Consider the following 57,671-nt stretch of genomic DNA (forward strand, 5'->3'; position numbering starts at 1 on the left):
GCATATCGAACTGCGGTGCCTGCACGGTCACCGCTCCGGCAAAGTCCATCACACTTTGTTGGGGCTGCGCCTGCTCAATCACAGCGAGTAAATAAACCCGCTGTGCATCCGGTCCACTGATTAAAACGGTATCCCCAAGTGCAGGCTGCAGCAAGCAACTGGCCGCCCGCGTGCAGATCCACGCTTTGCCATCACAGACAACGGTATACAGTGCTTTTTCTTTGCTTTCAATCACTTGAACCACACCGATCAAATGCACTGGATCATATAACGGGTAAAGCTGTGGTTGTGGCCTTAACATGTTTTTTCCTTTTTATTTAGAAAATGCGGACTCGTGATGCACCAAATCGAATTCAGGTAGGCGGTCCATTTCCTCAACCCGGATCTGGCTGGTTTCTAAATCGATTTCTGTCCGAATTAAAAGCTCTCGTGGATACGGGTTTGCCCACAGTTGTCCTTTAATAAACAGCGCAATCACATTATGGTGCGCTAAATCGGTTGCAGCACTTAAACAACGCACTATCAAGCCCTGAGGAAGTATACGTGGCTCAAACTGTAATATTGCGGTACGTACTGCCTGTTCTATCTCATCCCACTCCACATCTGAAACCCGTTTGCCTGCCAATGCCGCCACCCCGTAATTCAAAGTGCTGCTTTGAACATGCGGGTAGGATTGCAAAGATTGCTGTGCCTCTAAACTAATGGTGTTCAATAGCCAACCTAAATCACGTAATACCGCTTGTTTTAACTGAGTTACATTTAATGCTACCGGCTGACCTTCCTGTTTTTCCGGTGCATTGTCTTCCAATCGATCCAATAATGCCGGCTGTAAACGCACGTTAGTCTGTCGGAACATCACTCACATCTCAATAACGTTAAAGGGCCGCTTTAAGCGGCCCCTCACTATGTCTAGGCTAAGCGCTTAACTTATTCTGTTTAATGTCGTAACCGACCACAGACTCTGCACCTTTGCCACCCTTATCGGTCTGCTCCCAGTACTGCTGCTTCACTTTAGCTGCTTGGAAAGCATAACTTACCTCTACCGCATCACCGTCCTGTACACCACGGTATTGCACAGAGGTCACTAATACATCCTCTAAAGTAATGCGGGTGTACTCCACCTGCTCTCCACCTGCTTTACAAACAGAGACTTCGATTTTGCCCAAGTGCTTGCCAGTCGCACAGTGCTTTAACACAGCAGGCGTCGCGCGATCAATCAACGCCACCACATGCAAGTCATTAAAACTGGCTTTACCGGTACCACCACCACCGCCCGCTGACATCGAGCCCGGCTGCGTCGCACCCCACGCAAACGACTGAATATCAACCCAATCTTTGTGGTTGGCATCTTTAGATTCGCCATTGGCTCCTTCAATTTTCATGAACATATCAACTGCCACAGTACTTCTCCCTATAAACGTATAAGTACAATTAAAATGAATAGAGGTAGGACTACCTCGCTGCATACGGGCTTGAGATCATTACACCAATTTAGCTTTAACCTATGTCTCGTTCTGCTTTAACGAAGGCAGCTTTGAGACCAAACGCAATGACACCGTTAAGCCTTCTAACTGATAATGTGGTCGTAAAAAGAAGCGTGCGGCATAATAGCCTGGGTTATCTTCGATTTCTTGGACCTGAACTTCGGCAGCGGCCAGTGGCTTACGCGCTTTAGTTTCTTGGGATGAGTTCACCGGATCCCCGTCCACATAATTCATAATCCAATCATTAAGCCAACGCTCCATGTCATCACGCTCTTGAAAAGAGCCAACCTTGTCGCGCACAATGCATTTCAAATAATGCGCAAAGCGGCAGCAAGCAAAAAGATAAGGTAGGCGTGCTGCTAAACGTGCATTGGCAGTTGCATCGGCATCGTGGTACTCGGCCGGTTTTTGTAAAGACTGTGCTCCAATAAAAGCAGCAAAGTCTGAATTCTTTCTATGCACCAAGGGCATAAAACCATTTTTAGCTAATTCCGCCTCGCGCCGGTCACTGATGGCAATTTCCGTCGGACATTTCATATCTACCCCACCATCATCCGTGGGAAAAGTATGAGTAGGAAGATTCACGACCGCGCCACCGGACTCCACCCCACGTATAGATGTACACCAGCCATATTCTTTGAACGAGCGATTAATATTAGCGGCCATGGCATAGGCTGAATTCGCCCAGGTATATTTGCTGTGATCTTCCCCATCGGTGCTTTCTTCAAAGTCAAACGCATCCACGGGATTAGTACGCGCTCCGTAAGGCAGACGCGCTAAAAACCGTGGCATGGTCAGCCCAATGTAACGCGCGTCTTCAGATTCGCGTAAGCTACGCCAAGCGGCATACTCTGTATTCGTAAAAATCTTACTTAAATCACGAGGGTTCGCTAGCTCCTGCCAACTTTCCATCTGCATTACGGCTGGGTCTGCCCCGGTAATAAAAGGACAATGGGCTGCAGCACTAATCCGTGCCATTTCACCTAAAAGCTCTACATCGGGCGCACTATGATCAAAATGATAGTCACCGACAATGCAGCCAATTGGCTCGCCACCAAACTGACCATACTCAGACTCATATACCTGCTTAAAAATAGGACTTTGATCCCACGCTACCCCTTTGTAACGCTTTAAGGTCCGGCCTAATTCACGCTTACTAATACACATAAAACGAATTTTGAGTTGTTCATCCGTTTCCGTGTTATTAATCAGATAATGCAAACCGCGCCAAGCCCCTTCTAGCTGCTGAAACTGCTCGTGATGCAAAATGGTATTTATTTGCTCGGTGAGTTTTTGGTCAATTTCAGTAATAATGGCCTGAATCGTGGCATAAGCATCACTAGCATGGTGCACTGTCTGGCTTAATGCTTGTTGGGCTAACGTTTGAACAGCCGCTTCTACGGCACTGCGCGCCTGATCCGTTTTGGGCTTGAATTCTTTTTGTAATAACTGACTGAGCTCATCAGTTGCTACTGTAGTAGCGGCGGGGGTTTGACTAAGCTGTTGTTCCAACATAACTGCCTCTCCTAGGGTTGCACGCTTGACGCGTTATGCCCATCATCATCCTCGGTAGAATTCGCATCGCCAGTCGTCGGCAATGCTTGAGCAGCTAAACTATTTAATAAAGCTGGATTAGCTAAGACTTGCTCAATAAGCGCTTCCGCACCTGTTTTACCGTCCATATAGGTCAATAGGTTCGCTAACTGCGTTCGAGCCTCCAGCAGCGCACGCAATGGTTCGATTTTCTTTGCTAGCTGAGCTGGCTCAAAGTCCTCCATGCTCTCAAAAGTCAAATCCACTTGAAGCTGTCCCTCTCCTTGCAGCGTATTCGGTACCTGAAAAGCCACCCGGGGGGAGACAGCCTTGACGCGCTCATCAAAGTTATCAATATCGATATCCATGAATTTTCTTTCCGCCACGGCTGGCTGCTCAACATGCGACTTACCTGCTAAATCGGCCATCACAGCCATCACAAAAGGCAATTGAATGGTACGCTCTGCACCATAAACCTCAACGTCATATTCAATTTGCACGCGAGGAGCGCGATTACGCGCAATAAATTTCTGGCCGCTACTCATTGGTTGACTCCTTGTTAATCCTAAAGCTGGCTTAGTTCGACTTATTCAGACTCTTTAGGCATCCACGCCTCAAACTGCTCTGCACTGGCCGGCATCAGGTTTTGTAAAATTTCAGGAAAGCGCATAGGAATAGTTTGCTGCACTCGCCGTAACAAAAAGGGGGCGGGGTGACTAGGCTCATGCATTTCAAAATAACTACAGATTTTTTCAATAGCTTCTAGAGCTTGCTCACGGCTTTGTATAACTACGTCTTGCCAGGCTTGTACTTTTTCTTCTGGCGGAGTTGTCACCGTCGGCGCAGAAAAAATCACCTGCTCTTGCACATCGGATACGTCCTCGTTTGGTGATTCCTGCTTCACCAAAGCAAACTGAGTTAACGTTTTAAAACTGCTTTGTACCGCACTAAAATCGGGCACCCACTCTTGACCTAAATGCTGCTGCACACAATCTTGTATCGCTATCAGCTGCTGCTCTATGTGCAAAAGCTGACTCATACCCGAGTGCGGGTCACTCTGCATCTGACGCAGCAACTCTTGAAGTCGTAATTTGCCACCAGCGAACAACTCGGCTTTTGTACCTTCTAGTACATGTTCAGCATCGCGCAGGCTCAACTCACCATGGGGCGTACTTAATAAAACACTCGCTCGAACGGCTTTGAGTATTCCTTCTGCGTCCACAAAAGCCCCCAACGCGTTCATCCGAAGAAAAGGATCAAACTCCCCTTCTTCCTCTAGACGTGGATGCACAGTGTGCCAATGTTGCTGCAAAAGCTCATGCAAAAGCGTTAACCCCTGGGCATAAGCCACCAAACCATAACGCTCCACATGGGCCCAGACATACAGCAACAACACCCGTAAATCCGCCGTTTGCGCCAATAGGATTTCAGCTTGTTTTAAGACATGCCCCCATTCAGGCGCTTGAGCCTCGATGATGGTGTCACCAAACTGCTGCTCCGGCTTTTCAATAGCGCTCTGTTGCAAAGCCAAAAACTGTGGATCATACTCAAGGTTCTCTCCCCCTTGATTCTGCTGCCACATTTGCAGGAGCGCCTCTTTGTCATAAATAGTCATTTCAGTATTGTAAAAGCCCAATATTAAATTTATATTTCATTGATTTATATAAATAAAATAAAAATCAAACGCTAAAATTTATGTCTTATTGTTACAGATTGACCCGCTTCGATTTCTATGGTCGCTTGATAAGGTGTTAAATCCCCGTTGCGTATTTGCAAACGATGCTTACCCGCTTTCAGTTTGAGTTCTTTTAATGGCGGGCTTGCTCCTTGCCGGCGACCGTTCACATACACATCCCCCCATGGCAGTACTGCGATACGTAAGGTTCCCGTGGCTCCCGTGGCGGCAGGCTTAGGCGATGATGTCGGTGCCGGCGCAGCCAGTTTTGGCTCAGCAGGCGGGCTTGCCACCAGCTCCAGCGCTAATGCTTTAGATACCGGATCCAGAGTCGGACCTAAGACTTCCAGCTCTTCAATTAACACCTTCTGTTCAGGCCATATCTCTGCGTTCTCAATTGAATCCACATCTTCAGAAATAAGCGTCTTTGAAGAAGGCTCCTGCCATTCCTTTTCCGCTGCGACCTGTTGATGAAATGGCTCGTCCATTGATGCTAGCGGCGTCTCTATAACTGGAGCAGGTTTCTGCCATAGCCCATAAGCCCACGCCCCCACCCCTACCGCCCCAAGAAAAAATAAGGCATACAGCGTCCGCCTCTGCCAAGTTGTAGAAACAGCACCTACAATCGGTGCAGGTGGCGTCGGTGCTGATGACGTCGGTGCCGGCTGCGTGACAGGCAAAGCAGCCACTGCCGCCGACTCTTCTAGGAGCACAGTAGACGCTGCCACTGACTGTGATAAAGTCTGACCTAAGTAAAGTAAAAACTCTTCAATAGACGCTAAGCGCAATGCAGGATCCTGCTCGGTTGCCAAGTCAATCGCACGCAATAACCGCGGCTCAATCCCTTCTACCTCCATGTCATACAGTGCGGGTAAGGGCTCCAACCAACGTGTGCTCGCAATGGGTGGCAAACGTTTTAACAGCAAACTGCGCAATAACATACCAAGCCCGTATACGTCGACAGCGGGGCCTATGGGCCATGACGGCTCTTGTGCCATCAATTCAAACGCCAACCAAGGCGAATCAATGGCGGGGGTTTGCTCTAACAAATACCAGTTACCTTGCTCATCGATATAACAATGCTCAGGATCCCATTGCGCATAAAGCTGCCCCTGTTGGTGGCGTTGGTGCAAAGCTGTGCCAAGACAAAGCGCCCATTGTGTTAAATGCGACGCGGCTACCGGCTGCTGCCAAATCGTACTTTGTACAAGAGGCACAGCATCCGATGGCGCCTGATGAAAAAAATACACTTGTGCTGTCACGAGCGCACCCCAAATAAACGTTGAAATAATAATGGGGTTAAGCGCCCCCCATGAACCACAGCTCGATGTGCAGCTCCAGTAGCCTGATTCGTCCACCAATAGCTATGCATCGTCTGCGGATGAAAACAATCCACTAGCTCTGGCCAAGCCAAAGGATCTTCTTCCAGCTGCATTAAAGGTGGACGCTCATGACCGGCATTTAATATCGATAAAATCGCCCCATCGCTCTCTCCATTGACTAAAGGCTGGTGCAGCATCGCTGTCATACAGGGTGCGAGCTCTACCAAAAACGCATCAAATTGCGGTACTGAATAACGCTGCTGAATGGCTTGATAAGCCAAACGTCCCATCTGCTGAAAGTAGCGTGCTGCGCCCTGTAAGAGTGTTTTTTGATAGCACTGAGTAGGAATCTGTAAAGTAATCACTAAGGGATAAATACGACCTACCCGATCCAGACTAGGAGCCAAGCACCCCATCTGCATAAAAGCTCCCCCCTCGAGCAATGAGGCGGGTAAAACAAAATTCCACACAGGCGCCGTTGGGTAACAATGCGCCTCATTCACCGCTTGTTTATAAGGCAATAAACTTTGTTCTATCCATTGATGCCAAAACTGAATACGCCCACTATCTATGCGTCGATGCACAAAATCCCCGGCTGCGGGCAGCTTGCCATACCAGCCTAGCTGCTGATACAGCCCATCAAGGTCTAATGACTCCATAGATCATCCTTTTTCTGGACAACGAAATGCCTTAAGCTCAGGCAAAGCAAATGGGCTACGCGCAGAATAAGCACGCCATTCGAGACTCACTGTTCTTCCCCCTAAATCAAAAGTAGCAATCATGGTTTCTGGCGAGCGCCCTTGGCGTACCGATTGCGCTTGGTCCAGTAGGCGGTGCAACGCCCACGGCCCCTGAGCACTAATACCTGAGCGCCCTTTCTGAGGCATCACACTTAACATCACCTGATGGCTACCTCGCTCACCGGGCCATTGCACAGTAGTGGCTACCTGTGGCCCATGCGCGTAATGGATACTTTGTCCATCCACATCTAAATTGAGCTGACGAATACGAGCGTCCATGTCTACCACTCGCACTGCCACTTGAAATGATGGTTGTGCTTGCCCTGCTGCAAAAAACACATCTCGAATCACAGCTGCCTGCTCAAAAGCACGTAAATAGCGCGTGGCATTACCTTGACGACCATCCATGCCCGGCTTAAAGCGTAATCGTTGTCCAGACCGGTCCACCAAAGCCGCTAATTCATTATTAAAAAACTGCTCCATCATTTGCCCTGGACCAAAAAAACGGGCGAAATCATTCGGTGCAGCATCTAATTGACTCTTCGTAAATGGATAACGTCCTGCTAAAGTGCGTCGACAATAGTTCCCCAATACGGCATTCACATCCTCACCTACTTGCTGCTGTCGCACTTGTTTAACCGCTCCTGCCGCATCCTGTGCCATATGCTTTAGCATCTGCCCTACCGTATCCGGCATGCGTCCCGCTTCTGCTTGCAACTTGCTTAGCACCTCACTGGGCGGCAATGGGCTTTGGCTGCGCAAGGCGGAATCCGCTGCCGTTAAGTAGGTATATAACTCGTTAAGTAATGCTAAAGTACCTTGAATGGGCGCGGGTGCTCCGGCATTTACAGGCTGAGCTAACTCGTGATAGCGCACAAAATGCCGATCAACCATTTGCTCTAAGCGCTCTGGTGTCGCATCAATACGCACCGCCCCTTCTAAACCTATGGGCCCAAACATTTGCTCTAAGTTTTGAGTGGAACTGGTTACACGCTCTTTAGCTCGGTCTAATATTGAACGCTGGTATTGCTGATCCTCTCGCAACAAAGTAGTTTCATAGGCCACGTTTTGCACAAAACGCTGTAGCGGTGAATTAGAAGCAGAAACACTGCGTACCAGCTCAATTGCATCGATTAAATGCTTAGGGGTACGGATGCGTACGTCCTCTAAAAATGTATCCCACCGCTGCACATAATCCGCAAAATATAAGCGTTTAACTTCGGTTATCACGGTAGCGCGCGGTTGCTGCTGCCGCTGGTTGACGGCTAACACCCAAGCATCATCAGCATGAAGCTGATTAGCAACGCCCTCCACGCGTTTAGCAAATACATTCCAATAGCCGTTATAAGAAAAAAGCCCAGGGATTCCTTCGTTGAGTGCAGCATCACTTTGGCGTTCAAACACCGTGGTCGCTTCTGCCCCCGCCAAAGACACCAAGCTGCTCTCTTTTAATTCTGAAGACGCATATAAACGTAATAAGCGACTATAAATGCGCTCGGCCAAGCCAAACTGATCAAGCTGCGCACGACGCTCCGCGACCAAGGCTTCATTTTGTGCAAATGGCGAATGCAACACCTGTGGCGCTAACAAATGCTCTAAATGCATCCCCAAACGCTCATATTGCGCGCGGGTATAATCCGCGGGCAATTGCGGTTGCAACAAACGCAACACCCATTGCTTGAGGAACACCGCATCATAGCGCTGCGCATCATAGATCATTAAATAGGCTCGTAATGCCTCATACGTTTGCTCTATGTCCTGCACAGAGGCTTCCTGCAATCCAGACTCAATCAAACGCGCTACTTGTGGCCAGAGTTGCTGGCTTAACACACGCTCATACACCGCCTGATTAGCACTTTGAATTTTGTTACCTTGATATAAGCCAGCCGCGTATGCCAAAGGGCGTTGTGGTGGATAAAAATCATCACCCGCCGCTATCTCCCAATTTGCATTCAAATATGGCATTAAGCCCAACACATCGGTGCCTTTTTCAATCCGTGTTTGTTGAGCAAGCTCTTCTACTTGAGGAATACGCTGTGCTACTTGGACCAAGTAGTGCTGATTATTCTGATAACTTACCCACCACCACCCAAATAACCCAAACAATACCGCCGCGCTTAAGCCATAAGCCACCCACTGTAATCGTCGGTATTGCTGCTCCCATTTCATATTTAAGCCTGCTAGCGCCGACTCTTTAAAAACCACCTCTTTCAAAAAACGATGTAAGAAATAGCTTTTTCCTTCTGCTGCTACGTCGGCAGAAGCTGTGGAGGAGCGCAAGCTCAACGCCGAAGACAAGGCTTGACCGACAGGATCAAATGGCTCACCGCCTTGCGTACCGCTTGTAAAATACACACCTCGTGGTTGCAAACCTGGCGCCAAACGTGAGCTAATAAATACCTCACTTAAAAAATAGCCTAAAGTATCTTTAATGGCGGCAAACTGCTGTGGGAGCAAAAAAGCCTCTGCCCGTTGCGCTGGATCCTGCGGTACAGCTAATACATCTGGCAAAGCTTGCTCTAAGCGTTGCTGTAATAAATCGAACTCTTGCTGATAATGGGGCAACAAGTCAAAATCAGGCCGTTGGCTTTGCTCATAAGCAAAACTAAACCCCCAAACTTGCTCTAAGCTAGCACGATCGGCTTGGGCAAAATAAGCCTCAAAACCACTAAGTAAATCCATTTTGGTAATCAGCACGTATACCGGAAAATGGATGCCTAGCTGCTGCTGTAATTCGTGTAAGCGCTGCCGTAAAACCGCTGCATGCTGTAAACGGTCGGTATCATTCGCTCCAAGTAAGTCCGCTAAACTAATGGTTAAAATAATGCCATTTAATGGCTGCCGCTTACGATACCGCAGCAACAAATGTAAAAAACCCTGCCACTCTTTTTCATCCCCAGTAGGATCGCTTTCATGTGTGGTATAACGCCCAGCAGTATCCAGTAACACCGCTTCATCCGTAAACCACCAATCACAATTACGTGTCCCACCCACCCCTTTTAACGCGGTTTTACCAAAGGTATCTGCTAGCGGAAAAGTGAGCCCTGCATTGACTAAAGCCGTGGTTTTACCAGAGCCCGGCGCCCCGATAAACATATACCAAGGCAACTGATATAAATAATGCGGTAAAAACCGCTCTAACCACTTGATTTTGCCCTGTCCAGTAAAACGTACTTTACGTAGACGCTCCAGGGCTTCATCAAAACGCTGCTGCAAAACCAACACCTCTGCCTGTTCGGTTGGCGACGCTACAGCTTCTTTACGACTCGGTTTACGCAGTTGCTTTAATAACTGCGCATTTAAACGTCCCTCACGCCATTTACGCCATACCCAACGTAATAAGTAACCTCCTAAAATTAAGGAAATTAATGACAACCGCGCGACTGAACTTTCTAAGGGATACCATTGGTTAATAGCCAACGCAGGGCCCGCCACCCATATCACATAACATAACGCCAGCAGCCCTAACAGCACCCAAAGCGTGCGACTCCTTATCAAACCAAATAGCCGCATCATCATGGCGCTTCTCCTACAGACTGATTAGTGCTGGGGATCAGCAGCATAATTTCGACACGACGATTTCTAGCCCGATTTTCTGCTGTGGTATTCGGAACCAAAGGGTTCGCCTCACCCTTGCCTTCGGCTCGTACACGCGCAGAATCTATAAGCCGCTGGTTCAATAAATTTTTTACGGCATCCGCTCGTGCTTGCGATAGCTCCCAATTAGAAGGAAAACGCAGTGTTCTAATGGGGACATTGTCACTGTACCCCGTCACCAAAATGACCCCTTGTGTACTATTTAAAGCATCGGCAACTCGGCTTAACACTGGCACATAAGCATTACGCACACGGTCCGAACCAGATTCAAATAAGCCATCCCCACGCAACACCACTACGCTCCGGTCTGCCTCATCTCGAACCGTTAACAAGTCCTCTCTGATCTCCGCCTCTAAATAATGCGCCAAGCGTGCTGGCGCAGCAGGCAAAGAAGCAGGAGCTTGTTGCTCACTTATGGCCATGGTGGGCGTAGCCAATGCCACAATTTTTTGAAATAGAGGATTAGAGCGATCACTTAATGACCAGCTAAACCCAATATAAATAGCCAGTGCTACCGCGCCAGCCAATGCCGCCGCAGCCCAAAGTGGAACAGGAAGACGCTGTATTTTTTTCAGTACCGGTTTATCTTGCCAATGAGGAGAGAGTGGCTCTAAATACGCAGGCGTTACACTTTTTAGACTCAACAGTAATCGCTGCTTAATGGTTTGTAACTGCGCTCTACCGTTATCAACCACACGATAACGTCCCTCAAACCCTAAGGCCAAACAGTAATACAACAAAAGCAATAGCTCTTTATACGCAGCGGGGTTCTGACTCAATTTAGCTAACAGATGAAAAAACTTCTCCCCACCCCAGGTTTCATTATGAAAAGTCACAAGCAAACTATTTGTGGACCACGCGCCCCCACTGCCCCACGGACTAAGCGCCGCCGCTTCATCCAACACAGTACACAAACAATAACGTGCGCCTAAAATCACCTCGTTGCTCATCCCAGCCTGTTGCGCTCGCAGCTCAAACTGGCGGATTTCATCAATAAGGCGCAAGCGCAACTGCATAGGATTCGGGTGACTTTCACTTTGCTGTATTTGAGTTAATAGCAATAACAAAGGGTTCGCCGCTTGCAGCAATGGGCTTGCTGTAATATCTTGCATCACATCACCTACACGGTTGGGACTCGAATGGCCCAGCAAGTTAAATCCAGACCTGGAAACTCACCTGCCAAATGCAACGCCAATGCCCCTTTATGTTGAAGCTGCTGCCACATTTCCCCTTGTTGCTCTAGCGCAAAATATACATAACCAGCATGGACGGGAAGCTCTCTCGGCACATGGCTTAAACTTCGTAATATCACCCCTGGTAATTGCAAATGCACCAAATCCCGAATCCTATCCACAGGACCCAGCTTAGCCTGAGCGGGAAAATGCTGTCGCACTTGCTCTTCGGGCAAATCAGCCCGTACAGCAATCACAAATCGTGCACTTTGCCATAGATGAGTATCAGTGACCTGCCCCACTCGCACTCCATGCCCTTTATCAACCAGCTCAATACGAATCGCCATTTGATCCAACATTTGGTTCAACACAACCCGCAGAGACTGCATGAGCGGTTCAAAACTTTGACGCAAATCCTGATGCACATAGGTGGGACATGCAAGCGGCTGTTTACTGGGTTGGTGAAACGTGCTTAATCCGCCCAACAACTCCAACAATAATAAATACAGTGCCTCAGGGTGATGATGAGGCAGCTGTAACACCCCCCATAAACGATTTTTATACGTATTTAAGCTATGCAACGCTAACAGCTCTGACATATCGCCCGCATGCAGTTGGCTTAGGTGTTGAAGACGTTGAGCTAACAGCTCGCTACGCGCACTGACTAGGCTATATACCTCTTTAATGTAGGCGTTCAAGCGTGTTGACACTGTATGATGGAGACAAGGCACAATAAATGACTCATCCAGATGCACCGCCGTCTGTGTGTTTTTTTCTTTAATCACAGCTATCGGCAGCACCACCCAATCGCCATCCACTTGATCTTCTAACAATAGTTGCCAGCGCAGTCTACCTTGCTGCACTAAGGCCGGCTCATTATGAGGATCGCAGCGATCCAATACTTCCGTTTCTACCACTTGATAACGTGCCGCGCTATGGGCTTGCTCCTCAAAGCAGACCTCCACATCTTGGGCGCGCAACTTAGGCAAAGCAAGAAACACCTGTTGCGCATAAGTGTTATCCGGCACCACAAGGGCTTTAGGAGCTTGTTGTGCATCCATGCTAAATACCGTGCCATCTGGCAAAACGCCCGCTGCCTGTTGGATTTGGATATGACCAAAAGCCAAGGCGTCCTCATCCAGACGTAACTGCGTAAACCCCCAATAATGGTGAGCTAAGCTACACTGCTGGCGCATTGCTTGCGTGGTGAAATACTGATCTAAATATTGAAAATGCTGAGGGCGTAAAAACATGCCCTCGGTCCAGATAATCTTTGCCATGGGTACCACTTCAAAATGCGCTAAAAAGAAGAATCTAATTGCAAGCCCTGTCGAGTTAACACCACACGTACTTCTGCTTGCTTAGGAGAGAACTGCCAAAATTTATAAATATTGGTTTTTTTTGCTTCAGGCAAAGGCATAACTAAACGCCATTGACTCTGGTTTAAATCTCTATAACCCGCAACAACGCCTACATAACGGGCATTTACATCGCCACTAGAAGAAACCCATTGTTTTTGCTCTGGCTCCACCACAACCGCCTCATGCCCCAAAAGCTGATCGCCTAACACCTGTTGTGGCTGCCGCACCAAACCAAAATAATCGGCCGCCTCAAATCGATCAGCAGCTCGCAATTGAAAGACGGTAATCTGCAGCGGAGCTGCCTGATTTTGCTGTGTTAAGTTTTGATCGGCAGTGCCTACCAGCTGAATAGCATAAGGAATCGCTAGCTGGTTTTCGGTCGCCGCACATCCACTTAAGCAATACGCGCCAGCACTTAAAAAAAGCGCCAAAACATAACGCCGGCTTTTTGCAGTATTTTTCACTTCAAAGACCACCCTACATTTATCGCAATTTTTATTTAAACCAATAAAATAATTTTAATTGCGCTACAAATTGTGGTCATTATCAATTGGGTTTGTTACGCCAATATGACGGACACATAAAATTAAAACCCGTCACATTAGTTACATCTTGTTTCCAAAACCCATGAGAAAAACAAAAAAAATCAATGACTTAATTAATATATGTAATGAAATAATTTTGTCATAAATAATAGATAAGGTAAGGCATTCTTTCAATACATCTATTTTTATTATTCATGAAAATGACTTTTATTAAAAACTTGTTTTTATTCACATCTTGGCGCCGTATATTTATCGTTTTTACAGCAAGCGTATTAGCTGCCTGCGCACAAACGCCTTCATCCAACACGCCATACCCCGATCCCAAAGAGCAAGAAACCTTAACGCATATTGAACAGCTTTACCTAGAGGGTGAATACCAAAACTTATTAACCCAGCTACAAGAAGAGCCTCTGATGCAATCCGGCTCTTTGCACTTCAAAACGGAAGCAAGAAAATACCAAGCTTTTAGCTACTGCACACTAGGCGACAAACCCGCCTGCCGCCAGCAATTTCAAGACTTACTCGAAGAAAACCCCGGTTATTTATTAAGTAAAGCAGAAAACACTCACCCTGTATGGGGGCCAATTTTTGCCACAGAAAGCAAAAAAATACGCTCCTCTCGGGTGTGGATCAAGCAGGAGTAAAACATGAAATTTCAGCTCAAGAATCCAGCAACTCAAACAGAAAAAACTTTTACATCACAAGGAGTTCTGATCGGCAGTCATGCCTTAAATGACTGGGTGTTAATCGACGACCCTACTCTTGCGCCTTTTTGTGTAGCCATCCGTCCTCAGGCTCAACAGGGCCATGAGGTTATCTGTCTCAGCACACAAACACCGGTGCAAGTGAATCAGCAAAATTTAGCTTTTAAGCAACGTGCTCACTGGACACCAGTGTGTACTTTACAAATTGGCGACTGGCATATCAGGCAGCTGCCTGAAGAAACACCACAACAAACGGCGATACCAAACGTACCATCCCCTGTCATATCAGATACACCAGAACAGGCGGCACCCACTGGTTCCACTCTTACGCCCCCTGTTCTTGATGACCCGTTTGCAGACCTTTTAAATAGTCCTGGGGTGGTACCAGTTGGTGCAATGGATTTGGATAGCACACATCCATTTGATGCGGAGCGGGCTACCCAGCGTAATAGCGCAAACCCATTGGAGCAACTTCAACCAAACCAACTTAACGCCCCTCATGACCCACTAAGTGGGCTATTAAAATAAAAAACGAACTCGTCTTGAGCCGCACAGACCTTGATCTCTGCGGCCACGGCCTGATCCAAGGTGGCCTGCAATAGATACTGGCTCAATTTGGGCATAATATATTGGTTCAACGCGGCCTCGATCATTCTGCCGCCTGACTCACCATGACGACAACGCGCCAATAATAGCTGTAACGCCGCCTCAGATAGGTGCAATTGTGCTTGATAGTGTGTGTATACACGTTGTGCTAAGCGCTGCCACTGCAAGCGGGCAATACGAGCCAAGCGCTCTACGTCTAACGGCAAATAAGGAATTACCGTCATGCGCCCTAATAAAGCTGGCGGAAACACATCAAGTAAAGCTGGGCGTAAAACAGACTCCAATTGTTCAAGATCCGCTGACGCTTGCTGTTCACACCAGTCCGCAATCTCATCGGTGCCAACATTCGAAGTAAGCAAAATTAAGGTGTTTCTAAAATCCACACGCCGCCCTTCCCCATCCTCCATCCAGCCCTTATCAAAAACCTGAAAAAACAATTCATGCACATCGGGATGCGCTTTTTCAATTTCATCGAGTAAAACCACACTATAAGGCTTACGCCGTACAGCCTCAGTTAAGCGCCCGCCCTCACCATAGCCCACATAGCCGGGTGGTGCACCTTTTAAAGCGGATACAGTATGCGCTTCTTGGAACTCACTCATGTTGATGGTGATGACATTATGCTCGCCCCCATACAATGCATCCGCTAACGCTAACGCGGTTTCTGTTTTGCCTACACCGCTAGGGCCACAAAGCAAAAACACCCCCGCTGGTTTGTGTGGATCTAAAATACGGGCGCGTGCGCTTTGAATACGCTGTGCGATTTGTGTTAAAGCATGATCTTGACCCAACACCCGCTGCGCCAAACGAGGCGCTAATTGCAAGACATCATCCAACTCATTTTTAACCATACGGCCAACAGGAATACCGGTCCAGTCAGCCACCACAGCAGCTACTATCGCTGTATCCACCATCGCATACACCAAAGGCTGCTCCCCCTGCAGAGCAAAAAGCTGATCCCGCAGCACAAAAAGCCGTTCTTGTAGATCAAAACCCGCCTCTGCTTCGAGATCATCACATAACTGCCGTTGTGTCAGCACAATCTCTTGAGTTAGTGCGCGCTCCTGTTGCCAACGCTTTTCCCAGATTGCTAATTGTTCTGCTGCCTGCTCTAGCTCCTCTTCTAACTGCGTGCCCATCTGAGCATCGCTTAACCCAAGTCGTTTTTCTTTTTGATAAAGCGCATACTCTAAATGTAAGCGATCCAGTTCCCGTTGTGCCCGCTCCACTGGAGCGGGAAGAGTATGCTGACTAATTACCACCCGAGCTGCCGCCGTGTCCAATAAAGCTACGGCTTTATCCGGCAGCTGACGTGCTGGGATATAGCGTTGCGACAGTTGTACTGCACTACGTATGGCCTCATCTAAAATTAATACCTGATGATGTTCACTTAAATGATTTGCTATGCCTTGCAACATTTCTCGTGCTTGCTCTGCCGTCGGCTCCTCAACGGTGACTACCTGAAAGCGACGCGTTAAAGCAGGGTCTTTTTCAATGTATTTTTTATATTCACTCCAAGTTGTCGCCCCAATCGTACGCAGTTGGCCACGCGCTAAAGCAGGTTTTAATAAGTTTGCGGCATCACCCGTACCTTCTGTGCCCCCCGCTCCAATCAAAGTATGAATTTCATCAATAAATAAAATAATAGGTACCGGGCTTTGTTCTACACTTTCTAAAAGCTGAACCAAACGCTTTTCAAACTCTCCTTTAACACCAGCCCCTGCTTGCAACAGCCCCATATCTAACAAGTACAGCTCTACTCCTTGCAACGCCGGCGGTACTTCTTTATGAACCAATCGCTGTGCTAAGCCTTCTACAATCGCCGTTTTCCCCACCCCTGCCTCGCCAGCTAATAAGGGATTATTCTGCCGGCGACGCAATAAAATATCGATCATCTGTCGAATTTCATCGTCACGCCCTAAAACCGGATCCAGTGCTCCTTCACGCGCTTTTTGTGTTAAATTCTGCGCATATTGCTCTAACACCGAACTCATAGCGGTCGCTTCCGCGCTGTGCTCCCGATTTGATTCCTGCTCAGCGGATAGCGCCTGCCACTGATTTGCTGTTTGTAATACCGTCTCTAGCGAAACCCGAGCAAACTGGGAGGACATCTGCCTTAGCACTTGTTTCAGACTCGCGTGTTGCAATGTTGCGATCAACAAATCCCCACTACGAATCTGCGCTCGCTGGCATTGCAATGAGGCATATAACCAGGCGCTCTGTACCACCTCATCAATATGATGTGACAAATCTGAAATCGCCCCCGCCCCTTTAGGTAGTCGATCTAAGGCGCGCAAAATATCTTGCTCCAATGCTACCTCATCGACTTCGGCCTGCTGCAAAAGCACTTGCCAATCAGACTGCGTCGTGTTGATAAGCTGATAAACCCAATGCACTAATTCCACATAAGGGTGCCCACGCAGCTTACAAAATGCCGTCGCCCCCTCTAATGCCTGATAACTTAAGGGATTAAGCCGAGCAAACAGTTCGGCACGATTAAATTCCGACATAAAACATCTCGTCTTTACATTAAGGGGCTAATACCAGCACTTTAGGTTGACTTGGCACCACACGCATGCCCACGGTATTGATTGAATTCTGGGTATTGATCGAGGTTAAGCGCGTTGTTGGTGCAAAACGATTCAAAAAGGTAAAAGCGCCTGTTCTAGGCATAGATGGCCCCATTACCGTATGCGAAATCACCCCTGTCGCGATCCCCAAATTATCACCATTTGTGATCGGAGTGATGGTCATCAAATTATGAACTGGAGCAAAGCAGTGCAAAATATTAAAACAAACAGGTATTGCTGTTGGCCCTAAGGCTAAATCAGGATAAGGAACCGGTGTCAGGGCCGGTGGGGTTAAACACACATCAGGAAAACCAATGTCCAACCCCATCATTTGCGTATTACTAAACATGAATACTCCTAACGATACGCTTGCGTCCACAGCTCGGCTTCATACAAAGCCGAGTCACAGGCCAACACACGAGGGTGCTTTTTTAACCCTACATCCTCTGTGATCGCAGCATGAAAACGCGTGCGCGCAAACTGCGCAGCAGAAAAATCCGCCCCCAGCACACTCGCGTAAGAAAAATCCGCGGCATCTAAGTCGGCACGCACAAAGCGACTCTTTGCCACATCCGCATGGTGAAAAACCGCTTGTGTTAAACACGCCTCTTGCCAGCAAACCCGTTGCGCCTGACTATGCACCCATAATGAGTGAGCCAAATCAGCCTGAGTAAACTGGGCTTGTTCCAATTGTGCATAAGGAAATAATGCGTATTTAGCTTGTGCCTGTACAAAAGAGCTGCAGCGCAAATCACAGCCCTTAAAACTACACTGTGTCACATCCGCCTCATCAAGCTGTATGTTCTGCATTGCGCAATCAATAAATTGACAGCAAGGCAACTGCATATGGCGCCAATCCATACCCGATAAATCCGATTCCATAAAAACGGTTTTATCAAAGGAGCAACCTTGGAACTGCAGTGTTTTTATTTCCACCTGATAAAAAGTAAATTGATGAAAATGCGTCTCAATCCACTCTGTGGCTTCACTTCTGATCGCCATATAAGTAGCGAACTCAACGATCACCTGCTCTTTTTGTACCTGAGAAAAATGATCCTCTTTAAAGCAGGCATAGCTCAAATCACAGTTTTGCCATCTCACCTGTGTAAATATATTTTTTTGCGACGTCAGCGTCTGCAATGTGCAGTCAAGAAAACGACAAGCAGTAAAATGCGTTTCATTCCATATCGCCCCTTGCCAATCACAACGCTCAAAAATCACGTGTTCAAAAGAACAAGTCTGAACATCACACTCGGAAAAATCCACTTCTACAAAGTGGCAATTGCTAAAGCGCACCTCATCAAAGCTCATTGCAGCAAGATCCGCTTGGGTTAAATGCAACCCTTCTAATACCACTTGCGTCGCACTATCCCCTATCTGCCCCAAACGAATCAAGGTCTCTTTATTCATGTTGGTATTCCTGACGTTGGGGGTAAATGTTGATCTCTTTACTATAAGCCCCATGTAATACCGTACTATCATCCAAATGCGCCAGGCTTGCATCTACTCTGAACAAGTTCGCTTCTTTGAAATTCGCAAAACGCATATCAGCGGCTTTAAAACACGCTTCGATTAAACTGGCTTGGTGGAAGTTCGCTTGGTGTAAATGGGCGTGGGTAAAATTTGCCTTGTGTGCATCACAACGATAAAAAACCGCTTCACTTAAATCGCAATGCGTAAAATCACACATTTCTAACCGACTCAAAGAAAAGTCCGCCTGCGCGAAGTTCATTTCCCTAAAAAAACATTGGTAAGCGTCGCACGCCAACATGGCAAATTGCTGTACCTGATTTTGATAGTGCAGTGCCGAATTATTCATCGCGCACGCGCTAAAAATTAGCGCTTCTATACGATTCATAAAAAAGCCACAGCTATCAAACTCACACCCTTCAAACATAAAATCCAAAAATTCACACTGCTGCCAAGTGACTTTTTTAAACTGCACATTCAGCCATTTGCTGTGCTGAAACTGACTCCGATCACACATCACACTTTGCATGGTGCCGCCTTGGATTACACAAGAGCTAAAATCCAGCTCCTCGATAAACAGCTGTTGGAAATCGCAATCCATAAAATAACTCTGAGCAAGTTGTATGCCCTCTAGTTCTACATTTTCAAAGGTACACTCGACAAAATAGGCTTGCTCACATTGCCCTTGCGCTAAATTGGTCTTAATAAAGCGACAATGCTCAAAACGCGCATGACTCAAATTCGCCCGCGTTAATACCGCCTCATCAAATACACAATGAGAAAAATGAGCATGCGATAAATCCGTGCCCTCAAGCCAAGCTTGAGAACAATCCGCCTCTGTTAAGCTCAAGCCGCTTAACCTCATCCCAGAAAAATCCACATGCGCGATGCCCTCCTGCTGCGCTATTTTCTGTAAAAACCGCTTTTTTGCCTGTTCATTTTCTGTGTCACTTAACGGATACACGGGAGACTGATTTTGTGCACTCACTAAGTACATCTGTTGACGTAACGCCTCTAGGCGCTCCATCTGCCCTAAGAAATCAGCATCAACAGGCTCGGCCCCACGCTCTGACTCTAACCACTTTATCAAACTAGACGACTCCGGTACCGCCACCTTTTTGGGTATATCAAGCCGAGAAAAACTAGAAGCTAAATCAGGAGCAAGCTCAGTCAGCGCCTCACCGTTTACCTGCCCATCTTTGCCAAGCACTTGTTGTAATAATTGCAACTCTCTTAGCTCCTCTTTAAGAGGGGCAGGCGGTCCTCGATGAGGGGAGGCCGTATCCTCGCCATCAGGGGCTTCACTCAATACAGAAGTCGGTTTTTTTTGTAAGAAATACGCTTGCTGTTCGGCAGACAAACCCGACGCTCGAAGGATTTTTTCATGGTTTTTATCAACTTCAGCTTTTTCTTGCTCAAAATGCTCTGCTACAGATGTAGAAAAAAAATCCTCATCTGACTGATAAATCGGATCATCCGGTGGGGGTGGCCCCATTTGCTCAATCCGATACCACTCAGGATCCTCGCCGATTTCTTCAAAAAACGCCTTGTGATCCATCAGCCGTTGATTTTGAAGATTCTGACTTTTGATCCATGTCGCACTTTGTTGCACGGCTTCTATTCCCAAATCCAAGGGGGCCATAAGCGCAGGAGGAATCAGCTGTTCATCCGCCTCCACATATAAGCCCCCAAGCTTTGGGTCTAATCGCTTATGCATAATGGCAAAGTAATGCTCGGCTGAATGCACAAACGTCTCCGACTCCTCCAGCCCTACCATCAATGTTTTTACATCACTGGCATCATGTTCAGCGACCGGCACACTGCCATGAAAAAGCAGCACGGCACGCTCTTGATGTGGAATAAACCACACGGTTGTCGCTCGTAAGGGCATTTCCTTATCCTGCCACACCCCGGCTACTTTTTGTTGCATAAAGCACCGGATCCGCCACTCAGGTAAACGCCCTTGCCAACAGGCTTTAGTGGGGTGCATATGCCAAAAAGCAAAATCCGCACCTAAAGGCACCTCGTCGCGCTGTGACCACCGCTGATCCTCTGCTGCCGCATTAAAAAATAATGGACTCATATCTGCAAAAAAACCGGGGGACTCGTACTGCCGCCAATGATCTGTATAGCTTCCTATATATTGATAACGCTGTGGCCACAACATAGGGATTGGCCCAAAGGATGCCGGTTTACCTTGATCTCGCCGCTGCTGCACTCGATCTGTTAACCCTTCCACATTAGGCAAAAGCACCTGCCCTATGTACGGGTCGGTATCTATCCCTTTACCCTGAGGGTTGTTGGCGAAGTTTACTCCCCCATACGTATGCGCCCAATGCAATGGCATGCATTCAAACGCTTGGGGCACGGAAAAAGTTCTCTCATCAACCCAATGCCTTTGCCCAAATACCACCAAGGATTTTTCTAGCTCGCCTACCTTTGCTTTCACCATCACTTGGTTTTTTTGATCTTGGTGTGTCGTATACGCTTGGGCGGCCACTAAGTATTCCGGTACCTGTTTGGGTAACACTAAATCCAATAAACCCTCACAATCCATTTCTGGAATACACTGGCGCCATAACTCCATATCGGATACTAACAAAGGCCGAGGCCCCGAGAAATCCACCAATGCCACCGCCGTAACCGCTAAATGATTAGCACCATGCCACTGATAGGGGCGATACAATAAAGAGAGCCGTAATGGCTTAATCGCTTTAATAGACATGACTCAACGGCGGCTCATTTTTTGGTTTTTAGTTATGATTTAGGGTTATGTTTAGCGCAAGATCACACGCCGCGGATTGTCAGGGTCGACTAATAACGCGAAACACCGCCCGACTCGCACCTCTGATAAGACAGAATAGGGAATCGCTTGCTCGACCACGGTTTCATAAGCCTTGTCACCAAAATCATATCGCATCAACATCTTTAATACAGGCATCCCATTCCTATACACCGCGGTGTCTTCTAAAGAACTAATACACCCCTTAGTGGTCACGCCATGCTCTGCCAGATAAAGCTGGTCATTACGTGGATCAATCAAAAAGGGTTTAAACACCAAGAAATGCACGGCCAAAAAAAACAATATCATGCCAAGAAAGACGATATTATCCAGCAATGTGGTGCTCTTCTTGTAATACCGCACTATCCCGGCAATGATCATTGCGATCGCCCCGATAAGAAATGCGTACAGCCCGATCCAATTAAATACTGCTCCTACATACCCCAACATCACCACTGCCCCCTTAGTTCACACTCGTTAAGCCGTTAGTACGACTGTCCAAGGCGCTCATACTGTTTTTTAAGCCGCTCATCTCACGCTGCATCCCAGCCTGCTTTTTTTTCACACCAATCATTGATCTCACCAGGACCTCGCTGCGAATCTCTGACAGCCTGATTGAACGTTCTTTAGCTGCAATATCTTCTTTGGTCCTCTTCGTCTTGATTTCATGGCCTTTATAAGAAGCACTCACACCTGTAGCACTAGCACTTGCAAGCGTCGCACTCGCGCTAACCAGCGTGCCGCTTACGCTCATCCCCGTTACCCCCATGCTATAAGGCTTCACAGTAAATTTCTTGCTTTCTGTAATTTCCACTAACTCTTTTGCTCGATGCCAAAAAGTGCCCTGCACAGTGGTGTCTTTATTGCCCTGTACGGTTTCTTTACTATCTTGGCTCACCAGACACGTCAGCGATTGCTGCTGATTAGAGGCTGCTCCATCCACCTCTAAATGATGATTCGATTTAACGCGCTTTGTCTCATTGCCTACAATTTCACTATCTAGGTTACCCTGATACTGATGAATTGCATGACTATTTACACGGATGCGTTGCTCCGCTTCCGTCACACGCTCTTCCATCCCACTGATACGCTGCTCAAAATTACTGTCATATTGATGAAGCGCATTGCTATTGACTTGAATACGTTGCTCGGCCTGCACTAAGCGTTGCTCCATGGCCTTAATTACCGTCATTAAATTATTACCAATCTCAATTTGGTGATTATTCCCAACTTGCAAATGGTGATCCACTCCCACCTGCTGGTCATAATTCATTTCCGTGGTGTTTTTTGCGTTACGCTCTGCATGCAAATGCACCAGCTCGGCCCCCGCGGCATCATCAAAAATCAAATGATTCGCATTGGCTGCGCCTCCTCCACCAAAAGACCGACTCACAAAACCAGATTGGGTGGGCGAAGGCGTAAACGCAGGCATTTGCTGGTCGTTGTATACGCGCCCAATAATTACCGGTCGATCAGGATTGCCACCAATAAAGTCCACCACCACTTCCTGACCAACACGAGGCGGCACCACCGAACCAAAGCCAGCTCCTGCAGAATCGTTGGAAACGCGAATCCAACATGAGGATTGCTCATTCGCTAAACCATAACGGTCCCAACGAAATAGCACCTTGACACGCTGAAACTTATCCGTATAGATTTCTGCTCCAGCAGGCCCAGTGACAATTGCCGTTTGGGGCCCATTGGTCTTTGGTTTAGGGGTGACAAACGGAGCTCGATAAGGGATATCGGCTGGCTGCGCACTAAAAGTCAACAGATAACGGCCTTCACCGGTCGCGTCCCCACTGTAATACCCCGCCTCGCTCAACTCATAGCGTACGGCTACCAATAAGTAATCTTGACAATCTTGCTGACGCGGACTTTGCTTTAAATGAAAAAAATAGCCTGGAGCTAAAGCTCTAACATTCGATTCGCCTTCAATTAGGCTAGCGGCAGACTGCGCCTGCTCCACCCGCACTCGTACATAGTGCTCGCCCTGATCGGGATCGGCATAACCCGCTTGCCAATCATAAATCTCTCGATTCGCTTGGGTGATCGAATAAGGGACACGGCGCTGCTGCCGCAAACTGGCTGCTGACTTCGTAAAGTCATAGTCATCTACCACATACTCTACCCCCTGTAGCTGTTGATGTGAACGCCACGCATAGATCGCTTGCTCCGTGGCGAGCACATTACTGTCTTCAGGGTAATAGGCAATATTCGACTGATGCGGTAGCATCTCATGCGCGCTTACATCATCACATAACACCACCACATGATGATCTGCCTGATGCTCAATGTAATAATAAATACCCTCTTGCTCCATCAAGCGTTGGATGAAATCCAAATCGCTCTCTTCATATTGCACACAAAACTCATAGTTAGCGTAGCTACCACTGAGCTGTTTGCGATATTGGTAACCGGGGTAGGAACCAAGCACTTCGTCCAGAATTTCCACCACGGATTGATTCTGGTAAATCTTACAATCGCGGTTACGACCTAAATACCAAAGCCAGGGGCGCAACTGGAGTCGATAACGCGCCAAACGCGGACCACCTAACTCTTGACCAATATAACTAAAGCGTACGACCTCACCATGCAAATATCGCGTTTGCCCTGAGTCGACCTCGATAGCTAATCCTAAGCCCTTACCAAGAATTTGACGTGCATCTAAAGACGCATCCTCACTAACCAGTTCGACATCAAAGTCAAAAACCGTTGATAGTGCTTCCGTACCTTCCAAACGTTTAAATAATAAAGATGAGCCAAATGGACTATGGGCCACAACTATTCTTTGCATGGGTATCTCCTCAACCAACCCACGCATTGTAAGAATCGAATATGACAACCAAGTGAAGCGTTATTTACCAAAGGTAACAAGGCTTATCCAAGCCGTAACATCTCACGCCACCTTCGTCAAATAACTGTCACAATGCCTCATTACAATAGCCCGCATGTCAAACGCGTCTTTTTTGTCTTCGTATTATGAACAGCTGACACAACGCCCCTACGCCTATGATTGGTATGCGGTATTACGCCAGCTAGAAAATCACTACCCTTTAAAAAAACCTTTAGGGCGTAACCTGCTCCCAGCGCACGAGCCGATTCGGTTAGGACAGCACCCGTCCTTGGCTTTTGCGCCAGCTACATTACAACGTGCAACCTACAAAAACCAACAGCTGCATGTACATATAGCTAGTTTTGGCTTGTTTGGACCAAACGGGGCGTTACCTTTGCATTTAACCGAATACGCCTATCAACGTTTGCACCATCATCATGATGCCACGTTTACGCAGTTCGCCAACCTCTTTCACCATCGTTTAATTAGCTTGTTTTATCGAGCTTGGGCAGATAACCAGTGTGCGCTCAGCTTAGACCACCCTACTGAGACTTTTAGCCACTATGTGGCACAACTCGCCCGCATTCCCTATCCTCCTCAGGGAAGTCCAGAGCTGATCGCTCCCCACGCTCGACTTTATTTTTCGGGCTTATTGGCTCAGTCTCGACGCAACGCGGCTGGTCTTGTACAGTTATTACGTGATTTTTTTACGGTGCCTGTTCAGCTACAAAACCATATTCCACAATGGATTTCTTTACCCAAAACTCAGCAATGGCGCTTAGGCACTGGTGTATTGGGTGAACACCCTTTAGGCAAAAAATACTATGATGCGCAATATAAATTCCGCCTACAACTGGGACCCTTATCCTATGGGCAATTTCATTATTTTTTGCCCACACAGCGTGGCTATCTACAATTGCGACAATGGGTACAAGACTATATTGGGTTGGAGCTTGCTTGGGAACTGCAATTAATTTTGCAACAGCATGAAGTCCAAGGAGTGCGTCTAGGCAAACCGCAGCCTTTGGGGCTGGCCACTTGGCTAGGGCAGCGCCCCAAAGCGCTAGGTCATGCTAAAGATGTGATTATTTAGCCGGCAAATGGCGTGTTGCGTCCACGGCCTTACCGTTATAACGCAACTCAAAATACAACTGAGTGGTATTCGTGTCCGTACGCCCCATTTGCGCGATGGTTTGCCCTTGTTTTACTGACTGTCCTTCTTTTACAGCAAGCGATTTGTTATGGGCATAGACGCTAATAAAGTTTGCATCATGGCTAATAATCACCATATTGCCATAACCTCTTAAGCCATTACCTGCATACATGACCTTGCCAGCGGCCGCTGCCTTAATGGGCGTGCCCTCTGCTCCCGTAATAAACACCCCTTGAGACTGAGGACCTGTTCCACGACGATGCGAGCCTGGAGCTGGCCAAATCAACTTAATAGACCGTGGAGCCGCCACTGACTGTGCTGTCGTTGCTTTGGGTGCTTGTACAGTAGATGTACCAGACGCTGCTGGGGGACTCGCACTCCCACCCTGCACTCGCAATAACTGCCCTACTTGAATATGATTCGGGTTCCGGATGTTATTGTTCCGCATCAACGCATTTACGCTTTGCCCATGCTGTCGCGCAATCTTGGAAAGCGTATCCCCTTTTTGCACTCGATAATAGCCTTGAGGGGCCTGTTGCTTTTTAGGGCTAGAGCCACATGCCGCTAACACCAACGCCATCATCATTACTGCCAAAAAACGCATGCTTTACCTTATTTATTAAACCAACAATCGTCTTAACTAAACCATAAAGCGCCCCATTTGCCAAGCGCTCATCGCACAACCTTAACTTGTTTTACCTACAGAAGAAGCATCAGCGGCTGAAGGTGGCACGGCCGCCACCGCTTCCACCCCTGAAGAGGCTGGGCCAATGACCTCCATTCGCTGGGTATGATGTAAAGCCAAACGAGCTTGAGCAAATAACTCCAACACAGCGAAAAAGACCTCACTACGTTGCGCACTCACTAAACGGGGTGAGGGCAAATAAAAAAACAAACTAAATGCAATCCCACCATTTTGCTCAAAACCATCCACAGTCACAAAAGGCGCGGGGTCCTCTAATACTTGTTCATTGCTTTGTGCCGCACGCAATAAACACGCTCGCACCTGCTGTGCATCCACATTTACTGGCATGACCACGGTGATTTGCCCCCGCCCCAATGGCTCACTCAAGGTCACATTACGCACCACTTTGGTGATGAACTCTGAGTTTGGCACAATTACAGTAGAACGATCAAAGCGCTCAATCTCTGTGGCACGCGCATTGATCCGGCGCACATTTCCCTCCACATCCGTGCCTAAGCTTACCCAATCGCCCACTTTAATTGGCCGCTCTGCTAAAAGCAACAACCCAGAAACAAAGTTTTGCACTACTGCCTGCAACCCAAAACCGATCCCTACTGACAAGGCACTAACAATCCAAGCCATTCGGTCAAAACCAATCCCGGCTGCAGATAAAGCGACTACTACTGCGGCTACGTAGCCTACATAACTCACCAAACGCGCCGCCGATGAACGCATACTAGGATCCAAGCGCGTATAAGGCAAATACTGATTCGCTAACCAAGCCTGTAAGCTGTGTACGGCCAACCCACCAACCACGAGCACAACCATGCCATACAAAAAGGCGGCTGGTTTTAAGGTGACCTCACCAAAAGTAAAGCCTTGCGACAAAAACGCCAAACGTCGTTGCAACCAAATCACGGGGTCTTCACCAAATGGCAAAGAAAATAACGTCGCTGCTACAAGCAATAACCCAAGCTTAGCGCCCCCACTAAGTAATAAGACCGCTTGACTACGCCATCGCCATTGCGCTTGATTCAATTGGCTTTGCGCTGCATCTTGACGGACATTATTTAATACCGCTTGCGCCACATCACTCAGCAAGCAATACAACAAATAGGTCGTTAATACCACCACGCCCAGCCAAATCACCTCTTGGATGATCAAATTACTTAATGCGGTATAACCAACCAATAAAGCTATTACACTACATAACACCGCTAAGCTTACTAAACGCAAAGCAACACGGTGCAAGCCCGTTAACCAAACTGAACCTAAATCCAGCCCACCCTCTTTACGATAATAACGTTGCGCGCGCCATACGGCTATGCCAACCACAGCATTTAACCCTAAAGCTAACAAACCATTGGTTAACATCACTGTGCTTAAGCTTGAACTAATCACATGCGTTAACTGCTGTAAAGTCCATAGCACAATGATTAATCCCCCTAAAGTCAGTGGTAACCATTGCAACGCCTGCGCCACTTCATTGGGTAGACTCGGTAAGCGCCATGTGGGCTTATGGGGCGATAATAATGCTCGACCTAATCCTGCAATAAAAGCGGCCAAAGCCACCACCGCAATAAACTGTCGGACAAATACCAGTAGTTCGGGCGTTAAGCCCTCGGCATACATCAGCACCGATAACAAAATCAATAACACACCCGTAGGAATCGCCACATACAAACCAATTAAACCGATGGCAAGCAGACTTCTACGTAAACGCGTAGGCTGGCTTTTATTGACTAAAAAACGGATGAACCGAAACCAAATGGCGATCCCACCTAAGGCCCACACCAGTGCCCCCACACCAAGCCAGAGCTTATGCTGCCACGCTACCGGCGCAAATGCCTCTTTAATTTTTTGCCAACTTTTCTGTACTGCCAAGCGATCATCTGGCAATTTCTCCTGTAACTGCCGCCATAAAGATGGGGCAAAAGGTGACAGGCCTCGCTGTGACACCACATCTTGGAACTGTTGCCTACGTTGCGCCGCTACTTCTGAAATGGCTTGTTCAGCCTCTACTGCAATCAAGCGCGCAATCTTAAGCTGTCCACTTAATGTGCTGATCTCTTCATTCAAAGCAGAGCGCTGTTTTTTAACGTCTTGTGTCTCTGTTGCCTCATCCTCTGGCAGGCCCAACTCCGCTAGACGTGCTTGTGCGGCTTGATGTAAAGGAGTAATGGTCGTATCAATCCCTGCTGCTTTGGTTTGCACTTGATTCAAACGATTACGAAAATCCACCAACTGCTGGTCCGTAAATGGTATTTTGCTATCGGCAAGTGCCGCCTGAATTTGTTTTAGCTCCGTGCGTGCTTGGTCTAACTCTTGAGCTATATCTCGCACCCCCTCAGATTCCACAGCTTGTGCCGTAGCATAAAAACCGCCCAGTAGCAGCGACAACGCCAAAAACACACGCAGTAATACCGCCGGAAAAAAGACAAAAGTAGGCATAGGATCCCCTATAAAAAAACCGCTAGCATCTATAGTAGCGGCTTTTTATCTTATCTAAACAAACAAGGCGGTTTATTTGACCTGAACACCCGAGCCTGCTGTAACGTGACCAATCTGACAGGCATAATCAAAGCCCTGCTCATGCAAAAGCGCTAAAACAGATGGCGCCACATCAGGACGACAAGAAATCAACAAGCCTCCCGAGGTCTGTGGATCTGTCAGCATACCACGCTGTGTAGCCGTCACTGTCTCGGCTAACTGAATATGCTCGCCATAAGCTTGCCAATTACGCCCAGATGCCCCTGTAATAAAGCCTTGCGAAGCAAGCTCTGGCACATTCGGTAACCACGGCAATGCCGCAAAATCCAGCTCGATTTTTACTTTTGAACCGCGAGCAATTTCCCACGCATGCCCCAACAACCCAAACCCAGTGACATCCGTGAGCGCATGAACCCCATCCATTTTAGCTAATAAACTCCCTGGCCGATTCAACTGCGTTGTGCTTTGGATCATCACAGCATAATCGGCTTGAGATAGCTGCTGCTTTTTAAATGCCGCCGACATCACCCCAATGCCTAAGCCTTTAGTAAGAATTAACACATCTCCTACTTGAGCCGCTGCATTTTTACGGACATGTGCCGGATGCACCAACCCCATAGCTGCTAGGCCATAAATTGGCTCCACCGAATCAATGGAATGCCCGCCAGCCACAGGAATCCCCGCAGCCTGACAAACATCTGCCCCACCTTTAAGAATTAAACCAATGTCGGTATGACTCATGGTGTTAATGGGCATGCCCACAATGGCAAGTGCCATAATCGGTGTCCCCCCCATGGCGTATACATCAGAAAGCGCATTAGTAGCCGCAATCCGCCCAAAATCATAGGGATCATCGACAATAGGCATAAAAAAATCAGTGGTCGCAATCAGTGCCTGCTCATCATTGAGCTGATACACGGCGGCATCGTCCGAGGTATCTGTACCCACCAACAGTTGAGGATAGTTCGACATCGCCGGCATAGCCGCTAATAGCTCAGACAACACACCTGGTGCGATTTTACAACCACAGCCTCCACCATGTGCTAAAGAGGTAAGACGCACAGCATCAGAAGTTTTTATATCAGACATGAGAATTGGCTCCGAAACTCGAAATAAAGGCAAAACACGTTGCACATGTGGCCAATAGAAGATGGCGGAAAGCAGCAGGAGTCGAACCTACCTAGGAGTGTCTAACACCCCCAACTGGGTTTGAAGCCCAGCCGCATCACCGGATACGAATGCTTTCCGTAAAAGAGAGCCCCATTAAAGATGGGGAAAGACGGTATTATCGGGACGAATCAAATGGCGATCCCGCAAACGACGAGTATAGCCAATTCGCTCAAAAAACTCGAGGATTTGAATCGTTCTTTTGCGCCCGAGACCTAAATGATCACGAAACTCTGCCGCTTTAATACCCTTGTCGGCAGCTAAGCGCGCAAAGCGCTGCGCTAAATCCAAAACATGATCTCGATGATAGTATAAATCACGCACCACCTGAAACAAAACCCCTTGGCGTACCAGCTTACGCCCTAGCGCACGTAAACGCTCCTCGGGAACCTCAAGCGTTGCTGCCATATCTCTAACCCAAGGGGGATCAAACTGCCCCGCATACGACAACCCAACCAACTGATGCGCAATTGGTTCTTCTTCTGGGGTAAAGCTCACTGTATGGGCGCTTAAATGATACCAAGGTCCATTTAAAGCCAGACGTTGGCGCTGCACCAGCTCATGTAACGCCGCCAACCATAAGGTATCCGACGACTTAGGTGCCACCATACGACGCAATCGTGCGGCTTCGACCCCAGGCTCATCAGGATAACGCTCATGGGCCTCCGCCAATACGGTTTCAATGCGTGTCAGCAGGTATTCCCAAGCATTATGATGGATCAGCACACGGGCACGTTGACGAGGCGCTTGTGCCCACAAAGCGGCTTCGGGAGCGCGTAAATCCTTGGTGTCACCACCAATGAGTCGCTCTAAAAAGGCTTGCTCCAAACCATACGGCGCTTGACGTAATAGCGGTGCAAGCCCGTCGCCGGCTAAATAAGCCTCGACACCATCTAGCCATGCTAAACGCGCTAAGGCACGACGTTTACGATCAGGGGCATTTGGATCTAATACTACACCCCCACCAATCGTTTGTTTGGCTTGGGCATTACGCACAATAAAGCGGTCACTGGGCATAGCACAAATAGGCGTATCAAACACCAACTGCACCAGAGCCGACTGCCCAGCCTGCACCCGATCTTGGCTTAAAGGCACCACATGAGCCACATAATGCGCCGCTCCAAGGTGCACATGGACAGGCGTCCATGTTTTTAAAAGCCCCTCTGCGCTCTTTAATAAATGCAAGCGCACATCGATATGCGTCGATGGACTAAAACAGCGCCCATCCGCAATCCAATCACCACGTTGAATTTGCTCTGTAGACAAATTCGCTATATTTAAGGCACAACGCTGCCCTGCCACAGCCGTGGAGCTAGGCGTGTTTTGGGCATGAATGCCACGTACTCGTACCGGTATATCGGCCGGCATCAATCGTAAATCCGCCGCGGTGCTATTTGCATGAATCAACCCACTATACGCAGTCCCCGTTACTACTGTTCCTTGTCCCTCTAGACTAAACACTCGGTCTACGGCCAAACGAAAAAAGCCTTCTGCAGCCTGACGCTGGAACCACTGAGCCTGTTCATATAAATACTGACGTAAAGGCTCAATACCCTCTTGCGATAGACTATCAACCACAAATACGGGCGCCTGTGCTAAAAACGTCGGTTGTAATAGTACGCACAGCTGCTGTTTTAAGGCATCTATCTGCTCAGGTTGCGCACGATCTTTTTTGGTAATTACCACACAGCCGTGCTGGATACCTAACAAAGATAGAATCGCCACATGCTCTTGTGTCTGCGGCATAATGCCATCGTCTGCTGCTACGATGAGCATAGCAAAATCAATACCCGTCGCCCCAGACACCATGGTATGCACTAGGTTTTCATGACCGGGCACGTCAACAAAACCTAAAATATCACCATTGGGCAATGGGGTATACGCATAACCCAAAGCAATCGTAATGCCGCGCTTTTTTTCGTCTTGCAATCGGTCGGTCTGCACCCCCGTTAATGCGTGAACTAAAGCGGTTTTACCGTGGTCAATATGTCCTGCTGTACCAACAATCATGCTAAAGCGGTGCTCCATTGCGCTTGCAGAATAGCTTGTTCTGCCGCGCTTAAACAGCGTAAATCTAAAAACAAGGTATCGTGCTGAATACGTCCAATAACGGGGCGCTGCTGCCCACGTAACCATTTTTCCACACGCATAATCGGCCCACCAGCTCGCCCCGCCCCCACATAGCGCACCACTAAGCCATAACTGGGCAACACATCAATGGGCATGGCACCACTGCCGATTTGACTCAGCATAGGCTCTGCTGCCACCGTATAGTCCGAGCCTAGTGCTTGCTGCAACAGGGGTTGTAATGCTTTTGCCTGTTCCTGCATCTGTACAGCAGGGCGCGTTAACAGACGTAATGTGGTTAGACGCTGGGCTAAGTGCTCGGGGCTACGATACAAGGCTAAAACCGGCTCTAAGGCGGCAAGCGTTAATTTACCCACACGCAGCGCTCTTTTCAAGGGGTTTTTCTTGATGCTTTGAATCAGGTCTTTACGCCCTACAATGAGACCAGCCTGCGGTCCCCCTAATAACTTATCCCCGCTAAAAGTCACCACATCAGCCCCTGCCGCAATGGTTTCTTTTACTGTGGGCTCTTTAGGGAGCCCCCATTGTGATAAATCCACTAAAGTACCACTACCTAAGTCCACCGTAGTAGGAACCCCATGACGCCGACCGATTTGTACCAGCTCGGCCAAGTTCACCTCTTTAGTAAAACCAACCACAGCATAGTTACTGCAATGCACTTTCATAAGCATCGCCGTTTGCTCACAAATAGCCTGCTCATAATCATGGGCATGGGTGCGGTTAGTGGTGCCGACCTCGATTAACCGAGCGCCAGCACGCTGCATAATATCAGGGATACGGAACGCTCCCCCGATTTCTACTAATTCTCCACGCGATACCACCACCTCGCGTTCCGCCGCCATTGTGCTTAGCATCAGCAAGACAGCAGCGGCATTATTATTCACCACAGTAGCGGCCTCAGCGCCAGTTAACTCACAAATCAAAGCTTCTACCAGATCATCTCGATCCCCACGCTTGCCCGTGCGCACATCAAACTCTAAATTGGCAGGGGTAGTCAACGCCGTCAGTACCGCTTGCACCGCCTCATCGGGCAATAAGGCTCGGCCCAAATTTGTATGTAAAACGGTACCGGTCAAATTGATCATCGGACGCAACTGAGGTTGCAGGTATTGTTGTAGTTGTTTTTCAAATCGCGCTGCCAATTGCACTACATTGAGCTCACTACGTGCGAGTTTTCCTGCTAAAGCCTGTGCGCGTAGCTGCTGTAAAAGCTTGCGCAGCTGTTGGGTGATAAGCTGACGACCATGTTGCTGCACCCACAATGCAAATGCGGGCTCACTTAAAAGCCGATCCACAGCCGGCAAATCTGCCGGCTGTGCTAACGCCGTCGGATCCAAAGAAGTGGAATCAATCATGAGTCCTTTGCGCTCTGCCATAACAACGGATTATCATTGACGCGGAAAAAACCCTCATCGCCCATGAGTACGTCTAGCTCCAAGCTCGCTAAGTCATCTGCCACAGCTTCAACCATTTGATCTTTTTCCTGATAGAAGATTTTACGGTAGGTATGACATTTTCCGCATGACTCGGCTTTGATCGCCTCCGACGCATCGGCAATAGAATGATACGCAATTTTCTCCGTGTCCTCACAATGCGTACAAGTCACCCGTACGATATGCCATTCAGTAGAACACAGGGAACAAGTCGCATAGCGCATGCCCTCTCGCGAGCCTCCAATGCGAACAATGGTAGATACCGGCAAGCTCCCACAACATGGACAGACACCAAAAGGGGTAATCACTGGTAATTGTGCGGTATCAAAATCCACCGCTAAGCGCGTCCAATACACCTGCAAGGCCGCCATCACAAAAGGAGCGCGAGCCGCATCAATGCCCTCCTCAAAGCGAGCAAGCATGGCATCTGCCAAGGCTTCCAGCTGCTCTGGCTCCTGCTCTATCGCTTGCAACAAGTCTTTTAAAACGGTTTGGGCTGCCGCTAATACATCTGGCTGCTGAAGCACCTCTTGCACAATATCTGCCAGGATCTGGCGCCACTGCGGATCGCGCTGCCAACCCGTGGCTTGTAATGGGGGCATGCCGTGTGTTTGAGCTCGATCTACTTGTTCAGCACTTGCCCCAGGTAAGGCGGTGTACTTGGCCAAAGCATTATGCTGGGCATCAGCCACATGCGCCATCAGCAACAAATAGGCTTGAATTGGACTATCTGTTGCCAATTGACGTAAACGGCTCGCACGCTCCTGAAAAACAAAACGAGATTCAGCTTGAAAAATACGAGGAATATGGGTGTGATCCAAACTTTCGATCTCACCACGGGGTAGGATGCGTTGCATCGAAACTCCTAAGAAAAAGACGGCTGCTATCGCTCTGAGAACGACAGCAGCCAACGTGGTGTAAAACTAAGAGAAACGCTTATTTTGCGTTAGAACCACGTACGATTTTACGGTACCAATCGCGGTGATTTTTCCACGCCCATCCGGGGCTAACAGTACCACGCGTCATTGCACGCATAGAACCTTTGACCCAGATACCTGCATAGACGTGCACAATAATGGCACAAATTAGCAAGAAGGCAAAGAAAGCATGTAGCAAAGAAGCTAAACGCACCATATCAATACTGAATAAGTGCGAGAAGTATTCACGCCACATCACGATACCTGAAGCCATCAGGCCAAGCATTAAAATAATCAAAGCGTAAAACAGTACCTTTTGACCGCCATTATAGCGATCCGTATCCGGTACACCTTCCGATTGATTTTTTAATACTTTAGGCATGGCTGCCAGCCATTCTCTGTCTTTTTTCGTTATTTTGTTAAAACGCCATAAACGAATAGCAAAAGCAAAGAAACTGACAAACATCACCACCCCAATAAAGGGATGCAAAATGCGTGTCCACGGGCCACCACCTAACAGATTCGTCATCCAGAAAAAAGCGGGATGAAACAGCGCCAAACCGGAAACCGCTAACAGCACAAAGCTAATAGCAATGATCCAATGATTGATGCGCTGGCTCGGAGTGTAGCGAACAATCGTGTATTTTTTAGGATCAGACATGGGTTTCCTCCTTGGCTGCGCGCTCATCGTCCTCGGTGGTTTCAACTGGACCAGTACGCATGTAATGGATAAATCCAACCAATGCGGTTAATGCCATCGTTGCCACGCCAAAAGGCTTAGCTAGGCCTTTCCAGAAAGACACCATCGGACTGATTTGCGGGTCCTTAGGTAAGTTGCTGTAAAGCTCGGGTTGATCCGCGTGATGCAATACATACATCACGTGCGTTCCACCCACACCTTGCGGATCGTACAAGCCCGCATTTTGGTAACCACGCGATTGCAAATCCACGACACGCTCTGCAGCATGTTGTTTCATTTCCTCTTTGGTACCAAACATAATTGCACCGGTAGGGCAGGTTTTTACGCAAGCGGGCTCTTGTCCTACAGCAACACGATCAGAACACAGCGTACATTTGTAGGCTTTATTGTCCTCTTTAGATATCCGAGGAATATTAAAAGGACAGCCTGTGACACAATAACCACAACCAATACAGTTGGCTTGGTTAAAGTCCACAATACCATTGGTATGCTGAACAATAGCGCCCGGTGAAGGACAGGCTTTTAAACAGCCTGGGTCTTCACAGTGCATACAGCCATCCTTACGGATGAGCCACTCTAGATCGCCATCGTCTTTTTCGTGCTCTGCAAAACGCATCAACGTCCACGTGTTTTCGGTCAAGTCTGCTGGGTTGTCATACACCCCAACGTTATGACCGATTTCGTCACGTAGGTCGTTCCACTCCATACAGGCCACCTGACATGCTTTACAGCCGATACATTTGGATGTATCGATCAATTTAGCAACGCCCTCGGTGGCAGCGATAGGTTTACGAACGCTAGGCGAAGGAGTAGTAGTCGCCGAGCGACGTTTAATGTCCATTGCTTCTAATGCCATGATGACTCCTTACACCTTTTCCACGTTGACTAAGAAGGATTTGAACTCGGGGGTTTGCGAGTTACCGTCTCCAACAAAAGGAGTCAGTGTATTCGCCAAGAACCCGGGTTTAGTAATCCCAGCAAAGCCCCAGTGAATGGGGATACCAATCTGATGTACCCGTTTGCCATCAATATCTAGACCACGAATACGCTTAGTGACCACCGCCTTGGCTTTGATATAGCCACGATTGGAGGAAACTTTTACCGTATCGCCTTCTTTGATGCCCAGTTCTCCCGCTAGCTCTGCTCCAATCTCCACAAACTGCTGCGGCTGAATGATCGCGTTGAGCTGCACGTGCTTAGTCCAGTAATGGAAATGCTCGGTTAGACGGTATGTGGTGCCCACATAAGGGAACTGATCGGATTTTCCGAACTGTGCCCAGTCGTCTTTAAACACGCGTGCGGCAGGATTGCTTGTAGCTTTATCATTGTCTTTAAACAATGGGTTATAGCCAAGCGGGGTCTCAAAGGGTTCGTAGTGAACGGGGAATGGACCTTCGGCCATGCCTTTGCGTGCAAAGAAACGGGCCACGCCTTCGGGGTTCATAATAAATGGCCCCATTCCATCACGTGGGGTTTCATCGGCCTTAAAGTCAGGCACATCCGCCCCTGTCCATTTTTTACCATCCCAATGGATCAATGAACGCGTTGGATCAAACGGCTTACCGTCCAGGTCACACGAAGCACGGTTATAAAGCACACGACGGTTAGCTGGCCATGCCCAAGCCCAGTTTAGGGTTTGACCCACGCCAGTCGGATCGCTATTGTCGCGACGTGCCATCATGTTGCCGGCTTCAGTCCAGGAACCTGCATAAATCCAGCAACCACCTAAGGTAGAGCCATCATCACGCATCTCACCAAAGCCAGAAAGCTGCTCACCCGCTTTGCGGATAATATCACCATTGGCATTACGTAAATCCACCAAAGCACGACCGTTTAGCTCTTTGGCTAGCTCTTCGGCGGTTGGGTGATTTGGGTTAGAGTAAGGCCAGTACAGATTCAGAATTGGATCTGGGTATGCCCCGCCCTCTTTTTCGTAAAGCGCACGGATGTTTTGATAAAGCAGCGCCATGATTTCAATGTCGGTTTTGGCTTCCCCTGGGGGTTCTGCCGCTTTCCAGTGCCATTGCAACCATCGACCTGAGTTCACCAATGCACCTTCCTCCTCTGCAAAACAAGAGGTAGGCAAGCGGAAGACTTCTGTTTGAATGTCTTCAGTTTTTACATCGTTGTACTCACCAACATTTCGCCAGAATTCAGAGGTCTCTGTCACTAATGGATCCATGATCACCATGTATTTTAGTTTAGAGAAGCCTTTGAGTAGCTTAGCTTTGTTCGGTGCTGCGGCTAATGGGTTAAAGCCCTGACAAATGTAGCCATTGACCTTGCCTTGGTTCATGAGCTCATAGGTCTGTAGCATATCGTACAGCTTATCGAGCTTTGGCAAATAATCAAAAGCAAAGTTATTGTCAGCATGTGCATGATCACCCCACCAGGCTTTCATCAAGCTGACGTGGAATTTTTTGTAGTTACTCCAGTAACTAAGCTGGTTAGGACGTAACTGTTTAGGCGCACGCGCCGCAATATAGGCATCAAAGTCTTGCTCGGCCTCGTTTGGCAACGTCATGTAGCCAGGCAGCAAGTTTGACATTAAACCCAAGTCGGTTAGGCCTTGGATGTTGGAGTGACCACGCAACGCGTTCATACCACCACCCGCGATACCGATGTTACCTAGTAACAACTGCATCATGGCGCCTGTACGAATGATTTGGGAGCCAATCGAGTGCTGTGTCCAACCAAGCGCATACAAAATCGTCCCCGCACGATCAGGGGTTGACGTAGACGCGAGCAGCTCACAGACCTGATTAAATTTATCAATCGGCGTACCACAGACGCGATTCACCATTTCTGGCGTATAGCGCTCGTAGTGTTTTTTCAATAGCTGATAAACGCAACGAGGGTGTTGTAGAGTGCGGTCCACCACAACCATACCGTCTTCGTCACGCTCATAATCCCACGAGTCTTTGTTATACGTACGATTTTCCTCGTCATAGCCGGAGAAAATCCCGTCCTCGAAGTCAAAATCTTCGCGCACCACAAAGCTAAAGTCCGTGTAATTACGCACGTACTCGTGTTGGATTTTGTCGTTATCTAATAAGTATTTGATCACACCGCCCAAGAACACAATATCGGTTCCGGTACGAATGGGCGCGTACAAGTCCGCCACAGAAGCAGAGCGTGTAAAGCGCGGATCAACCACAATCAGTTTTGCATTGTTATGAGCTTTGGCTTCAGTAACCCATTTAAACCCGCAAGGGTGAGCTTCTGCTGCGTTACCGCCCATAATTAAGACCACATCGGCGTTTTTGATGTCGACCCAATGGTTCGTCATCGCACCTCGGCCAAACGTCGGGGCAAGACCTGCCACCGTCGGACCGTGTCAAACGCGTGCTTGGTTATCGAATGCCAACATCCCCAGCGTACGAACTACTTTGTGGGTGATGTAACCCACCTCGTTACTACTGGCAGAGGCAGCAAGCATACCTGTGGTTGTCCAACGGTTTACGGTTTTGCCGTCATCCGTCTTTTCCACAAAGTTGGCATCGCGGTCCTCTTTCATGAGTTTAGCGATACGGGTTAGGGCCTCATCCCAAGAGATACGCTGCCACGTATCGGAACCGGGCGCGCGGTACTCGGGATATTTAAGACGGTTCGGACTGTGGATAAAATCAACCAAACCTGCACCTTTAGGACAGAGTGTCCCGCGGTTAACAGGGTGATCATGGTCCCCTTCGATGTGCACAACACTTGGTTTGGCGTTCATCGCGCCATCACCTAGGCTATACAGTAAAATTCCACAGGCTACCGAACAATAAGGACAGGTGCTGCGGGTTTCGACCATGCGTGTCAATTTGTATTGACGCGCCGCTGCTACGGCAGGCGTTGGTGCTACCCCTAGCATGGCCAAGCTTGACCCGGCTAGTGTTCCCCCTGTTACCTTAAAAAACTGGCGCCGACTCATGTTATTCATGGACGCTCTCCAACAAAGGTAATCAATAATACATTCCGAGACAGACAGGTTTTGTTCGCTGTAACGAAGTCTGTCACATTATGTTTATTGTACCCTTAATGTCTACAACACCATATAAAGCAAGGTATATAACGATGATTTGTCTAGTGCAACGCGTAAAAAAAGCAAAAGTGATGATAAATGAAAGACTTACTGGGGAAATCGGTGCAGGGCTTTTGGTTTTTGCTTGTGCTGAGCCCACAGACACCCCCGCAACAATTGACAAAATGTTGCAAAAAATTATCTCTTTAAGAATTTTTAGTGATATAGACGGAAAAATGAATCAGAATATTGGGCAAATTGGTGGGGGACTTTTACTGGTAAGCCAGTTTACCCTAGCCGCAGACACCCGTCGTGGGAATCGACCTAGCTTTACCCAGGCCGCCCCACCCGCCCAAGCCAAAGCACTATTTGATTTGTTTGTTACTCAAGCCAAGGCGATCCACCCTATCGTGGAAACGGGACAGTTTGGTGCGGATATGCAGGTCCATCTTATTAATGATGGTCCGGTAACAATTCCTCTGCATATCAATTGACAACTAACGAACTCTCATTATCGCATTTGGAACGCTTCGCTATGAATAGTGAGCTGCTCACGATCAAAGTTTTGTTTTAGTGTTGCTTCAAGCGCGTGCAACAAGCCTGTGGGGCCGCAAAACCAAAGCTCATAGTTTTGTGTGGTAGACATGGTTGACATCAGTAGTTCGGGCGTTAAGCGCTGCCCTTTAGCACTCTCATGGATTGATAAGTGAATAGTAGGTAACTGCGCCGCTAATTGCTGCAAATAATGGCAGGCTGCGCTGTCCTCGGCTCTATCAATACAATAGTGCAACTGAGCAGTCACCGCTTGAGGCTGCATGATCAAAGCTTCTAGCCAAGCAATAAATGGGGTAATACCAATGCCGCCGGCAATCCAAATTTGCTCGCGCTGAAGGTTAATACGATCTAATGCAAACTGACCATACGGCCCCTCTATCTCAAAAAACATATGAGGACGCATCTTTGCTGCCATTTTCTGCGTATAGTCGCCCAACGCCTTAATACGAAAATCAATATGACCATCAGCATGTGGAGCACTTGCGATCGTGAAAGGATGCGCCCCTTCTTGGCGATCAAAACAAATAAAAGCAAACTGCCCTGGCTGGTGATTAGGCCAACGCGCATCAACTTGCGCACGCAAAAATAAGACCTGATCTTGGCCCAGCTCGCACTGAACAACCTGCGCTAAATAACGATGTTTCATCCCTATTCGCTGGGTTAGAGCCTGCCATGCACCATATAGCCCCAACCCCAACATCGTCACTAGCCCAAAGCCTATGGGTTGTGTCCAATATGACAACGGCATTAAAACCAACGCGTGAAAGCCCACCATTAAAAACAACACGGGCATAATACGATGCAAATGTCGCCAAAACTTATAGGGGAAAGAGCGCCAAAGCGTCAATACCAGCATAATAATAGCAGCATATATTGCCCATTCCCCAAGAGACTTAGCTAACGATTTATAGTCAGAAAAAAAAGAAAGCAATGGGGTTTTAGTAGCTCGGTTGGCATTACCAATCAAAGCAACAATAAGAGGCTTTGATAATTTAATTAACCAATGACTCACCGCAAATAAAACAGCCCAAATCCCTGCCCATTTATGCAGCTGATAGACCTGATCCATGCCCCCTACCCAACGCTCCGCCCATACAGGACGTGTCGCCAAAAGCATTACTAATCCCATTAAGGCAAATGAAACAACACCGGTGTAATACAAGAGATAATTTCGCCACTGCCATAATAAATCACCACCTGCAATGGGATGCATAAAAGCGTCCAAGGCCCATAAAATACTAAATAAAGCAATAAAAGCGATGAGAACCTTTTTCATTTAATCAGCCTTAAAATAACTATTTATTATTTTACAAAGATACCTCATCTCTCATGAATACATCATGAATTAAATTATCAAACAACTTTAATTCCAGATAAAAAAACAATAATAAAAACAATTATTATTTACAATATAGCCAGCAGTATGATGACACCTACGCTTGACAACCGGTTTTATTTACCGTTATAGTGTTTTTATGCATTACGAGTTGGGGTTACCCCCCATGCCAACCTGTGACCCACACAAGGTGGACAAATAATGCGGCATTACGCAACCAATGGGATATCGCTGCCCGCTGTTGCGGGCTTTTTTTATGGGTTTTTTATACCGACTTGCTCACCCTGCATGGTGCTAAAGAGCTAAAAAGGAAATACCATGTCTTATCAGTTCGAAATCGATGGCCAAACGTTTACGGGAAGCGTAGTTCCTGGATCCAGCTATATGCACATTACCCATGTGGATAGCAACCAATTTATCGGCGCGTTTCAACCAGACGCCCCCTCTTTATTTGGCCCACGTCCCTCGGGCGCATGGCGTAGCATTGGTCAAAACACATGCTTGAGCTTATTAGAAAAAATTCAGCCTATGGTGGCAGAGCTTTGCAAACAGCGTATTATTAATCGCTACCGCTAATACCGAATACGTTTCTTAAGTAAAAAGCTCGGCATATTACCGAGCTTTTTACTAGGTTTTAGTGATGCTGAGAAAAATACGCTTTGGTCAGTTTAAATACAACCGGACTAAGCAATAACAATGCGATAAGATTCGGCACCGCCATTAACGCATTTAACGTATCTGCCACTAGCCATAAACTGGCTAAGTCCATACCAGGCCATGTCCCAATAGGAATGACCACCACCCAAATCAAGCGAAAAGGTAGATTGGATTTCTCCCCAAACAAAAACTGTGCGCATTTCTCACTATAAAAACTCCACCCGATAATAGTAGTAAAAGCAAAAAGAGCAACACCGATACTCACAATGTAACGCCCAATTTCTCCTAGCCCCTGAGAAAACGCATAGGCGGACAAAGTGGCTCCATTTTCCCCGCTTTGCCATGCGCCTGTCACCACAATCACTAAAGCGGTAATAGTACAAACAACGATTGTGTCTAAAAACGTCCCCAACATGGCGACCGTGCCTTGACGAATAGGACTATCCGTTTGCGCGGTAGCATGCGCAATGGGTGCACTTCCCAGCCCAGCCTCATTGGAAAAAATCCCGCGAGCCACACCAAAACGGATGGCTGCCCACACCGTGGCACCCATAAAACCACCGCTGGCTGCTGTAGGGTTAAAAGCATGATAAAGAATTAGCCCCACCGCTTCGGGGATGCGATCAATATGCAATATCAATACTAATAAACCGCCACCTACATAAAATAGCGCCATCACCGGAACGAGCTTACCGGCCACCTCGCCAATGCGCTTAATACCCCCTAGCAGTACCAACCCAACCAGCCCAGCAATGATAAAACCACTGAACAAAGGTGGAACGCTAAACGTAGACTGCATCACATCCGCTACTGAGTTTGCTTGAATACTGTTACCTATACCAAAACCGGCCAACATTCCAAAAACAGCAAAAATCACCCCTAACCATTTCCAGTTTTTCCCAAGGCCGTTACGAATGTAATACATTGGGCCACCCACATAATGCCCATTTTTATCAACTTCACGAAAATGCACGGCTAAAGCGGCCTCACTGAATTTTGTCGCCATACCAATGAGTGCGATAAGCCACATCCAAAAAATCGCGCCTGGTCCCCCGTAATAAATAGCTGTCGCAACCCCTGCAATATTCCCAGTACCAATCGTGGCAGACAAGGCGGTCATCAACGCATTAAAAGGGCTGATATCCCCCTGCTCTGTGCTACGTCGCCCTTGCCAGAGCATTCTGAACCCATAGCCCAGTTTACGCTGCGGCATAAAACCTAAGCCAACAGTAAGAAACAAACCTGTTCCCGCCAATAACATCAGCATGGGTGATCCCCATGCAATCGCATTAATTGCATGTATCCATTCAATGAGCTTTTCCATGCGTTTTCTCCTTACGCCTTGCTGTAGGCCACCAAATAAACCATCGATACTACCCCTTTTAGACACGAAAAAAAAGACTGCATACAGCAGTCTTTTGACGTAAGAAGAAAACGATTGTGGTTATTTATTTTTTAACGGACAAGTGTTAAGCCCCAACAAAGGATACAAAGGGCAGTAACCCATTAAACCCGTAACTAAAGGCACTACGCCAATCCAGCCCCATAAGCCAATCGTGCCAGTAAAAGTTAAAAGCAGCAATACAACCCCCACTAAAATACGCAGGACCTTATCAATACCACCTACATTCTTTTTCATAATCATCCCTTTAGAAAAAAGCTAACACCCATCATTATATCTTAATATATAATATATAAACAATATATATAAATAGTTTAATTATTTATGATCGTCTGGCCTAAAGGAAAGCAATGTCTCAGCTAACTCCTCCCACTCTTCAACGCATGAATCGCCGCACCTTTCTCCAATTGAGTGCATTAACGGCGAGCAGCTCCACGCTTCTTTTTCAAAAAGCAGAGGCACACACGCCAAAAAAAATCCCTACCCAAGCACGCATTGTGATCGCCGGAGCAGGCGCCGCCGGCTTGACCGCTGCCAATCAGCTAGCACAACGCCTAGAAGGCGCAACGATCACGCTGGTTGATGCGCGCCAAGCCCACTACTATCAGCCGGGTTTTACTCTTGTGGCGGCGGGGATTAAACCCGCCTCTTATGTACAAAGCCGCACCGCACAATATGTGCCGAAAAATGTGAATCTCATTAACGAGGCCGTAGCGGAGTTTGACCCCGAGGCGCATCACATCACCACACAAAGTGGAAAAAAACTGCCTTATGATTATTTAATTGTGGCCACCGGCTTGCAGCTAGATTATGACGCCATTGAGGGCATGGACACTTCGCGCATTGGCACTCTTGGGCTCGGTAGCATGTATCATAGCCCCGAAAAAGCACAAGCTACGTGGGAGCTTCTCGATCAGTTTGCCGATACAGGGGGCATAGGTGTTTTTTTACGTCCTGATACCGAAATGAAATGTGCCGGCGCACCACTTAAATACACTTTTATCTGCGAAGACCATTTAGTCCGTCGAGGCCATCGAGACAAAGCCCAGCTTATTTATAACTCGAACAACCACGTTTTATTTAGCGTTCCTATTGTGCATGAAAAAGTCCGTATGCTCTTTGAAGAGCGCAATATTGCCATGCATTACCAACGCATGCTGTCCGCTATAGATATTGATAAACAAATCGCCACTTTTACCACTCCTGATGGCCCTATAACACTTGATTATGACTTTATTAACGTAATTCCCCCCATGCGTGCGGCTTCTGCAATACAGCACAGTCCGCTCCCATGGCAATCCGGTCCTTGGGCTCGAGATGGCTGGGTCGAGGTCGACCCAAATACCCTACGCCATACCCGCTACCCGAATGTATTTGCTGTGGGCGACATTGCTGGTGTTCCTAAAGGCAAGACGGCAGCCAGCGTTAAGTGGCAAGTTCCCGTCGCCATAGACCATTTAATTGCCGATATCCAAGGTACTGTTTCGACCGCTTTTTATGATGGCTATACTTCCTGCCCCATGATTACCCGCTTAGGGCGTGCCATGTTGGTCGAGTTTGATTACCACAACAATCTTGCTCCCTCTTTTCCCGGCATTATCGCCCCCTTAGAGGAATTATGGGTAAGCTGGGTGATGAAAACTATGGCACTCAAGCCTACTTATATCAGTATGTTGCGCGGACGCGCGTAAAGGAGACCGCTATGCAATCTCTTGACCCCTTTGTCTTTATCGCTGTGTTTCAAGAAATGTTAGGCCCAATGCTTTGGGTTTTGTTACTGCTTGTAATCGGCGGGACCATTGCGTTTATCGCTCTACTTTTAAAAGAAAAACACATCGTATCGCAACGTTTGGTTAACTCTCAATTAATAGGGCTCGTCGGCGGTGTGTTAGCCTTAATCCTAATGGCCAAAGTCTCCTCATCAGGGTTTACCGATGCAGCCGGCCCCATCGACTGGTTGTTAATTGCCGGCGTCTTTGGGCTTGGTCTAATTGGAACAACCATTTTAAGCTATACCCTTAGCGGTTGGCTCAAACCGCACTCTTGCTCTCGTTAATACTATTTAGGAATTTTTATGCAAACCACTGATTTTGTTGCTACGTTATTTGATGGTCCCCAAGGCGACCTAAGCAAAATAACCATTGGGCTGACCATGGCTGTGAATGCTGCACGCAAAGGTCATAGCTGCACTATTATTTTGATGGCTGATGCCGTTTTACTGGGTAAGCCCAATGCCACCGACCCTATTGATATTGGCCCGGCTTTTAAACCCGCTAAAGATTTACTGGAGGAATACCTGAGTCTAGGTGGGAAAATCGCTGTATGCAGCTCATGCATGAAACATAACAACATGAGCGAAGCCGATTTAGACCCACAATACCTCTGCATTACGGCCAGTGATGTGATTGATCTCACCATGAATGCTAAAGGCACATTACAAATCGCCTAAACTTTATTTAACGCGACAGTGGCTCAACCCTGTCGCGTTACCACATCAGCGTAATAAGGACTCGGAGCTAATCTCTAACATCGCTGCTGCTACCAATTCATTCACTTCTGACAACAAGTTTTTTTGCGGCCCCGCCGCAACTAATACCTCGCGGCTATAAACCAAATACGGATAACCCGTTACCATCAGCCCATGACGTAAAGTGGTCAGCTCTTGAGCATCCCGTTGCTCTAACTGCAATAAAGGCTCAGGCACGTAGCCCCAGCCTAACCCATCTCGGATAGCATCTCGCACTAGCTCAAAGCTACTTAAAGCAATGCGCTCACTGCCTACATGCTCCAGATGAAATCGCTCCTGATTAGAACTATCCATATAGGTGATTTGCGCCAGCGAGCGTAAATCGGTATCTGTGACATGCTGGAGACGACTTAAAGGGTGATCATGAGCAATCATCATACGCATCACTACCCTGCCTAACACCCGACGGTGCAAACCATCGGCCGGATCATATAAATTTTCTGAAATGCCGTAAGCAATGTCCAATTGTTGTTGACGGACTAAATCGGGCAACTCATCAGAGGAAGCAAAACGCATGCTTAGACTTAAGTGGGGATAGCGCTGCCGTAGCTGTAAAATAATATGCCGCCAAAAGGCTTCAGATAACGCATCATCTCGGCCAATTCGTAACTCTTGACGCTGTGTATGATCACCAATTAAGCAGCGTTGCTTAATACCCAAACTCAGACTTAAGAGCCGATGGCAATCATCCAGAATGCTTTCTCCTATGGCAGAAAGCTGCAAGCTATTTCCAGTACGTTCAAATAATTTTACGCCTAGCTCATCTTCCAAGGCGGAAATCGCCATACTAACTGTGCTACGTCTACGCCCTAATGAAAGTGCAGCTTTAGCAATGGAGCCTAATCGAGCTGTGGCTACAAAATACTCAATATGTTCTATACGCATCCGAACCCTGGCTCCGCCGTCAAAAATTTTGTCTCTCAGTGATTTGGTACTGTAATAAAAACCTTATACCATAAAGAGGTGTTTATTATATGGAGCGTTCTAAACCGAACGATTTTTATGCATTGGGTCTTTTTGACACTCGCAATTGTAGGTGAAGTAGTTGGCACTTCACTCATGAAGGTTTTTGTCAGCGAAGGATATTTACTCGCTGGTACTATCATCGCCATGTTGGCAGTCGGTCTATCTTATCTGTTTTTAAGTCGAGCCACCATACGTATACCCGTTACTTTTGCTAACGCCGCGTGGGAAGGTATAGGCATGGTGCTGATCGCTTTTGTTTCTTATTTGTGGCTGCAAGAGCAAATCTCCATGATTCAAGCAACAGGTATTGTGTTGTCTTTGATCGGGATTGCCGTCATTCATCGTGGCTACCAACAAGAAGAGGAACTTGAACAGGAGGCTGTGTGAGCATTCACTTTGCCTTCTTATTGAGCTCTGTCGTGCTAGATGTGTTAGCCAATCTGGCTTTGGCTATCTCAAACGGCTTTAAAAAGAAAGTCTGGGGCGTCGCCGCTATTGTACTGATTATGGCGGCTTTTGCTCTTTTAGCTATTGCCGTTCAAGGTATGCCTCTTTTTGTGGCGTATACAGCTTGGGGGGTGCTATCCATTGCTGGAACCGCTTTAGCCACATGGTGGTTTTTAGACCAACCCATGAATCGTACTATTGTCTTTGGGATTATGCTTTTAATTTTAGCCATCCTATTAATGCAAGTTGATGGTTAATTTTCACAAAAACATGATGGTTACGCCTAAGCCGCCTAGATTTCTTATCTAGGCGGTTTTTTTCGTTTATGATCTAAAACCACACCCTCTCTTCTTGGCTGATAGTTATGTTTCATCGACGACCGCTGTTACCTGCTTTTTATAAACACCGCCTTGCCACTATCTGTGCCTCGGTAGCGTTTATCTCTGGCTGCGCTTTACCCCCTTTGTCTGAACGCACTCCTAGTCAAGCCATTTCAGCCGAAGAGGCGGCTAACACTCGACTTGGGCAAGCGCTACAACCTTTAATTAATGCACACCCTGGCCTGAGCGGTGTTCGAGCGTTACCCGATGCGCATGATGCTTTTGCCGTACGTGCTTTGCTGATTCATGCTGCAGAAAAATCCCTAGATGTGCAATATTACATTTGGCGTGCCGACACTACCGGAATGATGCTTTTACAGAACCTGCACAATGCGGCGGAGAGAGGGGTACGTGTTCGCCTTTTGCTCGATGACAATGGGATCCGCAAGCTTGATCGTGAGCTCGCTCTGCTGAATACGCACCCCAATTTTGAGGTGCGTTTATTTAACCCTTTTGTCATACGCCGCCCCAAAGCTATTGGTTATCTGACCGATTTTTACCGCTTAAATCACCGCATGCACAATAAGTCTTTTACAGTGGATAATATGGCCACGGTGGTAGGGGGACGTAATATTGGTGACGAATATTTTGGTGCTACGGATCAAACCTTGTTTGCGGATTTAGACGTATTAGCCTTTGGCGCCGTGGTACAAGACGTGTCTTACGATTTTGATCGCTACTGGGCTAGCCCGTTGGCCTACCCTATTGACCAAATCGTCAAGCTCAAACCTACCGATACCCTTGATGACCTGGATCTAGGTCAGGTGCTTAAACAAAACCCAGATCGCACACAGCGCTACTTACATGTTTTACGTGATACCGAGCTAGTCCAAGAACTACTGCAGCAGCGTCTTGACGTAGAGTGGGTCAAAACCGAAATGGTCAGTGACGATCCCATTAAAGCCGAGGGTAAAGCCAACGCTAAGCAAATGCTGTCCTACCAGTTGCACCATGCTATTGGTACCCCAGCGCTACAAGTTGATTTAATCTCGCCTTATTTTGTCCCAACAAAAACCGGTGTGCGCGGTTTTGAGCGTTTGCGCCAAAAAAACATTCCAGTTCGTATACTAACCAACTCATACGAAGCCACGGATGTAGCGGCGGTTCATGCCGGTTATATCAAACGACGTAAAGCCATGCTCCGTGCCGGTATAGAAATTTATGAGCTGAAAAAACTTTCGTCTGGTAACTTAAACAAAAAGGGCAAAAATCCTTTTGGCAGTTCTGGCTCCAGCCTACACGCTAAAACCTTTGCCATGGATGGGGAGCGTGTGTTTATTGGCTCATTTAACTTTGATCCACGCTCGGCCAACCTTAATACCGAACTCGGGTTTGTGATCCATAGCCCTACGTTAGCGCAAGAAATTTCCCGTTTATTTTCCGAGCGTATCCCTTATTCTAGCTATCGTTTAGCGCTCAATGAACACAACAAGCTAATATGGCTTGAACAAGAGGAAGATGGTTCGGTAATAACGCACACCACTGAGCCAGGCACAAGCCTATTTAGCCGCTGGTGGATGCGTTTTATGTCCAAGCTGCCCATCGAATGGATGCTCTAAATCGCCTTCCACCCATGGGCTATTTTATTTAAATATTGGTTTGTACGGGTTCAGCCGCCTCGTTTTTTTGAGGTAGTTGTGTATTGGTTAGACCTGACATGGCGGCACTTAAGCTATATTCGGGCTCAAAAGAGTCCGGGTTTGCCATTGGCCAACCCATTCTAAACACCGTTTGCCGGAACTCGTTGCGCAATAATTCGCCTTTTTCCAAATCCGGAAATAACGCAGATAATACACGTACCTCGCCATTTGCTATACGGCGCGCAATATGGTGTGGACGCAAATCAGATGGATGAGTCAACCCTGCCGCACGCAAAAGCTCGGCCAATGCTTTTAACGTATTGTTGTGGTAGCTCGCAACGCGTAATGACTTATCCGACACCACCAAGGCTTTTTGGCGAAGTGGATCTTGCGTGGTTACCCCTGTCGGGCATTTACCAGTATGACAGGTTAAGGCCTGAATACACCCAATAGCAAACATAAAGCCACGCCCACTGTTACACCAATCTGCCCCCAAAGCCATCACCCGAGCCATATCAAACGCACTGATGATTTTTCCTGAGGCGCCAATTTTGATGCGCTCGCGCATGCCTATCCCCACCAGCGTGTTATGTACTAAGCGCAAGCCTTCTAATAGGGGCACCCCGACGTGATTCATAAACTCAACAGGGGATGCGCCTGTGCCGCCCTCTGCCCCATCTACCACAATAAAGTCAGGGGTAATATCGGTTTTAAGCATGGCTTTAGCGATGGCAAACCATTCCCAAGCATGACCAATGGTTAGCTTAATTCCCACCGGCTTCCCACCAGAAAGCTCACGCAGCTGCGCGACAAACTGCAATAATTCCACGGGCGTTTTGAACGCACTATGCTGAGGCGGGGAAATACAATCCTGCCATACGGGAACATCACGCGCGGCGGCAATCTCAGGGGTGACTTTAGCCCCCGGTAAAATCCCCCCCTGCCCGGGCTTTGCCCCCTGAGACAACTTAATCTCGATCATTTTGACTTGAGGTTGCCGTGCTCGCTCGGCAAACCTTTCGGGAGAAAACTGCCCTTTTTCATCCCTACAACCAAAGTACCCAGAACCAATATTCCAAATTAAGTCGCCACCATATTTTTTATGGTAGTGACTGATCCCCCCCTCGCCCGTATCATGAGCAAAATTACCTAATACTGCGCCACGATTTAGTGCTAATACTGCATTTGCAGACAATGCCCCAAAGCTCATGGCAGAAATATTAAATACTGACAGGGAATACGGCTGAGTGCAGTCCGGCCCCCCAACCGTAATCCTAAAGTTAATGTCTTTGATTTGGCTGGGAAGCATAGAATGGTTAATCCACTCGTAGCCTGTGCTGTAAACATCCTGTTTGGTACCGAATGGTTGCTTGTCTTCTTGTTGCTTGGCTCTCTGATACACAAGAGAGCGATCTGCGCGTGAAAAAGGCAGCTCTTGATCATCCCCTTCCATAAAATACTGCCGGATTTCAGGACGAATAAACTCAAAGAAAAACCGTAAGTTGCCAATTACCGGATAATTACGACGAATCGCATGACGGGTTTGGGTTAAATCCACCACCCCAAGCAAGCTTAATGCGATAAAAGGCAGGGCTAGCACCCACCACCAGGCGTTTTGTAAGGCTAATAAGCTAAACACCACCGCAGCGAACAGCACCACATAAAACGCCGTATAGCGGGTGAGTAGACGTTGCATAAATCTCTCCAGCTGGACAAAAATCAAAATAACCTAAATGCTATTGTAAGTTTAAATACCGCCCATCAACATATATTTAATAACTAAATAGTCATCTAAGCCATAATGCGACCCCTCGCGTCCAAAGCCAGATTGTTTGACGCCCCCAAACGGAGCTGCTTCGTTAGAAAGCAAGCCACTATTAATTGCCACCATCCCGTATTCCAACGCCTCTGCCACACGCCAAACCCGCCCAATATCACGGCTATAAAAATAGGCTGCTAAGCCATATTCAGTTTGGTTAGCAAGCTCAATGACCTCGTCCTCGTTTTCAAAAGCAAAAACTGGCGCTAAAGGACCAAACGTTTCCTCGCGCGCGACTTTCATGGAAGACTTCATGTGCGTTAAGACCGTGGGCTCAAAAAACAAACCACCAAGCTCATGCGCCTTGCCTCCTAAGGCAATATGCGCTCCTTGAGCCACTGCGTCCTCAATGTGCTCTTTGACCTTTTCTACAGCAGCCTGATCAATGAGTGGCCCCTGAGTGACCTGCGCTTGTAGCCCATCACCTACTTTGAGCTGCGCCACTTTTGCCGTGAATTTTTCCACAAACGCATCGTACACACCCCGTTGTACATAAAGACGGTTTGCACATACGCAGGTTTGCCCCATATTGCGGAACTTACTCACTATCGCCCCTTCGACGGCAGCATCTATATCGGCATCATCAAAGACGATAAATGGGGCATTTCCCCCTAATTCTAAAGAGATTTTTTTAATTTGAGGTGCAGCCTGTGCCATCAATAACCGGCCAATATCCGTAGAGCCGGTAAAACTGATTTTGCGCACAATATCATTGCTGGTCATTTCCTCACCAATCGCCGAGGCAGAGCCCGTCACAATAGAAAAAACACCCTCTGGCACCCCAGCCTCTTGTGCCAACACCGCTAGCGCAAAAGCCGAATAAGGGGTTTGTGTTGCAGGCTTGACCACAATGGCGCAACCCGCTCCTAAGGCTGCACCCGCTTTGCGCGTAATCATTGAGGAAGGAAAATTCCATGGTGTTATGGCTGCACATACCCCCACTGGCTCTTTGATCACAACAATACGACGGTCATGTGCTGGCCCAGGGATCACATCCCCATAAGCACGCTTGCCTTCTTCGGCATACCACTCTAAATAGGATGCACCATAAGCAATTTCCCCTTTAGCTTCGGCTAAAGGCTTTCCTTGCTCTAAAGTCATAATGCGGGCTAAGTCATCTTGATGTGTCATCATCAAATCAAACCAACGCCGTAAAATCACAGCTCGCTCTTTGGCACTTAGGCGACGCCATTGTTTTTGCGCAGTGGCGGCCGCTTCAATGGCTCGGCGCGTTTCAGTCGCTCCCATTTTAGGAATGGTCCCTAGTACTGCACCCGTAGCGGGATTTCGGACCGCGATGGTCTCACCACTATCCGCATCTACCCACTGACCATTGATATACGCCTGCTGTTTAAATAAATCAGGGCGAGATAAATTCAACATAACTCCTCCAAACTCTGAAAACGGACTAAAAAAACACCTATTTTTATTATATTTTAGGGTTCCATTCTAAAATAGATTAACGGGTTTGTATATTTCTCTTCGTGCTAATCGCTCGCTATAGCGGACTGGATAATACTCACTAAACGCCTAAAATAGGGCTTAATTAATGCTTCATCTACGTTTGCATAACCCAACAGCAAGCCCGGCTTTGCGTTTTTATCCAAATAATATTTAGATAAAGGCCGCACCATCAAACCTATTGCTTGTGCGGCCTGGCTGATACGCACATCATCCGTTCCCACTGGCAAATGCACCACTAAATGCAACCCTGCCTCGTGATTAGACAAAGGCCAGTTTTCTCCTAGTGTTTCGGCAATGACCTCGCGCAATACACTTTGGCGACGGGCGTAATGCAAGCGCACCCGCCGCACATGCGCGGCATAATGCCCCTCGGTGATAAAATCACACAATACCGCCTGCTCGAGCAAACGCCCATCCCGATACAACTCGGAGACACCAGTGGCAAAATAACGCGTCAGGGTTTGAGGCAACACCATATAGCCTAAGCGCATTCCAGGAAACAAGGTTTTAGAAAATGTACCCATATAAATGACGCGATGATATTGATCTAAGCCCTGTAACGAAGCAATAGGCTGCCCTTCGAATCTAAACTCGCTGTCATAATCGTCCTCAATAATCCATGAGCCGTGTTGATACGCATACTCCAACAGCAGACGCCGTCTCGCTAAACTCATCACATGTCCTAAAGGATACTGGTGCGAAGGCGTCACAAATATCAATCGTGGGGGCTCACGCATTTGCTCTGCCGTAGGTGCTAAGCCTTCCTCATCCACCGCAATGGGCACCACTTTGAGCCCAGCCATTTTCAATACGGTACTTGCCCCCCAATAGCCGGGATTCTCCATCCATACCGTCATTCCTGGCTCAGCAAGCAAGTGAGCCGTTAAACTTAATGCTTGATGTAACCCAGAAATAAGCAACACGTGTTCTGCAGAGCCCCGCACACCCCGCGCTAAACGTAAATGCTCGATCAGTGCCTCACGTAACGGTAAATAGCCCGCTCCGTGCGCATACGTTAATAGCTCAGGCTTTGCGGTTTTCCAATGACGCCGTAAGAGCCGTAACCAGATTTGATTTGGAAATAACGATACATCCGGTACCCCCGCCACAAAGGGTTGCCATTGCTGTGGCGAAGCTTGCGCCCTACTGACCATTTCAATACCACGCGTCGATAGCTCCCAGTGTGGCACAGCGGTAGACAGGGTAAGCGTATCCACCGTTTCCACTTGCTGCTGAACTTGCACCGCTGCGGACACAAAAGTACCGCTTCCTGTATAGGACTCCACATAGCCTTCGGCTAATAGTTGCTCATAAGCCTGCACGACTGTATTTCTTGAAAGCCCACATTCTTGGGCTAATGTACGGCTTGCGGGAAGCTTTTCTCCTGCTTGCAGCACCCCATCTAAAATCAACTGGCTAAAAATACGGTACAGCTGCCGCGACAAAGTGCGTGCTGACTGACGATCCAAATGCTGCAGCACATACTCCGCTAAAGCACCCCCTTTCATTTCTTAACTCCTCTTTTCTGGCTTAAATCCAAAATGGACTGCCCAATTCTGCCATAAATGGCTCTTCATGTGGAACCAAGTTAACGATAAGCTATCTCTTACACCCTACTTCGTATAAGGAGACACCCCATGAAAAATGCCGATCTAGTCCAACGTAAAAATGCAGCGACCCCACGAGGCGTCGGTGTCATGTGTGACTTTTACGCTCAGTCCGCCGAAAATGCGGAAATCTGGGATGTGGAAGGGAAACGTTATATTGATTTTGCAAGTGGCATCGCTGTGCTTAACACCGGCCACCGTCATCCTCGCATCATCGCGGCCATAGAAAAACAATTACAACTTTTTACGCATACGGCGTATCAAATCATTCCCTATCAAAACTATATTGAATTAGCCGAAAAATTGAATACGTTGGTCCCTGGCGACTTTACTAAAAAAACCGCTTTTTTTACTACAGGCGTAGAAGCGGTAGAAAATGCTATTAAGATTGCACGTTACGCCACCCAGCGGCCCGCGATTATTTCATTTAGCAATGCGTTTCATGGAAGAACCTTTTTAGGGATGACGCTTACCGCTAAGGTCAACCCCTATAAAAAAGGTTTTGGTCCTTTAGCTTCGAATATTTATCACACCCCTTACCCGAATGCCTCGCTTGGAATCAGCGCAGAGCTCGCTAAAAAAGAACTGCTTAGCTTATTGAACACAACGGTGGATGCTGACCAGGTCGCCGCAATTATTATTGAACCCATTCAAGGGGAAGGAGGGTTTAATGTATGCCCCCCTGAGTTCATGGTGTTTTTACGTGAGCTCTGCGATGAGCATAGTATTTTACTGATCGCCGACGAGGTTCAAACCGGATTTGGTCGTACAGGTAAACTGTTCGCCATGGAGCACTACAGCGTTAAAGCCGATATCACAACCATGGCCAAAAGCCTGGCCGGCGGTATGCCGTTATCAGCCGTTTGCGGTCGTGCCGACATCATGGATGCTCCCGTCGCTGGCGGGCTTGGGGGCACCTACGCAGGCAACCCTCTGGCTATTGCCGCTGCCCTTGCTGTCATTGAGGTCATTGAAGAGGAAAATCTTTTAGCACGTGGTCACCAACTTGGCGAAAAACTGCAACAACGCTTACAAAGTCTACAAAAACAAGTCCCTACCATTTCCTCTATTCGTGGTCTGGGTGCCATGATAGCAGTAGAATTTCGTGATCCGAACACCCATGCTGCAGAGACAGCTCTTGTGAAAAAAATCCAAAACTATGCACTAGATAAAGGCTTAATATTATTAACATGCGGCCCAGAAGCCAATGTCATTCGTTTCTTATTTCCTTTAACTATCCCAGATGCCGTCATGGATGAGGCCTTAGATATTCTGGTTGAAGCCATTCAAAATAGTTAAACCTTTTAAGCGCCCTATCACAGGGCGCCATTTATCTTAAACCTCCCAATCAATCAACGCCCAACCTGTAGGCTGCTGATGCAAGCCTTTATTGCCAATAAAACGAAGCTGAGCGGCATAACCCTGCTGATATAAAATCCCCAAGATATATAAATACGAAGGCGTCGCTAACTGTGGTTGTTGCACAGGGTCTATATCTGGCCTAGCCCCAAAAGCAGGATTTAATGGATAGGTCAAATACACTCGACGCCTTGCCTGTTGGGTCAGTTTTTTGAGTGCCGCCGCCATATCCTCGACCAAAGTAGATCGCGAAGCAACCACCACATCGCAAACAGGCACATCCTGCCAATCATCTTCCCAGTCTTTACATAATGTTTTAACATTATGCGCCTGATAGTGTTGGGCATTCTCTTGTAGTTTGGCCAGCATACCCACACTGTAATCCAGCGCATACACCTGCCGTACATAAGGCGCGGCAAGTACCGCCACGGCCCCAGCACCACAGCCCACATCTAACAGGGTTTCTGTTTTTTGCAACGATAGTGCTTGTAATAAAGCGTGCGTATAAGCGTCCTCTAGCTGCCCTATCCCTATCTGCTGGGCTTTAGCATCCCATTTTTCTGGGCTAGAACGAGGTCGAGCTGCCAACTGCTTATGCTGTTTATACAAGGCCGCAAAGTCAATATCATGAATGGTTTTTAACATTTTTAAAGTGCACCCAAATCATAAAGATAAGCCAAACAGGCCTCGCCATCGACAGGGTCCGCTATAAAAATCCCTTCGCCATCTAAATCGTAAGCTTTTAAAAGATACTTGGCCGCTTTGTCTTGGCCTGAGCGCCAAGCGCATTTACCTAGCATGTAATAAGGATACGGATTTTCTTTGCCCTCGGGGTTATGGGCTGCTTGTTCTAATACCGCTGTGGCCTCATCGTAGCGCTCTAGCTGATATAAGGCCTCTCCCATCGACGCATATAACCAAAAGGCCGCCTGCCATTGATTAACTGGAGCAGGTAATACATCTAGCGCCTGCTGCCATAATACGATTGCCTCCTCGTAGCGCCCCTGATCTAAGGCAATATTGCCCTGATCCGCTAGCTCATAGAGACTTTGATAAAGCTCTTCTTGTAAATGCATAACCATACTCCTGTGGTAGTTCTTTAACCATTTTATCCCACAAACAAAAAGGCATAGCCTTTTGAGCTATGCCTTGATGCCGTTGTCGCTTTGCTTAGATTAGCTGTTCACTGGAACCAAACGGGGAGCGATCATATTCTGGGGTTTCAAAATATCATCCAATACGTCGTCTTCGAGGAGTTTTTCCTCGCGCACCAGCTCCAGAATCCCACGACCACTCTCTAGGGCTTTTTTAGCAATTCGTGTGGAGTTTTGGTAACCAATATAGGGGTTAAGTGCCGTCACTAGCCCAATAGAATGCTCGACCAAATGCAGGCAGTGGTTTTCATTAGCGGTAATGTCATCAATACAAAGCTCGCGCAACATATCCATCGAGCGCTGCAATAAACGAATGGAATCAAACATTTTGTAAGCAATGATCGGTTCCATGACGTTTAGCTGTAGCTGACCGGCTTCCGCCGCCATGGTCAGTGTTAGATCATTGCCTATGATTTCAAACGCCACTTGATTCACGGCCTCTGGAATCACGGGATTGACTTTACCCGGCATAATCGAGCTACCTGGCTGACGGGCAGGAAGATTAATCTCGTTAATCCCTGTGCGTGGTCCGCTCGAAAGCAAGCGTAAGTCATTACAGATTTTTGAGAGTTTAACCGCTGTGCGCTTGAGCATACCGGAGAACAAGACAAAGTCACCCATATCTGAAGTGGCTTCGATCAGGTCCACCGCCGATTTGACCGGGTGACCACTGATCGCAGCCAATCGCTCTACGGCTAAACGTTGGTAGCTAGGGTCAGCATTAATCCCTGTACCAATTGCGGTTCCACCTAGGTTTACCTCGCAAAGCAGCTCTGGCACCAGCGTGCGTAAACGGCATAAATCTTCTTCGAGGGTGGTTGCAAACGCTTGGAATTCCTGACCAAGGGTCATAGGAACAGCATCCTGAAGCTGTGTACGCCCCATTTTTAATACATGCTCAAAAGCCTGTGCTTTTACCCGAAACGCCGCGATCAAATTTTCTAAGCTCTGTAAAAGCTTGTCATGCCCTAACAACAGCCCCAAGCGAATTGCGGTAGGGTAAGAATCGTTAGTAGACTGCGCCATGTTCACGTCATTGTTGGGGTTAACTTGTTTGTAGTCCCCCTTTTCGCAACCTAAGTATTCCAACGCCACATTCGCAATGACCTCGTTGGCATTCATATTCGTCGAGGTACCAGCACCCCCTTGAATCATATCCACCACAAACTGATCATGGAATTCACCCTGCATAATGCGTTGACATGCGTGGGTAATCGCCTGATGTTTGCATGTAGTCAAATAGCCTAGCTCGTGATTTGCATCGGCAGCAGCATGTTTAACCATGGCCAACGCAATCACAAAATTAGGAAAATGCGCTAACGGCACCCCAGAAAGCTTGAAGTTCTGGACAGCACGTAGAGTTTGAATGCCATAATAGG

49 protein-coding genes, 1 tRNA gene and 2 riboswitches (2 of these 52 running past the window's edge) are annotated in these 57,671 nt (G+C 47.7%); of the genes, 12 read left to right on the forward strand and 38 right to left on the reverse strand.

The genetic code is table 11. From position 1 onward, the window contains the following. The 12 genes from ABD980_RS10840 to tssJ form a co-directional block, all read right to left on the reverse strand. On the reverse strand, positions 1 to 301 hold the 5' portion of the coding sequence (locus ABD980_RS10840) for a DUF3540 domain-containing protein (RefSeq protein ID WP_300646670.1). 287 nt of this gene lie to the left of the window's left edge; only the first 301 of its 588 coding nucleotides appear in the window; its start codon is at positions 299 to 301; its stop codon lies beyond the left edge, outside the window. A gap of 12 nt (positions 302 to 313) precedes the next feature. Next, complete coding sequence (tssE, locus tag ABD980_RS10845; protein ID WP_345371661.1) at positions 314 to 856, reverse strand: type VI secretion system baseplate subunit TssE; 543 nt, start codon at positions 854 to 856, stop codon at positions 314 to 316. Positions 857 to 914: 58 nt separating this feature from the next. Further along, positions 915 to 1,400, reverse strand: a complete 486-nt coding sequence (locus tag ABD980_RS10850; RefSeq protein WP_260649703.1) for an Hcp family type VI secretion system effector — start codon at positions 1,398 to 1,400, stop codon at positions 915 to 917. Positions 1,401 to 1,502: 102 nt separating this feature from the next. Then, positions 1,503 to 2,999: a type VI secretion system contractile sheath large subunit gene (gene tssC / locus ABD980_RS10855; RefSeq protein ID WP_260649702.1), complete on the reverse strand. Its 1,497-nt coding sequence runs from the start codon at positions 2,997 to 2,999 to the stop codon at positions 1,503 to 1,505. Between the two features lie 11 nt (positions 3,000 to 3,010). Beyond that, a complete protein-coding gene (tssB, locus tag ABD980_RS10860; RefSeq protein ID WP_300646666.1) occupies positions 3,011 to 3,562 on the reverse strand; it encodes a type VI secretion system contractile sheath small subunit in 552 nt (183 codons plus the stop codon). Positions 3,563 to 3,603: 41 nt separating this feature from the next. Continuing rightward, on the reverse strand, positions 3,604 to 4,599 hold the full coding sequence (tssA, locus tag ABD980_RS10865; RefSeq protein ID WP_345371666.1) for a type VI secretion system protein TssA: 996 nt from the start codon (positions 4,597 to 4,599) through the stop codon (positions 3,604 to 3,606). A 104-nt stretch (positions 4,600 to 4,703) separates the two neighbouring features. Then, positions 4,704 to 5,954: a PEGA domain-containing protein gene (locus ABD980_RS10870; protein ID WP_345371668.1), complete on the reverse strand. Its 1,251-nt coding sequence runs from the start codon at positions 5,952 to 5,954 to the stop codon at positions 4,704 to 4,706. Next, the gene (tagF, locus tag ABD980_RS10875; RefSeq protein WP_300646662.1) at positions 5,951 to 6,673 is read right to left on the reverse strand and encodes a type VI secretion system-associated protein TagF; all 723 of its coding nucleotides are present in this window, start codon (positions 6,671 to 6,673) and stop codon (positions 5,951 to 5,953) included. The genes ABD980_RS10870 and tagF overlap by 4 nt, the downstream gene beginning before the upstream one ends. Before the next feature lie 3 nt (positions 6,674 to 6,676). Next, positions 6,677 to 10,273: a type VI secretion system membrane subunit TssM gene (tssM, locus tag ABD980_RS10880; RefSeq protein ID WP_345371671.1), complete on the reverse strand. Its 3,597-nt coding sequence runs from the start codon at positions 10,271 to 10,273 to the stop codon at positions 6,677 to 6,679. Next, complete coding sequence (locus ABD980_RS10885) at positions 10,270 to 11,463, reverse strand: DotU family type VI secretion system protein (protein WP_300646659.1); 1,194 nt, start codon at positions 11,461 to 11,463, stop codon at positions 10,270 to 10,272. Before ABD980_RS10885 ends, tssM begins: the two co-directional genes overlap by 4 nt. An 8-nt stretch (positions 11,464 to 11,471) precedes the next feature. Continuing rightward, positions 11,472 to 12,803 carry a type VI secretion system baseplate subunit TssK gene (tssK, locus tag ABD980_RS10890; protein WP_345371674.1) on the reverse strand — a complete coding sequence of 444 codons (1,332 nt, stop codon included), beginning with the start codon at positions 12,801 to 12,803 and terminating at the stop codon, positions 11,472 to 11,474. A 20-nt stretch (positions 12,804 to 12,823) separates the two neighbouring features. Then, positions 12,824 to 13,348 (reverse strand): type VI secretion system lipoprotein TssJ, encoded by a 525-nt coding sequence (gene tssJ / locus ABD980_RS10895; protein ID WP_345371676.1) that lies wholly within the window; start codon positions 13,346 to 13,348, stop codon positions 12,824 to 12,826. A gap of 275 nt (positions 13,349 to 13,623) precedes the next feature. Here tssJ and ABD980_RS10900 point away from each other — a divergent pair, with 275 nt between their 5' ends. Further along, positions 13,624 to 14,073 (forward strand): TssQ family T6SS-associated lipoprotein, encoded by a 450-nt coding sequence (locus ABD980_RS10900; protein WP_300646655.1) that lies wholly within the window; start codon positions 13,624 to 13,626, stop codon positions 14,071 to 14,073. Positions 14,074 to 14,076: 3 nt separating this feature from the next. Beyond that, positions 14,077 to 14,661 (forward strand): hypothetical protein, encoded by a 585-nt coding sequence (locus ABD980_RS10905; RefSeq protein WP_345371678.1) that lies wholly within the window; start codon positions 14,077 to 14,079, stop codon positions 14,659 to 14,661. Here the strand turns inward: ABD980_RS10905 and tssH are convergent. From tssH to ABD980_RS10935, 6 genes are read right to left on the reverse strand one after another with little or no spacing between them, the layout of a single operon-like run. After that, on the reverse strand, positions 14,631 to 17,249 hold the full coding sequence (gene tssH / locus ABD980_RS10910; protein ID WP_345371680.1) for a type VI secretion system ATPase TssH: 2,619 nt from the start codon (positions 17,247 to 17,249) through the stop codon (positions 14,631 to 14,633). The genes ABD980_RS10905 and tssH overlap by 31 nt on opposite strands. Positions 17,250 to 17,268: 19 nt before the next feature. After that, the gene (locus ABD980_RS10915) at positions 17,269 to 17,658 is read right to left on the reverse strand and encodes a DUF4150 domain-containing protein (RefSeq protein WP_260649690.1); all 390 of its coding nucleotides are present in this window, start codon (positions 17,656 to 17,658) and stop codon (positions 17,269 to 17,271) included. 8 nt (positions 17,659 to 17,666) lie between these two features. Continuing rightward, entirely contained in the window at positions 17,667 to 18,719 is a 1,053-nt protein-coding gene (locus ABD980_RS10920) for a pentapeptide repeat-containing protein (RefSeq protein WP_345371683.1), read from the reverse strand. After that, the gene (locus ABD980_RS10925; protein WP_345371685.1) at positions 18,712 to 21,504 is read right to left on the reverse strand and encodes a DUF2169 domain-containing protein; all 2,793 of its coding nucleotides are present in this window, start codon (positions 21,502 to 21,504) and stop codon (positions 18,712 to 18,714) included. The genes ABD980_RS10920 and ABD980_RS10925 overlap by 8 nt, the downstream gene beginning before the upstream one ends. Before the next feature lie 51 nt (positions 21,505 to 21,555). Then, positions 21,556 to 22,011 (reverse strand): hypothetical protein, encoded by a 456-nt coding sequence (locus ABD980_RS10930; protein ID WP_345371687.1) that lies wholly within the window; start codon positions 22,009 to 22,011, stop codon positions 21,556 to 21,558. Positions 22,012 to 22,024: 13 nt separating this feature from the next. Next, positions 22,025 to 24,358: a type VI secretion system Vgr family protein gene (locus tag ABD980_RS10935; protein WP_345371689.1), complete on the reverse strand. Its 2,334-nt coding sequence runs from the start codon at positions 24,356 to 24,358 to the stop codon at positions 22,025 to 22,027. Positions 24,359 to 24,512: 154 nt separating this feature from the next. Between ABD980_RS10935 and tssG the strand changes: the two genes are divergently transcribed. Then, a complete protein-coding gene (gene tssG / locus ABD980_RS10940; RefSeq protein ID WP_260649685.1) occupies positions 24,513 to 25,490 on the forward strand; it encodes a type VI secretion system baseplate subunit TssG in 978 nt (325 codons plus the stop codon). Here tssG and ABD980_RS10945 read toward each other — a convergent pair. From ABD980_RS10945 to fdnG, 10 genes are all read right to left on the reverse strand, one after another. Then, positions 25,483 to 26,154 carry a peptidoglycan DD-metalloendopeptidase family protein gene (locus ABD980_RS10945; protein ID WP_260649684.1) on the reverse strand — a complete coding sequence of 224 codons (672 nt, stop codon included), beginning with the start codon at positions 26,152 to 26,154 and terminating at the stop codon, positions 25,483 to 25,485. The two genes, tssG and ABD980_RS10945, sit on opposite strands and share 8 nt — an antisense overlap. A gap of 81 nt (positions 26,155 to 26,235) precedes the next feature. Continuing rightward, the gene (locus ABD980_RS10950) at positions 26,236 to 28,686 is read right to left on the reverse strand and encodes a DUF3772 domain-containing protein (protein ID WP_345371692.1); all 2,451 of its coding nucleotides are present in this window, start codon (positions 28,684 to 28,686) and stop codon (positions 26,236 to 26,238) included. Positions 28,687 to 28,758: 72 nt separating this feature from the next. Further along, positions 28,759 to 29,814 carry a selenide, water dikinase SelD gene (selD, locus tag ABD980_RS10955; RefSeq protein WP_300648359.1) on the reverse strand — a complete coding sequence of 352 codons (1,056 nt, stop codon included), beginning with the start codon at positions 29,812 to 29,814 and terminating at the stop codon, positions 28,759 to 28,761. Positions 29,815 to 29,876: 62 nt separating this feature from the next. Beyond that, a tRNA-Sec gene (locus ABD980_RS10960) sits at positions 29,877 to 29,972 on the reverse strand. Between the two features lie 16 nt (positions 29,973 to 29,988). After that, positions 29,989 to 31,902 carry a selenocysteine-specific translation elongation factor gene (gene selB / locus ABD980_RS10965; protein WP_345371694.1) on the reverse strand — a complete coding sequence of 638 codons (1,914 nt, stop codon included), beginning with the start codon at positions 31,900 to 31,902 and terminating at the stop codon, positions 29,989 to 29,991. Continuing rightward, a complete protein-coding gene (selA, locus tag ABD980_RS10970; protein WP_345371696.1) occupies positions 31,899 to 33,335 on the reverse strand; it encodes an L-seryl-tRNA(Sec) selenium transferase in 1,437 nt (478 codons plus the stop codon). Before selA ends, selB begins: the two co-directional genes overlap by 4 nt. Further along, positions 33,332 to 34,270, reverse strand: coding sequence for a formate dehydrogenase accessory protein FdhE (fdhE, locus tag ABD980_RS10975; protein ID WP_260649679.1), 939 nt, complete (start codon positions 34,268 to 34,270; stop codon positions 33,332 to 33,334). Before fdhE ends, selA begins: the two co-directional genes overlap by 4 nt. Before the next feature lie 79 nt (positions 34,271 to 34,349). Continuing rightward, a complete protein-coding gene (locus ABD980_RS10980; protein ID WP_260649678.1) occupies positions 34,350 to 34,991 on the reverse strand; it encodes a formate dehydrogenase subunit gamma in 642 nt (213 codons plus the stop codon). After that, the gene (fdxH, locus tag ABD980_RS10985; protein WP_345371699.1) at positions 34,984 to 35,886 is read right to left on the reverse strand and encodes a formate dehydrogenase subunit beta; all 903 of its coding nucleotides are present in this window, start codon (positions 35,884 to 35,886) and stop codon (positions 34,984 to 34,986) included. Before fdxH ends, ABD980_RS10980 begins: the two co-directional genes overlap by 8 nt. A gap of 9 nt (positions 35,887 to 35,895) precedes the next feature. Further along, positions 35,896 to 38,958 (reverse strand): formate dehydrogenase-N subunit alpha, encoded by a 3,063-nt coding sequence (fdnG, locus tag ABD980_RS10990; protein WP_345371701.1) that lies wholly within the window; start codon positions 38,956 to 38,958, stop codon positions 35,896 to 35,898. Positions 38,959 to 39,092: 134 nt separating this feature from the next. On the opposite strand from fdnG, the gene dtd reads away from it, so the two are divergent. Next, complete coding sequence (gene dtd, locus ABD980_RS10995; RefSeq protein ID WP_345371703.1) at positions 39,093 to 39,533, forward strand: D-aminoacyl-tRNA deacylase; 441 nt, start codon at positions 39,093 to 39,095, stop codon at positions 39,531 to 39,533. 17 nt (positions 39,534 to 39,550) lie between these two features. Here dtd and ABD980_RS11000 read toward each other — a convergent pair whose 3' ends face one another. Next, the gene (locus tag ABD980_RS11000; RefSeq protein ID WP_345371705.1) at positions 39,551 to 40,870 is read right to left on the reverse strand and encodes a ferredoxin reductase family protein; all 1,320 of its coding nucleotides are present in this window, start codon (positions 40,868 to 40,870) and stop codon (positions 39,551 to 39,553) included. A gap of 196 nt (positions 40,871 to 41,066) precedes the next feature. Beyond that, positions 41,067 to 41,161: riboswitch (SAM-I-IV-variant riboswitch) on the forward strand. A gap of 18 nt (positions 41,162 to 41,179) precedes the next feature. Then, a riboswitch (SAM riboswitch) is annotated at positions 41,180 to 41,246 on the forward strand. Positions 41,247 to 41,248: 2 nt separating this feature from the next. Between ABD980_RS11000 and ABD980_RS11005 the strand changes: the two genes are divergently transcribed. Then, positions 41,249 to 41,506: a hypothetical protein gene (locus ABD980_RS11005; protein WP_260649673.1), complete on the forward strand. Its 258-nt coding sequence runs from the start codon at positions 41,249 to 41,251 to the stop codon at positions 41,504 to 41,506. Between the two features lie 58 nt (positions 41,507 to 41,564). Here ABD980_RS11005 and ABD980_RS11010 read toward each other — a convergent pair whose 3' ends face one another. Then, positions 41,565 to 42,911, reverse strand: coding sequence for an alanine/glycine:cation symporter family protein (locus ABD980_RS11010; RefSeq protein ID WP_345371708.1), 1,347 nt, complete (start codon positions 42,909 to 42,911; stop codon positions 41,565 to 41,567). Between the two features lie 120 nt (positions 42,912 to 43,031). Then, the gene (locus tag ABD980_RS11015) at positions 43,032 to 43,226 is read right to left on the reverse strand and encodes a YgaP-like transmembrane domain (RefSeq protein WP_260649671.1); all 195 of its coding nucleotides are present in this window, start codon (positions 43,224 to 43,226) and stop codon (positions 43,032 to 43,034) included. A 113-nt stretch (positions 43,227 to 43,339) separates the two neighbouring features. Here ABD980_RS11015 and ABD980_RS11020 point away from each other — a divergent pair, with 113 nt between their 5' ends. The 3 genes from ABD980_RS11020 to ABD980_RS11030 are packed head-to-tail and all read left to right on the forward strand — an operon-like array spanning position 43,340 to position 45,438. Next, the gene (locus ABD980_RS11020; protein ID WP_345371711.1) at positions 43,340 to 44,680 is read left to right on the forward strand and encodes an NAD(P)/FAD-dependent oxidoreductase; all 1,341 of its coding nucleotides are present in this window, start codon (positions 43,340 to 43,342) and stop codon (positions 44,678 to 44,680) included. Between the two features lie 11 nt (positions 44,681 to 44,691). After that, positions 44,692 to 45,045: a DUF5368 domain-containing protein gene (locus ABD980_RS11025; protein ID WP_260649669.1), complete on the forward strand. Its 354-nt coding sequence runs from the start codon at positions 44,692 to 44,694 to the stop codon at positions 45,043 to 45,045. A gap of 18 nt (positions 45,046 to 45,063) precedes the next feature. Beyond that, positions 45,064 to 45,438, forward strand: a complete 375-nt coding sequence (locus tag ABD980_RS11030; RefSeq protein ID WP_300648062.1) for a DsrE family protein — start codon at positions 45,064 to 45,066, stop codon at positions 45,436 to 45,438. 45 nt (positions 45,439 to 45,483) lie between these two features. Here the strand turns inward: ABD980_RS11030 and ABD980_RS11035 are convergent, their stop codons facing one another. Further along, positions 45,484 to 46,401, reverse strand: a complete 918-nt coding sequence (locus tag ABD980_RS11035) for a LysR family transcriptional regulator (RefSeq protein ID WP_345371713.1) — start codon at positions 46,399 to 46,401, stop codon at positions 45,484 to 45,486. Between the two features lie 117 nt (positions 46,402 to 46,518). Here ABD980_RS11035 and ABD980_RS11040 point away from each other — a divergent pair, with 117 nt between their 5' ends. The 3 genes from ABD980_RS11040 to ABD980_RS11050 all read left to right on the forward strand — a co-directional run bounded on the left by ABD980_RS11040 (position 46,519) and on the right by ABD980_RS11050 (position 48,868). Then, a complete protein-coding gene (locus ABD980_RS11040) occupies positions 46,519 to 46,869 on the forward strand; it encodes a DMT family transporter (protein ID WP_300648066.1) in 351 nt (116 codons plus the stop codon). Then, positions 46,866 to 47,186, forward strand: coding sequence for an SMR family transporter (locus tag ABD980_RS11045; RefSeq protein ID WP_300648068.1), 321 nt, complete (start codon positions 46,866 to 46,868; stop codon positions 47,184 to 47,186). The genes ABD980_RS11040 and ABD980_RS11045 overlap by 4 nt, the downstream gene beginning before the upstream one ends. 107 nt (positions 47,187 to 47,293) lie before the next feature. After that, positions 47,294 to 48,868, forward strand: a complete 1,575-nt coding sequence (locus ABD980_RS11050) for a phospholipase D family protein (protein ID WP_345371715.1) — start codon at positions 47,294 to 47,296, stop codon at positions 48,866 to 48,868. 28 nt (positions 48,869 to 48,896) lie between these two features. On the opposite strand, the gene ABD980_RS11055 is transcribed toward ABD980_RS11050, so the two are convergent. The 3 genes from ABD980_RS11055 to pdxR all read right to left on the reverse strand — a co-directional run bounded on the left by ABD980_RS11055 (position 48,897) and on the right by pdxR (position 53,680). Next, the gene (locus ABD980_RS11055) at positions 48,897 to 50,585 is read right to left on the reverse strand and encodes an FMN-binding glutamate synthase family protein (RefSeq protein ID WP_345371717.1); all 1,689 of its coding nucleotides are present in this window, start codon (positions 50,583 to 50,585) and stop codon (positions 48,897 to 48,899) included. 51 nt (positions 50,586 to 50,636) lie between these two features. After that, positions 50,637 to 52,091, reverse strand: a complete 1,455-nt coding sequence (gabD, locus tag ABD980_RS11060; RefSeq protein WP_300648575.1) for an NADP-dependent succinate-semialdehyde dehydrogenase — start codon at positions 52,089 to 52,091, stop codon at positions 50,637 to 50,639. 104 nt (positions 52,092 to 52,195) lie between these two features. Next, on the reverse strand, positions 52,196 to 53,680 hold the full coding sequence (gene pdxR / locus ABD980_RS11065; protein ID WP_345371719.1) for a MocR-like pyridoxine biosynthesis transcription factor PdxR: 1,485 nt from the start codon (positions 53,678 to 53,680) through the stop codon (positions 52,196 to 52,198). Positions 53,681 to 53,809: 129 nt separating this feature from the next. On the opposite strand from pdxR, the gene gabT reads away from it, so the two are divergent. Further along, positions 53,810 to 55,078 (forward strand): 4-aminobutyrate--2-oxoglutarate transaminase, encoded by a 1,269-nt coding sequence (gene gabT, locus ABD980_RS11070; RefSeq protein WP_345371721.1) that lies wholly within the window; start codon positions 53,810 to 53,812, stop codon positions 55,076 to 55,078. A gap of 36 nt (positions 55,079 to 55,114) precedes the next feature. Here gabT and ABD980_RS11075 read toward each other — a convergent pair whose 3' ends face one another. The 3 genes from ABD980_RS11075 to ABD980_RS11085 all read right to left on the reverse strand — a co-directional run. Beyond that, on the reverse strand, positions 55,115 to 55,783 hold the full coding sequence (locus ABD980_RS11075; RefSeq protein WP_345371723.1) for a class I SAM-dependent methyltransferase: 669 nt from the start codon (positions 55,781 to 55,783) through the stop codon (positions 55,115 to 55,117). A 2-nt stretch (positions 55,784 to 55,785) separates the two neighbouring features. After that, entirely contained in the window at positions 55,786 to 56,214 is a 429-nt protein-coding gene (locus ABD980_RS11080) for a tetratricopeptide repeat protein (RefSeq protein WP_300648822.1), read from the reverse strand. A 99-nt stretch (positions 56,215 to 56,313) separates the two neighbouring features. After that, positions 56,314 to 57,671: the 3' portion of an aspartate ammonia-lyase gene (locus tag ABD980_RS11085; RefSeq protein ID WP_345371726.1), read on the reverse strand. 67 nt of this gene lie beyond the right edge of the window; 1,358 of the gene's 1,425 nt are visible here — the last part of the coding sequence; its start codon lies off the right edge, out of view — the gene reads right to left on this strand; its stop codon occupies positions 56,314 to 56,316.

The sequence above is a fragment of the Paenalcaligenes hermetiae genome (assembly GCF_039543645.1).
In the GTDB taxonomy this organism is placed as follows: Bacteria; Pseudomonadota; Gammaproteobacteria; order Burkholderiales; family Burkholderiaceae_B; genus Paenalcaligenes; species Paenalcaligenes hermetiae.

Bases quoted from the DNA above. Each gene is read 5' to 3' on its own strand.
- ABD980_RS10945 (WP_260649684.1), bottom strand. From the start codon at position 26,154: ATGCGTTTTTTGGCAGTAATGATGATGGCGTTGGTGTTAGCGGCATGT.
- tssA (WP_345371666.1), bottom strand. From the start codon at position 4,599: ATGTGGCAGCAGAATCAAGGGGGAGAGAACCTTGAGTATGATCCACAG.
- ABD980_RS11005 (WP_260649673.1), top strand. From the start codon at position 41,249: ATGTCTTATCAGTTCGAAATCGATGGCCAAACGTTTACGGGAAGCGTA.
- ABD980_RS10980 (WP_260649678.1), bottom strand. From the start codon at position 34,991: ATGTCTGATCCTAAAAAATACACGATTGTTCGCTACACTCCGAGCCAG.
- ABD980_RS11025 (WP_260649669.1), top strand. From the start codon at position 44,692: ATGCAATCTCTTGACCCCTTTGTCTTTATCGCTGTGTTTCAAGAAATG.
- gabD (WP_300648575.1), bottom strand. From the start codon at position 52,091: ATGTTGAATTTATCTCGCCCTGATTTATTTAAACAGCAGGCGTATATC.
- ABD980_RS10885 (WP_300646659.1), bottom strand. From the start codon at position 11,463: ATGCAAGATATTACAGCAAGCCCATTGCTGCAAGCGGCGAACCCTTTG.
- ABD980_RS11080 (WP_300648822.1), bottom strand. From the start codon at position 56,214: ATGCATTTACAAGAAGAGCTTTATCAAAGTCTCTATGAGCTAGCGGAT.
- fdhE (WP_260649679.1), bottom strand. From the start codon at position 34,270: ATGCAACGCATCCTACCCCGTGGTGAGATCGAAAGTTTGGATCACACC.
- tssC (WP_260649702.1), bottom strand. From the start codon at position 2,999: ATGTTGGAACAACAGCTTAGTCAAACCCCCGCCGCTACTACAGTAGCA.
- ABD980_RS10930 (WP_345371687.1), bottom strand. From the start codon at position 22,011: ATGTTGGGGTATGTAGGAGCAGTATTTAATTGGATCGGGCTGTACGCA.
- tssH (WP_345371680.1), bottom strand. From the start codon at position 17,249: ATGTCGGAATTTAATCGTGCCGAACTGTTTGCTCGGCTTAATCCCTTA.
- ABD980_RS11030 (WP_300648062.1), top strand. From the start codon at position 45,064: ATGCAAACCACTGATTTTGTTGCTACGTTATTTGATGGTCCCCAAGGC.
- ABD980_RS11055 (WP_345371717.1), bottom strand. From the start codon at position 50,585: ATGCAACGTCTACTCACCCGCTATACGGCGTTTTATGTGGTGCTGTTC.
- ABD980_RS10950 (WP_345371692.1), bottom strand. From the start codon at position 28,686: ATGCCTACTTTTGTCTTTTTTCCGGCGGTATTACTGCGTGTGTTTTTG.
- fdxH (WP_345371699.1), bottom strand. From the start codon at position 35,886: ATGGCATTAGAAGCAATGGACATTAAACGTCGCTCGGCGACTACTACT.
- ABD980_RS10925 (WP_345371685.1), bottom strand. From the start codon at position 21,504: ATGTCTATTAAAGCGATTAAGCCATTACGGCTCTCTTTATTGTATCGC.
- ABD980_RS10935 (WP_345371689.1), bottom strand. From the start codon at position 24,358: ATGCAAAGAATAGTTGTGGCCCATAGTCCATTTGGCTCATCTTTATTA.
- tssE (WP_345371661.1), bottom strand. From the start codon at position 856: ATGTTCCGACAGACTAACGTGCGTTTACAGCCGGCATTATTGGATCGA.
- ABD980_RS10905 (WP_345371678.1), top strand. From the start codon at position 14,077: ATGAAATTTCAGCTCAAGAATCCAGCAACTCAAACAGAAAAAACTTTT.
- tagF (WP_300646662.1), bottom strand. From the start codon at position 6,673: ATGGAGTCATTAGACCTTGATGGGCTGTATCAGCAGCTAGGCTGGTAT.
- ABD980_RS11020 (WP_345371711.1), top strand. From the start codon at position 43,340: ATGTCTCAGCTAACTCCTCCCACTCTTCAACGCATGAATCGCCGCACC.
- ABD980_RS10920 (WP_345371683.1), bottom strand. From the start codon at position 18,719: ATGAATAAAGAGACCTTGATTCGTTTGGGGCAGATAGGGGATAGTGCG.
- tssB (WP_300646666.1), bottom strand. From the start codon at position 3,562: ATGAGTAGCGGCCAGAAATTTATTGCGCGTAATCGCGCTCCTCGCGTG.
- ABD980_RS11000 (WP_345371705.1), bottom strand. From the start codon at position 40,870: ATGAAAAAGGTTCTCATCGCTTTTATTGCTTTATTTAGTATTTTATGG.
- selB (WP_345371694.1), bottom strand. From the start codon at position 31,902: ATGATTGTTGGTACAGCAGGACATATTGACCACGGTAAAACCGCTTTA.
- selA (WP_345371696.1), bottom strand. From the start codon at position 33,335: ATGATTGATTCCACTTCTTTGGATCCGACGGCGTTAGCACAGCCGGCA.
- tssG (WP_260649685.1), top strand. From the start codon at position 24,513: ATGTCAAACGCGTCTTTTTTGTCTTCGTATTATGAACAGCTGACACAA.
- ABD980_RS11075 (WP_345371723.1), bottom strand. From the start codon at position 55,783: ATGTTAAAAACCATTCATGATATTGACTTTGCGGCCTTGTATAAACAG.
- gabT (WP_345371721.1), top strand. From the start codon at position 53,810: ATGAAAAATGCCGATCTAGTCCAACGTAAAAATGCAGCGACCCCACGA.
- tssK (WP_345371674.1), bottom strand. From the start codon at position 12,803: ATGGCAAAGATTATCTGGACCGAGGGCATGTTTTTACGCCCTCAGCAT.
- ABD980_RS10915 (WP_260649690.1), bottom strand. From the start codon at position 17,658: ATGTTTAGTAATACGCAAATGATGGGGTTGGACATTGGTTTTCCTGAT.
- ABD980_RS11035 (WP_345371713.1), bottom strand. From the start codon at position 46,401: ATGCGTATAGAACATATTGAGTATTTTGTAGCCACAGCTCGATTAGGC.
- ABD980_RS11040 (WP_300648066.1), top strand. From the start codon at position 46,519: ATGCATTGGGTCTTTTTGACACTCGCAATTGTAGGTGAAGTAGTTGGC.
- tssM (WP_345371671.1), bottom strand. From the start codon at position 10,273: ATGATGATGCGGCTATTTGGTTTGATAAGGAGTCGCACGCTTTGGGTG.
- ABD980_RS11050 (WP_345371715.1), top strand. From the start codon at position 47,294: ATGTTTCATCGACGACCGCTGTTACCTGCTTTTTATAAACACCGCCTT.
- dtd (WP_345371703.1), top strand. From the start codon at position 39,093: ATGATTTGTCTAGTGCAACGCGTAAAAAAAGCAAAAGTGATGATAAAT.
- ABD980_RS11010 (WP_345371708.1), bottom strand. From the start codon at position 42,911: ATGGAAAAGCTCATTGAATGGATACATGCAATTAATGCGATTGCATGG.
- ABD980_RS11015 (WP_260649671.1), bottom strand. From the start codon at position 43,226: ATGAAAAAGAATGTAGGTGGTATTGATAAGGTCCTGCGTATTTTAGTG.
- pdxR (WP_345371719.1), bottom strand. From the start codon at position 53,680: ATGAAAGGGGGTGCTTTAGCGGAGTATGTGCTGCAGCATTTGGATCGT.
- selD (WP_300648359.1), bottom strand. From the start codon at position 29,814: ATGTCTGATATAAAAACTTCTGATGCTGTGCGTCTTACCTCTTTAGCA.
- ABD980_RS10900 (WP_300646655.1), top strand. From the start codon at position 13,624: ATGAAAATGACTTTTATTAAAAACTTGTTTTTATTCACATCTTGGCGC.